41 protein-coding genes and 1 pseudogene (2 of these 42 running past the window's edge) are annotated in these 57671 nt (G+C 59.7%); 20 read left to right on the top strand and 22 right to left on the bottom strand.

Features of this window, described 5'->3' with window-relative positions:
- Positions 1-1301, bottom strand: partial view of an OmpA family protein gene (locus tag HER32_RS01765; protein ID WP_168680056.1) — the 5' portion only. The gene continues 763 nt to the left of window position 1, outside the view; 1301 of the gene's 2064 nt are visible here — the first part of the coding sequence; the start codon lies at positions 1299-1301; its stop codon lies beyond the left edge, outside the window.
- 192 nt (positions 1302-1493) lie between these two features.
- Between HER32_RS01765 and HER32_RS01770 the strand changes: the two genes are divergently transcribed.
- Entirely contained in the window at positions 1494-3434 is a 1941-nt protein-coding gene (locus HER32_RS01770) for a glycoside hydrolase family 97 protein (protein WP_168680058.1), read from the top strand.
- A 212-nt stretch (positions 3435-3646) separates the two neighbouring features.
- Here the strand turns inward: HER32_RS01770 and HER32_RS01775 are convergent, their stop codons facing one another.
- The 4 genes from HER32_RS01775 to HER32_RS01790 form a co-directional block, all read right to left on the bottom strand.
- The gene (locus HER32_RS01775) at positions 3647-5098 is read right to left on the bottom strand and encodes a 3' terminal RNA ribose 2'-O-methyltransferase Hen1 (RefSeq protein ID WP_168680060.1); all 1452 of its coding nucleotides are present in this window, start codon (positions 5096-5098) and stop codon (positions 3647-3649) included.
- A gap of 103 nt (positions 5099-5201) precedes the next feature.
- A complete protein-coding gene (locus HER32_RS01780) occupies positions 5202-6599 on the bottom strand; it encodes a GH1 family beta-glucosidase (protein ID WP_168680062.1) in 1398 nt (465 codons plus the stop codon).
- 77 nt (positions 6600-6676) lie between these two features.
- On the bottom strand, positions 6677-7687 hold the full coding sequence (locus HER32_RS01785) for a glycosyltransferase family protein (protein ID WP_168680064.1): 1011 nt from the start codon (positions 7685-7687) through the stop codon (positions 6677-6679).
- Between the two features lie 93 nt (positions 7688-7780).
- On the bottom strand, positions 7781-8677 hold the full coding sequence (locus tag HER32_RS01790; RefSeq protein ID WP_197748857.1) for a UDP-2,3-diacylglucosamine diphosphatase: 897 nt from the start codon (positions 8675-8677) through the stop codon (positions 7781-7783).
- Between the two features lie 193 nt (positions 8678-8870).
- Here HER32_RS01790 and HER32_RS01795 point away from each other — a divergent pair, with 193 nt between their 5' ends.
- Positions 8871-9422 carry a hypothetical protein gene (locus tag HER32_RS01795; RefSeq protein ID WP_168680066.1) on the top strand — a complete coding sequence of 184 codons (552 nt, stop codon included), beginning with the start codon at positions 8871-8873 and terminating at the stop codon, positions 9420-9422.
- An 83-nt stretch (positions 9423-9505) separates the two neighbouring features.
- Here the strand turns inward: HER32_RS01795 and HER32_RS01800 are convergent, their stop codons facing one another.
- The gene (locus HER32_RS01800) at positions 9506-10021 is read right to left on the bottom strand and encodes an NUDIX hydrolase (protein ID WP_168680068.1); all 516 of its coding nucleotides are present in this window, start codon (positions 10019-10021) and stop codon (positions 9506-9508) included.
- A gap of 169 nt (positions 10022-10190) precedes the next feature.
- On the opposite strand from HER32_RS01800, the gene HER32_RS01805 reads away from it, so the two are divergent.
- Positions 10191-11603: a DEAD/DEAH box helicase gene (locus HER32_RS01805; protein ID WP_149072281.1), complete on the top strand. Its 1413-nt coding sequence runs from the start codon at positions 10191-10193 to the stop codon at positions 11601-11603.
- Positions 11604-11735: 132 nt separating this feature from the next.
- Positions 11736-12212, top strand: a complete 477-nt coding sequence (locus tag HER32_RS01810) for a hypothetical protein (RefSeq protein ID WP_168680070.1) — start codon at positions 11736-11738, stop codon at positions 12210-12212.
- 107 nt (positions 12213-12319) lie between these two features.
- Here HER32_RS01810 and HER32_RS01815 read toward each other — a convergent pair whose 3' ends face one another.
- The 3 genes from HER32_RS01815 to HER32_RS01825 form a co-directional block, all read right to left on the bottom strand.
- A complete protein-coding gene (locus tag HER32_RS01815) occupies positions 12320-12490 on the bottom strand; it encodes a hypothetical protein (RefSeq protein WP_168680072.1) in 171 nt (56 codons plus the stop codon).
- Positions 12491-13155: 665 nt separating this feature from the next.
- The gene (locus HER32_RS20380) at positions 13156-13755 is read right to left on the bottom strand and encodes a helix-turn-helix domain-containing protein (RefSeq protein WP_168680074.1); all 600 of its coding nucleotides are present in this window, start codon (positions 13753-13755) and stop codon (positions 13156-13158) included.
- Between the two features lie 266 nt (positions 13756-14021).
- Positions 14022-15761, bottom strand: a complete 1740-nt coding sequence (locus HER32_RS01825; protein ID WP_149072278.1) for a murein L,D-transpeptidase — start codon at positions 15759-15761, stop codon at positions 14022-14024.
- A gap of 294 nt (positions 15762-16055) precedes the next feature.
- On the opposite strand from HER32_RS01825, the gene HER32_RS01830 reads away from it, so the two are divergent.
- Entirely contained in the window at positions 16056-17858 is a 1803-nt protein-coding gene (locus HER32_RS01830; protein ID WP_168680076.1) for a M1 family metallopeptidase, read from the top strand.
- Between the two features lie 73 nt (positions 17859-17931).
- Positions 17932-18879: a cyanophycinase gene (locus HER32_RS01835; protein WP_149069351.1), complete on the top strand. Its 948-nt coding sequence runs from the start codon at positions 17932-17934 to the stop codon at positions 18877-18879.
- A gap of 77 nt (positions 18880-18956) precedes the next feature.
- On the opposite strand, the gene HER32_RS01840 is transcribed toward HER32_RS01835, so the two are convergent.
- Positions 18957-19964: an isoaspartyl peptidase/L-asparaginase family protein gene (locus HER32_RS01840; protein ID WP_149069350.1), complete on the bottom strand. Its 1008-nt coding sequence runs from the start codon at positions 19962-19964 to the stop codon at positions 18957-18959.
- A 149-nt stretch (positions 19965-20113) separates the two neighbouring features.
- Here HER32_RS01840 and HER32_RS01845 point away from each other — a divergent pair, with 149 nt between their 5' ends.
- From HER32_RS01845 to HER32_RS01855, 3 genes are all read left to right on the top strand, one after another.
- Complete coding sequence (locus HER32_RS01845; protein ID WP_149069349.1) at positions 20114-20530, top strand: DUF3127 domain-containing protein; 417 nt, start codon at positions 20114-20116, stop codon at positions 20528-20530.
- Between the two features lie 200 nt (positions 20531-20730).
- The gene (locus HER32_RS01850; protein ID WP_168680078.1) at positions 20731-21585 is read left to right on the top strand and encodes an SDR family oxidoreductase; all 855 of its coding nucleotides are present in this window, start codon (positions 20731-20733) and stop codon (positions 21583-21585) included.
- A gap of 49 nt (positions 21586-21634) precedes the next feature.
- Complete coding sequence (locus HER32_RS01855; RefSeq protein WP_168680080.1) at positions 21635-22264, top strand: RNA-binding domain-containing protein; 630 nt, start codon at positions 21635-21637, stop codon at positions 22262-22264.
- A gap of 446 nt (positions 22265-22710) precedes the next feature.
- On the opposite strand, the gene HER32_RS01860 is transcribed toward HER32_RS01855, so the two are convergent.
- Complete coding sequence (locus HER32_RS01860) at positions 22711-23238, bottom strand: DinB family protein (protein WP_149069346.1); 528 nt, start codon at positions 23236-23238, stop codon at positions 22711-22713.
- Positions 23239-23808: 570 nt separating this feature from the next.
- On the opposite strand from HER32_RS01860, the pseudogene HER32_RS20385 reads away from it, so the two are divergent.
- A pseudogene (locus HER32_RS20385) lies at positions 23809-23907 on the top strand (YkvA family protein); the annotation flags it as partial.
- Between the two features lie 384 nt (positions 23908-24291).
- A complete protein-coding gene (locus tag HER32_RS01870; RefSeq protein ID WP_168680081.1) occupies positions 24292-26562 on the top strand; it encodes a S46 family peptidase in 2271 nt (756 codons plus the stop codon).
- A gap of 119 nt (positions 26563-26681) precedes the next feature.
- Here the strand turns inward: HER32_RS01870 and HER32_RS01875 are convergent, their stop codons facing one another.
- The 7 genes from HER32_RS01875 to nagB all read right to left on the bottom strand — a co-directional run bounded on the left by HER32_RS01875 (position 26682) and on the right by nagB (position 43477).
- Entirely contained in the window at positions 26682-29213 is a 2532-nt protein-coding gene (locus HER32_RS01875) for an Ig-like domain-containing protein (protein WP_168680083.1), read from the bottom strand.
- Positions 29214-29280: 67 nt separating this feature from the next.
- On the bottom strand, positions 29281-32268 hold the full coding sequence (locus HER32_RS01880) for a glycosyl hydrolase family 18 protein (RefSeq protein WP_168680099.1): 2988 nt from the start codon (positions 32266-32268) through the stop codon (positions 29281-29283).
- A gap of 318 nt (positions 32269-32586) precedes the next feature.
- Positions 32587-34458 (bottom strand): beta-N-acetylhexosaminidase, encoded by a 1872-nt coding sequence (locus tag HER32_RS01885; protein WP_168680101.1) that lies wholly within the window; start codon positions 34456-34458, stop codon positions 32587-32589.
- A 285-nt stretch (positions 34459-34743) separates the two neighbouring features.
- Positions 34744-36333, bottom strand: coding sequence for a SusD/RagB family nutrient-binding outer membrane lipoprotein (locus HER32_RS01890; protein ID WP_149069341.1), 1590 nt, complete (start codon positions 36331-36333; stop codon positions 34744-34746).
- Between the two features lie 34 nt (positions 36334-36367).
- The gene (locus HER32_RS01895; RefSeq protein ID WP_168680109.1) at positions 36368-39409 is read right to left on the bottom strand and encodes a SusC/RagA family TonB-linked outer membrane protein; all 3042 of its coding nucleotides are present in this window, start codon (positions 39407-39409) and stop codon (positions 36368-36370) included.
- Between the two features lie 735 nt (positions 39410-40144).
- Complete coding sequence (locus tag HER32_RS01900) at positions 40145-41431, bottom strand: sugar MFS transporter (protein ID WP_149069339.1); 1287 nt, start codon at positions 41429-41431, stop codon at positions 40145-40147.
- Between the two features lie 129 nt (positions 41432-41560).
- Positions 41561-43477, bottom strand: coding sequence for a glucosamine-6-phosphate deaminase (gene nagB, locus HER32_RS01905; protein WP_149069338.1), 1917 nt, complete (start codon positions 43475-43477; stop codon positions 41561-41563).
- A 600-nt stretch (positions 43478-44077) separates the two neighbouring features.
- Here nagB and HER32_RS01910 point away from each other — a divergent pair.
- Both HER32_RS01910 and HER32_RS01915 read left to right on the top strand, forming a co-directional pair.
- Positions 44078-45166 carry a substrate-binding domain-containing protein gene (locus HER32_RS01910; protein ID WP_149069337.1) on the top strand — a complete coding sequence of 363 codons (1089 nt, stop codon included), beginning with the start codon at positions 44078-44080 and terminating at the stop codon, positions 45164-45166.
- A gap of 140 nt (positions 45167-45306) precedes the next feature.
- Entirely contained in the window at positions 45307-46602 is a 1296-nt protein-coding gene (locus tag HER32_RS01915) for a metal-dependent hydrolase family protein (RefSeq protein ID WP_197748858.1), read from the top strand.
- Between the two features lie 194 nt (positions 46603-46796).
- Here HER32_RS01915 and HER32_RS01920 read toward each other — a convergent pair whose 3' ends face one another.
- Positions 46797-47543, bottom strand: coding sequence for a glycosyltransferase family 2 protein (locus tag HER32_RS01920; protein WP_168680112.1), 747 nt, complete (start codon positions 47541-47543; stop codon positions 46797-46799).
- A 120-nt stretch (positions 47544-47663) separates the two neighbouring features.
- Here HER32_RS01920 and HER32_RS01925 point away from each other — a divergent pair, with 120 nt between their 5' ends.
- Complete coding sequence (locus HER32_RS01925; protein ID WP_149069335.1) at positions 47664-47948, top strand: hypothetical protein; 285 nt, start codon at positions 47664-47666, stop codon at positions 47946-47948.
- A 67-nt stretch (positions 47949-48015) separates the two neighbouring features.
- The gene (locus HER32_RS01930; RefSeq protein ID WP_168680113.1) at positions 48016-48876 is read left to right on the top strand and encodes a DUF1571 domain-containing protein; all 861 of its coding nucleotides are present in this window, start codon (positions 48016-48018) and stop codon (positions 48874-48876) included.
- Between the two features lie 167 nt (positions 48877-49043).
- Here HER32_RS01930 and HER32_RS01935 read toward each other — a convergent pair whose 3' ends face one another.
- Complete coding sequence (locus tag HER32_RS01935) at positions 49044-49925, bottom strand: SDR family oxidoreductase (protein WP_149069333.1); 882 nt, start codon at positions 49923-49925, stop codon at positions 49044-49046.
- 111 nt (positions 49926-50036) lie between these two features.
- Between HER32_RS01935 and HER32_RS01940 the strand changes: the two genes are divergently transcribed.
- From HER32_RS01940 to HER32_RS01950, 3 genes are all read left to right on the top strand, one after another.
- The gene (locus HER32_RS01940; protein ID WP_168680115.1) at positions 50037-50873 is read left to right on the top strand and encodes an NAD(P)H-binding protein; all 837 of its coding nucleotides are present in this window, start codon (positions 50037-50039) and stop codon (positions 50871-50873) included.
- A 110-nt stretch (positions 50874-50983) separates the two neighbouring features.
- Positions 50984-52231, top strand: coding sequence for an NAD(P)/FAD-dependent oxidoreductase (locus HER32_RS01945; protein WP_410503889.1), 1248 nt, complete (start codon positions 50984-50986; stop codon positions 52229-52231).
- Positions 52232-52529: 298 nt separating this feature from the next.
- Entirely contained in the window at positions 52530-52976 is a 447-nt protein-coding gene (locus HER32_RS01950) for a PA2169 family four-helix-bundle protein (protein WP_149069331.1), read from the top strand.
- 315 nt (positions 52977-53291) lie between these two features.
- Here HER32_RS01950 and HER32_RS01955 read toward each other — a convergent pair whose 3' ends face one another.
- The gene (locus tag HER32_RS01955; RefSeq protein ID WP_168680117.1) at positions 53292-55256 is read right to left on the bottom strand and encodes a DEAD/DEAH box helicase; all 1965 of its coding nucleotides are present in this window, start codon (positions 55254-55256) and stop codon (positions 53292-53294) included.
- 343 nt (positions 55257-55599) lie between these two features.
- On the opposite strand from HER32_RS01955, the gene HER32_RS01960 reads away from it, so the two are divergent.
- Positions 55600-56016, top strand: a complete 417-nt coding sequence (locus HER32_RS01960) for an acyl-CoA thioesterase (RefSeq protein WP_168680119.1) — start codon at positions 55600-55602, stop codon at positions 56014-56016.
- 232 nt (positions 56017-56248) lie between these two features.
- Here HER32_RS01960 and HER32_RS01965 read toward each other — a convergent pair whose 3' ends face one another.
- Positions 56249-56755, bottom strand: a complete 507-nt coding sequence (locus tag HER32_RS01965) for a hypothetical protein (protein ID WP_168680121.1) — start codon at positions 56753-56755, stop codon at positions 56249-56251.
- A 51-nt stretch (positions 56756-56806) separates the two neighbouring features.
- On the opposite strand from HER32_RS01965, the gene HER32_RS01970 reads away from it, so the two are divergent.
- Positions 56807-57671: the start of a UvrD-helicase domain-containing protein gene (locus tag HER32_RS01970; RefSeq protein ID WP_168680123.1), read on the top strand. Its footprint extends 3173 nt past the window's final position; only the first 865 of its 4038 coding nucleotides appear in the window; the start codon lies at positions 56807-56809; its stop codon lies beyond the right edge, outside the window.

A 57671-nucleotide genomic window follows, 5' to 3' on the forward strand; every position in this document is an offset into this window, starting at 1 on the left:
ACGTACAAGGCAGAAGGTCCGGCCAGGTAAAACACCCGGTTTCCTTCCGCGTCGTACTGCAGCAGCACGTCGCTGTAGCCGCCGCGCTCGGGCAGGCCGGTCAGCGGCAGCCGCTCCGGGGCGGCCTTCCGGGTTTTCAGATCCACCCGAATCAGCGAGCCGTCGGTGCTATAGACCTGGTAAAGCGTGTGGTCTTCATCCAGGCAGAAATTGGCGTGCGTGCCGGCCCCGGAAAACCCGATTTCATGGTAGTAGCGCACCTGCCGGAGCGGGTCGGTATCCCACACCACCGATACCGCCCCATCGGCCGGGTTTACCTTCACCAGCAGGTTGGCGTCGGAGGTGATAAAGTACAGCTCGCCGTTCTTGCCGGTGGAGGCCGAAATCCAGATGTTCTCGGGGCCCTGGGCGGGCAGCAGCCAAGGCGTGTACTGCCCCTGCCGGGTGGCTGGGTTGTAGCGGTAAATATATTCGGGGGTGTCGGAGGAAGCTTTCGTAACGGAGTACAGGCAGTTATCGAAGCCCTTGGCCAGGGCGTAGGACTGAAACGGCAGGACCCGCCGATGAATGATGGGCGGCTCTGAGGGGTCTTCCACCGAAAACTCGTGAATGGTCCGGCAGTCGTCTTCCCATAGTCCGTCGTGCACGCGCAGGGCCGCAATGCCGTACATCTTATCGTTGCACGGCGACACCGGCTCCGCCGGCTTGGGCACGTCCGGCGCCACGGTTGCGGGCAAGGCCGCTACCGATTTCCTGGCCGGCTTCAGCTTCAGGGAAGCTACCAGCTGCCGCCCCGCTCCCAGATGCACCTGGTCTTCGGCCGCCAGCGCCCGGTATTCAATCTGAAACCAGTCGTCGCCCCGGCTTAGCTGCCGCCCGACCACGTGGCGGCGGCCCTGGGGGGAGGCAAAGGTATAATCGTAGCGCACCTCCTGGGCGTTGGGCGCGGCCGCTTCCAGGCGCAGCACCCGGGCCTGGGGCAGGCGCCGGATGACTTTCCAGACAGAATCCAGGGGGCTGATGGCAGCCGACAGGCCAGCCGCGCCCGACGGCCGCTGAATAATAAGCGCCACAACGGCGGGAGCGGCCCGCGGGGCATTGCCGACGTAGAACGTAACCGGCGACTGGGATTCGCTCTGGAATACGCTCCAGCCTTCGGGGTACGTGAGCTGGTAGCCGGCGCGCTCATCGGTATACGTTTGCCCTGCCACCTGCGCGGACAGCTGCAACCAGCCCAGAGCCAGCACCAACGTCAGTAAAACCTGCTTGTACACGAAAAGTGAGCGTAAGTAATCCTTCAAAATTAGCGAAGGTTAGCAGTATTTCGCCACCATCCTCAAGGTCGCTCCCATCAACTAAATCAGGCCGTACAACACAATCGATTGACTAAAGTCAGGATCCGGCGACTTTGTTCGGTATGTTTGCTTCCGCAGCTCCTGCAAACAGCCGCAATTGGTGCTCTTAACCCTAGGTCTATTCTTTGTTTTTCCTGCATGAAATCAACGATTTTGATGGCATTCGGCTTGTTTTCGGCAGTACTAGCTTGGGCGCGCCCAACGCCCCCCATCCTTACCAGCAGCCCCGATGGCGCCGTGCGCGTCAGCGTCACGCTCGATGCGGCAGGCGTGCCCCGTTACACGGTTCACTACCGCGACGCGGAGGTGCTACGCCATTCCCGACTGGGCTTGCAGCTCGCAGAAGCCGATTTCAGCCGAGACCTGCGGCTGGCTGGCGCCGGGAAAGTGGAAATCGTAACGGATAACTACACCCTGCTGAACGACAAGCGCGCAGCTTGCCGCTACCAGGCCAACCGCCGCCGCCTCCGCTTCCGTGGCCCCAAAGGCTGGCTGCTCAGTGTTATTTTTCAGGTATCGAACGACGGGGTAGCGTTCCGCTACGAGGTGGAAGGCCAGTCGAAAGCTGTGCAGCGAGTGGTGGCCGAGCACACCACGTTCCGCCTGCCTACGGTCGCCAAGGGCTGGCTGCACCCGCACGCCGTGGCCCAAACCGGCTGGGCCAACACCCAGCCCTCCTACGAGGAGTATTACCAAATGGGCATTGCGGCCGGCACACCTTCTCCGCTGGGCCAGGGCTGGTCGTTTCCGGCCTTGCTTCAGGTGGCAGGCCACTGGGTACTGCTCACCGAAACTGACCTGGACCGGCACTACGCCGGCGCACACCTCAGCCACCTGGCCCCCGACGGGGAATACGGTATAGCCTTTCCGCAGGCTCCCGAGCGTACCACGCCCACCGCTCCCCTGCTGCCCGAAAGCGGCCTGCCCTGGCGTACCCCCTGGCGCGTAGTCATCGTTGGGCCCTCCTTGGGCACCATTGTGGAGTCAACGCTGACCACGGACGTAGCTACGCCGGCCAAGACTAAGGATACTGCTTTCGTGCAACCTGGCAAAGCGGCCTGGAGCTGGGCATTGCTCAAGGATGAGTCGGCGGTGTACGAGGTGCAAAAGCGCTTTATCGACTACGCCGCCGACATGAAATGGCGTTACTGCCTGATTGACGCGCTGTGGGACACGCAGATCGGCTACGAGAAAACCGCCGAGCTGGCCCGCTACGCCCACAGCAAAAACGTCGATCTGCTGCTCTGGTACAACTCCAACGGCAGCTGGAACCAAGCTCCGCAAACGCCCCTGCGGCGGTTGTTCGAGCCTGACACGCGCCGCCAGGAGTTTGCACGCCTGCAACAAATGGGCATCAAAGGCGTGAAAATCGACTTTTTTGGAGGTGATGGGCAATCCTTTATGGCGTACTACCAGGATCTGCTGGAGGATGCCGCCGCCGCCGGACTGGTCGTGAACTTCCACGGTACCACTATCCCAAGGGGCTGGACGCGCACCTACCCTAACCTGGTCACGATGGAAGCCGTGCGTGGCTACGAGTTTATCACCTTCGAGCAGGCCAACGCCGACCAGCAGCCCTCCCACTGCGCCATGCTGCCCTTCGCCCGCAACGCCATCGGCCCCATGGATTTCACGCCCCTGTGCTTTTCGGAGCTGCCCGGCGGCATTCGGCGCGCCACCACCAACGGCTTCGAGCTAGCTTTATCGGTGCTGTTTCAGTCGGGTATTCAGCACTACGTGGAAATACCGGAGGGTATGGCCCGGCAGCCCGCCTACGTGGTGGACTTCCTGCGCAACCTGCCCCCGCGCTGGGACGACGTGCGGCTCCTTGACGGCTTTCCCGGCCAATACGCGGTGCTGGCCCGCCAGGCCCAGGGCAAGTGGTACGTGGCCGGCATCAACGGCACCGAGAAAGAGAGAACCGTCACGCTTGATCTGAGCAAGCTGGGACCTGTGCAAGGCGGCACGCTCATCACCGAGGGCAGCACCTCCCGCGACTTCAGCACCCGGCACGTCACCGGTTCTTCGCTCACCCTGCCCATCAAACCCCACGGCGGCTTCGTGCTGATGCTGGAGTAACGCTTGACTTGAACAATTGAAAAAGCAGCGCCGGGTATAAAGTCCAGGGCTGCTTTTTCAATTGTTCATAATTTATTAGCCTGTCATGCTGAGCGGAGTCGAAGCATCTCTACTGCTTCGTTGCAGTGCTAATTAGTTAGCCAGAGGTAGAGATGCTTCGACAAGCTCAGCATGACGTTCTTAATTCATTTTCACCAATCTTTTGAAAGGTCTTACTGCTCAAACACGGCCAACTGTGAGGGGGCACCCACTTCGGGGGCTTCGGGGCCCAGGGGCTCGATGCGTACCCGGTAGCCGTGGTGCTCGGCCACGCCCTCGGCCCAGGCCGTGAACTGCGCCCTGGTCCACTCGAAACGGTGGTCGTGGTGACGAAAGTCGCCGGCGGCCAGGGCTTCGTAGCGCTGGTTGTAGTCGGCGTTGGGGGTGGTGACGAGCACGGCACAGGGACGGGCGCGGGCAAACACCACCTGCTCAAACGCCGCCAGCCGGCTTTCGTCCAGATGCTCGATAACCTCCACCACGGCCGCCGCGTCGTAGCCGGCCAGGCGGGCATCGTGGTAAAGCAAAGAGCCCTGCGTGAGCGTGAGCCGCTCGCGCTGGCGCGGAGGCATTTCCGAAACGTGCAGCCGCTGCTGGGCCCGCTCCAGCTCCCGCCACGATACATCCAGGGCCAAAATATGCTCAATAGCACCATTTTTCAGCAGGCGGCGTACCAGCTTGCCTTCCCCACACCCCAGGTCCAGCACCTGCTTGGCTCCCAGTCGCCGGATTTCCTCGGCCACGCGGTCCAGGCGCAAGTCGTGGAGGTTTTGCTTGGTCGCCGCATTGGCGTCCGCAGGCGCTACCGCCTCAGCTGCGCTTTCGGAGTACTCAGGAGTACCAGCCGAGAAGCTGGCAATGGTTTCAGGCGTTTCCTCGTCCAGCGCCTCATCCCCCAGCAGGCGCTCCAGCGTGGGGTTCACGAACTCGGCGAAACGCAGGTAGCGGCGCGTGATAAACTCCCGCTCGGGGTGGCGCGGCAGCCACTCGCCCCCGCGCCGCAGCAGCTTTCCGGCTTCCTCCTGGCTGATCCAGTAGTGCTTGTCGCCCCGGTCCAGCACCGGAATAAGCACGTAGAGGTGGCTCAGCAGATCCTGCAGGCGCAAGGCCGGGTGACGCAGGCGCAACGTGAAGTAGCGGCTGTTGCCCCACTCTTGCTGCGTGGGGTCGAGCAGGTGCGTCTCCGTTTCCACTTCGTAGCCCAGCGGGCCGAACAGGCGGCGCAGCTGCTCGGCGCTGGCGGCGGGCATCACGGCCACGGTGGCTTCGAGGGGCAGCAGCACCTCAGGCAGCGCGGGGCGGTCCTTGCAGGTGCCGTTCATGGCCGTATTGAAGGCCTTGACCAGGGCCGCGCTCAGAAACGAGGAGGCCACGTAGGGACGGTCGTTTACGTACTGCTCCAGGGCAAAACCTTCCCCGGCCGGCCCCCGGTGGCTGCGCACCAGCGCCACGGGGTCGATGTCGAGCAGCAGGGCGGCGGTACAGCGCTCTGGGGTGGCTTCGGGATAAAAGATGTGCGCCTGCCCGCCGGTAATTTCCAGGCTCTGGAGGCGCGCCGGGTTCTTGTGCAGGAGGTAGCCCAGGTCGGTAGCGGGCTGGTGCGTGGTGGTAATGGTAAGTAGCATGAGGGATAAGGCGGCGGATAGAACACGGCACCGCCCTACTCGGGCAGGCCGGGGCAAGTTACCCATTTCCGCCGGGGTCAAAGCCCCGGCTTACGTCCTCTGCCTACACCTCCTCCCCCGCCAGCAGCCGCCCGTACCAGTGGCCGGAGTCCTTGATGATGCGCTGTTGGGTGGCATAATCGACGTGGACCAGCCCGAAGCGTGGGTGGTAGCCCTCGGCCCACTCAAAGTTGTCGGTAAACGACCACACGAAGTAGCCATCCACCGGCACACCTTCCTGCCTGGCGCGCAGTACCTGCCCGATGCAGGCCCGCAGAAACGCCTGCCGGGCAGGGTCGGGCACGCGGCCATCGGCGGTGAGGGTGTCGGGGAAAGCAGCGCCGTTTTCGGTGACTATCAGGCGCGGGGCGTTGGAGTAAGCGGCCACTTTCTTGAGCAGGTGGTAGATGCTTTCGGGGTACACCTCCCAGCCCATGCTGGTGATGGGCACACCCCGGCGGCGGGCACTCACCAGCCGGGCCCACACCAGCGGCACGTAGGGCGCAAACCCAATTACCTCGCGGGTGTAGTTCTGCACGCCCAGGAAGTCGAAGTTGAAGGGCAAGAGCTTGTCGTCGCTGGGGCGGTGGTAGCGCTCCAGGCGGCGCAGCACGGGCAAATCAGCCACGGGGTAGCCCAGGCCCAGGGCCGGCTCGATGAACATCCGGTTGAAGGCCGCATCGGCGCGGCGGGCGGCGGCTTCGTCGCGGGGCAGGCCGGGGCGCCAGGGCTGCACGTGGGAGCCCGAGAAGCTGGTTCCGATCTGCGCCCCCGCGGGCAGCGTGGCCCGCAAAGCCCGGCCGCCTTCGGCCTGGGCCAGGGCGGCGTGGTGGGTGGCAGCCAGAAATGCGGCCAGACTGCGGCGCCCCGGCGCGTGAATACCCAGCAGATGCCCCACCCCCACAAAGGCCAGCGGCTCGTTCAGCACTATCCAGTGCCGCACCCGGTCGCCGAGGCGGCGGGCCATCAGCTGGGCGTAGTCCGTGAACCAGCCCACCACGTCGCGGTGCGCCCAGCCGCCCTGGCGCTGCAGGGCCGCCGGCAAATCCCAGTGGTAGAGCGTCACCCAGGGCTCGACACCCCGTTCCAAGCAGCCATCTACCAGCCGATCGTAGAAGTCGAGGCCCGCGGGGTTGGCGGTACCATGCCCCTGCGGCAATACCCGCGACCAGGCCACCGAAAACCGGAAGTCGGGAATTTGCAGCCCACGCATTAAGTCCAGGTCCTCGGGCCAGCGGTGGTAGAAGTCGGTGGCTACGTCGGCAGTAGCCCCACCCTTGATGCGCCCGCGGCGGCGTACAAACTCGTCCCAGATGCTGGGTCCTTTGCCCTCCGCCTGCCAGGCTCCCTCCGTTTGGTAAGCCGCCGCCGAGGTCCCCCAGTGAAAGTCGGCCCCAAAGTCGGCGCGGGAAAAGGCAGCGGGCGTAGTCGGCGGGAAAAACGCCGCGGGCAGATCGGACATAGACAAGAGCCGTTAGCTGATGGTAAATAGTGCCAGCTTCGCTCATACGGCAATACTCAACGAATAGCTATGCGCTGTTAATGGCGCTTGCGGCCCAGCTGCTCCATCAGCAGCCGGTCGATGATGCGGCCGGTTTCATCGGGGTAGTCGACCGGAATGGGCCGGCCGAAGCGCAGCCACTCTTCTACCCCGGTTAGGTGCTTGTCCTTGAGGCTTTTCACTACGGGCACGCCCAGGTGCGCCAAAGAAGCGGCGTTGCAGGCCTGCTCGTACTGGTTTTTCATGGGCACCACCAGCAGCTTCTTGCCCAGGTACAGGGCCTCGGCGGGCGTCTCGAAACCGGCTCCGCAAAACACGCCGGCGCTACGGGACAGGCTGTCGGTGAAGGCGGCTCCGCTCACCGGGCGCACCCGCACGTTGCCGTGCCGGGACTCCTGCTGGCTGTGCTTGCTGAACACTTCCCAGGCCACGTCGCGGCTGATGTAGCGCAGGCGGTTTACCAGGGTTTCCTCATCGTAGGCGGGCAGGTACACTGTGTAGTGGCCGTCGTTTTGCGGGGTCAGCTCGCGCACTTGGCGGCGGATAACGGGGGTGAAGGTGTGCTCATCGTAACGCTCGAAGTGAAACCCGTAGTGGGCTGTAGAGGGTGCGTAGTGACGGAGCACGGCGTGGCCTACCGGGTCGGGCCGCCGGGGGCGTGGAGCTTCGGGGCCCAGCACGGCGCTCTGATGGCTGAGGGCCACGCAGGGCACCTGCCGCAGTCGGCACGCCCACGCCGATACCGGCTCAAAGTCATTTATCACCAAGTCATAGTCCTTCACTGGCAGCTCCCGGGTTTCGCGCAACAGGGCCGGCGCATTCAGCTGGGCAAAGGTTTTGCTGAAGCTGATGCCCCCGCTTTTGCCGAAGATAAAGCCCATGCCGTGGCAACGGTAGCGCACCGGGTAGGGCAGCTGAATATCGGACGGCGGGCCGCTGATGAGCACGTCGAGGTGGCTGGCGCGCTCCTGCAGCAGGGGCACAATATCGAGGGAACGAGCCAGGTGGCCGTTGCCGGTGCCCTGGATAGCATATAGAATACGTAGCATCAGAAAACGAAACGGTGGGCCGAAAGCAGGCCGACACGCAGCCCCGGGCTTTTCGGCGGTAGCCAGCCCGACCGGCAAGATGCGGCAAATTTTCTATTCCTGCGCAGGCGCCGGGCGCAGGCTGAGCTCGGCCAGCAAGCCCTGCAGCAGAGCGGCCGGGGCGGCATCGGCAGCCCGGTCGGTATCGTCTGCCTCGTCAGCACTGGGGTCGGGGGCCGAGAGCTGCATACGCGGGTCGTCGGCGTAGCGGTACAGGTGCCAGCCTTCGGCCGCGGTGTACTCCAGAGCGGTGAGGTTTTCTATCCAGTCGCCGGAGTTCAGGTACTGGACCGGGCCATGGGCCGTAGTCAGCGTTTTGATGTCGGGGCAGTGAATGTGGCCGCAGGCCACGAACTGGTAGCCCCGCTCCCCGGCAATGTCGGCGGCAGTCTGCTCGAAGTCTCCCACCAGGCGCACCGCGCTTTTCACCCGGTCTTTCACCGCCTTCGACAACGCCACGCGGGGCCGGCCCAGCTTCTGCAGCCCAAAGTTGACGAGGCGGTTGAGCAGAATCAGCAAGTCGTAGCCGTGGCCGCCCAGACGGGCCAGCCAGCGGGCGTGGCGCATGGTCACGTCGAATACGTCGCCGTGGAAAAACCAGGCCCGGCCATGGGGCAGCTCCAGCACCAGCTTGTTGTCGATGGTGAGGGCCCCGAGGCGGGTGCCGGCAAATTTGCGCAGCAGCTCGTCGTGGTTGCCGGTGAGGTAGTAGATGCGGGTACCCTTGGCGGCCAGCCCGGCCAGGTGGCGCACGACGCGCATGTGCGCGGCCGGCCAGTAGCTTTTGCTGAACTGCCAGATATCCACAATGTCGCCGTTGAGCACCACGGTTTGGGGTCGGATGCTTTTCAGGTACCGCAGCAGCTCCGCGGCGTGGCAGCCGTAGGTGCCCAGATGCACATCCGACACCACCACTACCTCCACGCGACGACGACGCAATTTCCCTTTCATAGGCAGACTGTTACAGCGGGCACAACCTGCCCGCAAAGCAACAGCACGCACAGCCAGAAGAAGTTATGCGGGCATTATGTGTGCTTTATGCTTGCGTGAACCGGCACGCCGATAGTGCGGGTGTGCAGGCACTTTCTTACCTTTGTCCAGTAAATACGGCTCTTCAACTTCGTTTTGTCTAATTATTTCTTGCATGAAACAGTTTTTCCTCCTGCTGGCTCTGTTCTCCACGCTGGCTGCCTCGGCCCAGGTGAAAACGGAGCGTAAAAAGTACCTGCGCCCGAAAAAAGACGAGGAGTGCCAGTACGTGCAGAACGTAACCAAGAACACCGATGAGGACGCCGAAGTATCGGCCAGCGTGACGCGCCTGGCGTACCGGCCCTACACGGAGTTGCTGCTGGAACTGAACGAGCAGCGCAAGTACAGCACCTGGGCCGACTCTGCCTACCAGCGCCGCCTCAATAACCTGCCGGCCGGCGGGGTGCTGATTGTGACAATGCTGCGCCGGGGCTCCACTAATGCCAACCCCTCTTACCTGAGTTTGGTGGTAAAGGATAAGGACGAAAAAGAGCTGCTCAACATTCCCTCCCTACCCGATGGGGACGGCCGCTTCTGGAACCGGGACCTGTATAAGAGCCAGCGCACTATCCCATTTGTTAAAACTCCCGAACCCCAGGCTTTGCGCGTTATTATCAATGACGCCAAGCTGAAAGAAGACTTCGAGTACATCGTAAACACGCAGTAAGCATACAGATATACCCAAATGAAAAGCCCCGTTTTCACCTGAAAACGGGGCTTTTCATTATATACACAAATGAGCAACATGGTTTATTCTCGGCGTAGCTGCGCCCATTGCACGGCAGCATAGGTCTTGGCATCCAGGAAGCGCTGCGCCAGCATTTCCTCCCAGGTCAGGGCCACGACATCCAGCTTTTCGCCCTCACTGGCCAGCCCTCCACCGGCTCCCGTTTGCTGGCTGACCTCGGCGTAGAATACGCTCATCAGCTCGGCGCTGGTGCCGGGCGAGGCGTAGAACTCGGCCAGGGGCTCCAGGTGGTCCACGTCGTAGCCCAACTCTTCCTGCAGCTCCCGCCGGATGGCTATTTCGGGACTTTCACCGGGGTCGAGCATGCCGGCCGGAATTTCCAGCACCTGGTCTTCGGGACCAATACGGTACTGACGCACGAACAGGTAGCGCTGTTGCGTGGTATCCAATACCAGGGCTGCCACGGATTTGCCCGGCTCGAACCGTTCCCGCTTGTGCTGCTCGTCGCCGTCTTGCAGGGTGAGCAGGCGTAGCTTGAAATGGCCGTCGTAGACGAGTTTCTGATCGGTGATTTGCATAAGAACAAAGGGCTACTGGCCAGCGCCAGGAAGTGAATAGCTACCGAAGTATACTGCCCGCGGCCGAGCACTGGTTGCCTGCCGGGAGCATTTGCCACAAATATGCGACCTTTGCCCACTCATTGCGGCCGGCGTTCCTCTTCGGAGCCAGGCCATTTTTTTCTGTTTGATGTCTTTCGACGACCTGAATTTAATTGAGCCCATCCTGCAGGCCTTGCAGGAAGAAGGCTACTCCACTCCCACCCCCATCCAGCAGCAGGCCATTCCGCACGTGCTCGAGGGGAAAGATCTGCTGGGAGTGGCCCAGACGGGAACCGGCAAAACGGCCGCTTTCACCGTGCCCATTCTGCAGGTGCTGCACCAGACCGCGCTGGTTGAGCGTCATTCGCAGTCCCGCATTCGCTGCCTGGTGCTGACGCCCACCCGCGAGCTGGCCATTCAGATTGGGGAAAGCTTCGCGGCCTACGGCCGCCACCTGAAGCTGCGCCACACCGTCATCTTCGGAGGCGTGGGCCAGATGCCGCAGACTTCGGCCCTCAAACGCGGCGTGGAGGTGGTCATTGCCACGCCCGGCCGCCTGCTCGACCTCATGAACCAGGGTTTCGTGGACCTGCGCCATCTGGAAGTCTTTGTACTGGACGAAGCCGACCGGATGCTGGACATGGGCTTCATCCACGATATCCGGCGCATCCTGCCCAAGCTGCCGGCCCGGCGCCAGACGCTGTTTTTCTCGGCTACCATGCCTCCGCAAATTCAGGAGCTGGCCAATACCATTCTGCGCCCCAACCCGGTGAAGGTGGCCGTAACGCCCGTGTCGAGCACGGCGGATACGGTAACCCAGGCCGTATACTTAGTCGAGAAGAACGACAAGCCGGCCCTGCTGGAACACGTACTTGGCGACCAGCAGATTCGGCGGGTGCTGGTGTTTACGCGCACCAAGCACGGCGCCGACCGCGTGGTGAAAACCCTGGCCAAGGCTAATATCCCGGCCGAAGCCATTCACGGCAACAAGTCGCAGAACCACCGGCAGCGCGCCCTCAGCAACTTCAAAGCCGGCGCCACCCGCGTGCTGGTGGCCACGGATATTGCCGCCCGGGGCATTGACGTGGATGAGCTGACTCACGTAATCAACTACGAAGTCCCCAACGAGCCCGAAACCTACGTGCACCGCATCGGGCGCACAGGCCGGGCCGGGGCGCTGGGTACCGCTCTCACCTTCGTGGAAGACGAGGAGCGCGCCTACCTGCAGGATATTCAGAAGCTCATTCGGCGTCAGCTGGACGTAGTGGCCGATCATCCTTACCAGACTAAGGATGTGGCGCCCGTGCTGCTGCACGGCGGCGCCCCCATCAAGCGGCCCAAAGGCCCCGCTGGCCGGGCCCCACGCCCCGACCGCGGCCGGCCGGAAGGAACCAGCCGTCCGGCGCGGGACAGCAGCCGCGCCCCGCGTGAGCGGGAGCAAAGCAGTGCCCGCCGCCCGGTAGCGGGAGCAGCCGGTAGCAAGCCGGCCGGCTCGGGCGCCAGCGGCGGGGCCCGGCGCCGTTTCCGCGGCGGTAGCGGCGGCAGTACCTCGGGCCGCTAAGGCTTGATATGCCCTTTGAAAGCCTCCCGCTGCGAAGTCAGTGGGAGGCTTTTTTGTGGCCGGCTGAAACAAAATGCTTCCACCAAGTATTTAAAGGAAACAGACTTGTCCATTTTTTTCCTTCTTCTGACCATGGCGAAGAGCAACTTGGCCGTACTTGAGGCCCTGCGCACTACCGCGCATCGTTTACAGACGCAGGCACCCTATCAGTGGGGCCATATGGGCAGTTGCAACTGCGGCCACCTGGCCCAGACGATTACCCGGTTAAGCAAAGCGGAAATTCACGCCCGGGCGCTACAGCGCTACGGCGACTGGGATCAGCAACTGCAGGATTACTGCCCCACCAGCGGTCTGCCTTTCGATGAAACCATTGACGAAATGCTGGCTTTGGGCTTCACCCGGTTCGATCTGGCTCACCTGGAACGCCTCTCCGACCCCAAAATTCGCGCGGCGATACCGTTTGAGCGGCGCAATGCGCTGCGGCACAATAATCGCGAAGATGTGGTGCTCTACTTAAACACCTGGGCAGCCCTGCTCGAGGACGAGTGGGCCGCTCAGCAGCCGCTGCCCTCCCTGGCGCTTGAGCCCGTGCTGGCAGGCGTATTGTAGCCCACAACCCTAAACACAGGAAAGCCCCCCGAAATGCATCGGGGGGCTTTTTTGTAGCCAGTACCGCAAACGGCTTAAGCCAGCCGTAGGAGCGGCGTATACGCTGCTTAGTAGTTGGTATTGCTGCGCTGCGCCTCGCGGTACATTTCGGTGCGGTGGCTGCGCTTATAGGCGGCATCCGCATTAGGGTCTTTCTCCGCGTCGGGAGCCTGCTCACAGGACGTTAGAAACAAAGAAGCGCCGACGGCGGACAGCAGAAGCAGACGGAATTTTTTCATGCCCCAAAGGTAAGCACCATCATGCGTTCTGCCAAGCCTTTCCCGGTGTAGCGCAGCTGGCGGTAGCCTCTGGCTACGCGCTGTCGGAGAAAAGCCCTTCTTATCATTTGTAAATCATCCACCCCGCTTCTACTCATCGCGTCCAAGAGCAGGGGCTGCTAACAAACGTAATTTACTTTTGAAAACCACAAGAGGCATTGCATAAGGCGGCAGGCAAGTTGTTTAGGCAAGGCCAATTCCATTAGCGTGGCATAATTGCAGTTTTCACACCCGGTCTTACTGTTAATGTTGTTAGCACAACTCCTTCGAATAGCTAGTATGACAGAAGGCCTGATCTATTGTTGTTTTATTGACCTTACATCACAGGTCTTTTTGCTACTTTTACGTAAATCATTACACAAGATTCTATTATATAATTAACTGAAAAACAACTACAAACAACACATATAAGCAACTCTTAGCTAAATTTAATAACAGGTATATTTAGTAGAACTATTCCCGTTATTTACCTATCACACATCCTAAGGAAGATGAGTCACTTAGCTCTGAAATAATGAGAGCAGCTAGGTAGATTTTTCAACACTGACAAATTGCATTCTACGCCTGTACCCTGGCATAAGCCCATAAGGTATTGCGTTACCCTGCCCCTCAAAAGCCTAACTCTTTCACTCAGGCTGAAAAGAGGAGAAGGTGCCGTCCTGGTAGAAGATAACAATACGCCGGATGGCTTTGTCTGGTTCGGCCAGGTCCTGAAGCGGTATAGATTGCCTGGGGCTGCTGGGGCTGGCCGGTGGTGCCACTGATCCGGCAGCCAGCGGTGGCGCTGGAGCCTCTTGAGGCAAAGCAGCTACAGGGCGCGGTAGGGCTGGCTCTGGTGGTAGCGGGCTTTGCGGGGCGTAGGCCTCTGCAGCAGCTGCCGCAAGCTCTGCTGAGGCGGGCCTACCGGCTAGTACCGCCACCACTTCCGCGGTAGTCGTGGTAGGCGAAACCGACTGCGGCCGGTTTAGCGCTTTTTTGATTGGTTTTTGGCTTTGTACTGGCTTTACTGCTTCCAAACCAGTCCACATAGCCCCGGCGCCCGTTAGAAGCCAAGGCAGGGCTAGATCGGGAAATGCGTTTATCACCTTTTGAATCACTTCCAGACTTGGCTTATTGCGCCCGCTCAGGATGTGACTCACGATTGGGCGGCCTACGCCGATAAAGTCAGCAAACTGCGTGGGGGTGAGCTGCCGCTCTGCTAACAATGCCCGGATTCGCTCTACCATGTTGCCCGTGTTTGAAGGATTACAAATGTACGAAGCTCGGAGGCTTTGTAGTGCGTACACCCCTCGACTTGCAATGGTTTACATATGTATTACAAATGAAAACCCTGATTACAATTGTAATACATATGTAAACTGGTGTTCTTTCTCCTTGCTCCTGCCTGCTTTGTTGGTAAAGAAGCGTATCCTACCAAGTCCAACAAAAAGCCCGACCTCTATGAAAGAGGTCGGGCTTTTTGTTGGACTTGGTAGCTCCCGTTTCAAATAAGCTAGTCGAAATATTCGCGCGCCAGGGATTTATCGTGGCCGTAGATGTCTTCCCGGAAATGCACCTTGCCGGCTTCATCTACCCAGGAGGTAAAGTAAACCAGGTACACGGGCAGCTTCTCGGGCAAGGCTACGTACTGCTCCTTGCGCTGGGAAATTACGTCCAGGATTTTGGCTTCATCGTAGCCGCTCTTGTTGCGCAGCAGGTATTCGGCCAGCTTGATGGGTTCCTCTACCCGTACGCAGCCGTGGGAGAAGCCCCGCTTTGTTTGGTTGAACAGCTCGTCGTGGGGCGTGTCGTGCAGGTACACGTCGTTCGAGTTGGGGAAGATAAACTTCACATCCCCCAGGTCGTTCTTGGGTCCGGGCCGACGGCGGAGGGTATACTTCCACGTTTTCTCGGTCAGGTTTGCCCAGTCCACGGAGGTAGGATCTATGGGCGTTGCCTTGGCTCCCGAGCCCTTCACCACTTCCATATCCAGACGGTCGAGGGTACCCACCGGGTTATTGGTCAGGTTAGCACGCATCTCTTTATCGATGATGCTGTAGGGAACATTCCAGTACGGAGCCAGCACGACATACTCCATTTTGTCGCTGAAGACGGGCGTTGCGTTGAGGGCCTTGCCAACAATAACGCGCATGTCGAAAACCTCTTTGTTATCCTCGATAACGTGCAGTTTGTAGTCGGGAATATTCACCAGCAGGTAGTCCGCCTCGAAGCGTTTGGGTATCCAGCGCCACCGCTCCATGTTGAGGGTAATCTGCTCGATCCGGCTTTGGATAGGCACGTTCAGTTGCTTGAGGGTTTCGCCCCCTACTACCCCGTCCGGCTTCAGGCCATTCAATTCCTGGAACTCTTTTACCGCGGCTACCAACTCACCGTCGTACTTAGGCGCAGGCGCGGCGCTGGCTCCACCGTTCGACACGGGTACGGCTTGCGCCGTAGCGGGTGCCGGCTTATTGAGCAGGCGCTGCTGCAGCAGTTCGACGGTGGGCGAAGAGTCGCCAGGCTTGAGCTTGGTGGTAGCCGGAAGCTGCGCCCAGCCACCCTGGCGCTGCAACTCGCGGTAGTCGGCCAGGGCTTTTTTCAGCCGGTCGTACTCCGGGTGCAGGGGTTCAAACTCGTAATAAGGATAGGTACTTTCGCGCTCCTTGAGAATGGTCATGAGCGCCTTGTGCAACTTTATTTTGTTGCGCTTCACCTGCCAATCGATGCTTTTTACCTCGCGCGGGTTTACTGTACCGCGGTAAAAGTCAGACGCCCAATTAAAATACGTACCCGATAGCGCGACGTCAATCTGCTTTTCCAGCGCATTACGCTTGGTGGTATCCATCTGAGCCGCTTCGAGCTCGGCAAACAGCTTATCGAAGTCCTTGACTTTGTAGTCTTTAGGATCAAGGCCTTCTTCGCCGGCCTTATTAATGACGCTCAGCATCGTTTTGGCCTGCGGCACCAATTCATGTCCCCGGAACCAGCCCAGGCGGAAGTCACGCTCCCGGTAGAATTTCTTGCCCCACTCCAGCTGGTCTTTGAACGCGGGCTCCGCCAGCATCTGGCGCACTACATATACACTGTCGAGCTTAGGCTGCGGCCCACCGGGTTTACCGAGGGTGCCGGGCAGGGCGGCCTTCATCTTGTTCTGCTGGTCCTGGCTGCACGAGGCAGCCGTGGCCAGCAGCGTCAGGCAAAGAAGCCAGCTGAGCAGGGTAGAAAAAAAGACAGAAACAACAGGTACTTTCATGAAGTCGAACGGTGTAAAGCCCAAAGGCCAGTAACGGAAAACATCCGGCGGCAGTCGTGCAGGCAGTCTGGCCCGAACGGCTGAGCCGGCTGCGCGTTCTACTCGAAACGCCTTCCGAGGGTTACCAGCCTGCTTGCGCGGGCCTTTAGCACCAGCCGGCAAGATAGCCGTTTTCATTCGCCTTACCTATACCCTGGCCGGTGCTTGTCGGCCGGCGGCGGGAAGCCCTTTTACTATATTTGCCCGGTCTCCCCAACCTCTTGGCTTCTCACCTCTCCAGCCTTTGTTTTCCTGATGTCTGCTCCTTTCTCTAGTCCGCAAGATCCGCACAGCTATGCCCGTCCCGCCGACGTACGTGTGCACCACCTGACGCTGGACCTTGCCGTGGACTTCAGCACGCGCACACTTGCGGGTCAAGCCACCTGGTTGCTGGAGCACTTGGCGGGTTCCAGCCAGGAGCTTTGGCTCGACACCCGCGACTTGCACATCGACGCCATCAGCCTGAACGACCCAGCCGGCCCGGCGCTTGCCTGGGCGCTGGGCGCTGCCGATACCATCCTCGGGCAGGCCTTGCGCATCGAGCTGCCGGCCGGGGCCGGGGCCGTCTGTGTGCGGTACCGTACTACCCCGGGCGCGGCGGCGCTGCAATGGCTGAGCGCCGAACAAACGGCCGGCAACCAGCCCTTCCTCTTCACCCAGTCGCAGGCCATCCTGGCCCGCACCTGGCTGCCCTGCCAAGACTCGCCGGGGGTGCGCTTCACCTACGACGCCACCGTGCGAGTCCCCACCGACTTGCTCGCCCTGATGAGTGCGACCAACCCGCAGACGCGCAACCCGGGGGGCGAATATACTTTCCGGATGACGCAGCCCATCCCGGCTTACCTCATGGCCCTGGCGGTGGGCGACGTAGCCTTTGCCCCGCTGAGCAGCCGCACCGGGGTATATGCCGAGCCGGCCACCTTGCCCACCGCCGCCAGCGAATTCCGGGATCTGGAACAAATGGTAGCGGCGGCCGAAGAGTTGTATGGTCCCTACCGCTGGGAGCGGTATGATTTACTGGTCTTACCCCCTTCTTTTCCTTTTGGGGGCATGGAAAACCCTCGATTAACATTTGTAACACCTACCATTCTGGCCGGGGACCGAAGCCTGACCAGTCTGGTAGCCCACGAGCTGGCCCACTCCTGGAGCGGCAACCTGGTGACGAATGCTACCTGGAATGACTTCTGGCTAAACGAAGGCTTCACGGTATACTTCGAGCGGCGGATTATGGAGAAGCTCTACGGCCGCCCCTACGCCGACATGCTGCAGGTGCTGGGCAACACGGCCCTGCACCACACCCTGGCCGAACTGGGCGAAACCTCCCCCGACACCCACTTGCAGCTGAACCTGGCCGGCCGCGACCCAGACGAGGGCCTTAACGAAATAGCCTACGAAAAGGGCAATTACCTGCTGCTTACCCTGGAGCAGCTAGTAGGCCGCTCCCGCCTCGACACCTTTATTAAGGAGTACTTCACGCGCCACAGCTTTCAAGCCATGGATACGGAGTCGTTTGTGGCTTACCTGCGACATGAGCTGTTGGACGCGGAGCCGGGGCTGGAAGAGAAACTAAACCTGCAGGCTTGGTTAAACAAGCCGGGTATTCCGGCGGGCGCACCCCCGGTACACTCCACCCGCTTTGAAGCCGTGGAGGCCGCGCGCCAGGCGTGGCTGGCCGGCACCCCGGCCGCCGACCTCAGCACAGCCGCTTGGAGCAGTCATGAGTGGGTGCATTTTCTGCAGGGCCTGCCAGCTCTCCTTTCCTCGGTGCAACTAGCCGAGCTGGATGCGGCCTTCGGCTTTACGCACTCCGGCAACAACGAAATACTGGCTGCCTGGTTTCCGCACGCACTAGCCGGCAACTCCCCCAGCGTGACCGAAGCCCTGGAAAAATTTCTGACCCACGTTGGGCGACGTAAGTTTCTGGTGCCACTTTACAAGGCGTTACTTGCAGCACCCAATGGCCGCCACCGTGCCCAGGCCGTATACGCGCAAGCTCGGCCTAACTACCATTCCGTAGCGCGGGGTACGCTGGATGAGTTGGTGGGGCCGCCCCGGTAACCTCCTCTGAGATGGCGCGAACCTTGCTTGAGCGCCGGTTCTTTTCTCGATTCTGAAAATTATAGTACGACAGTTGAAAACAGTAAAACCCCTCGGTAAGCTGATTGCCATCGGCGGCAACGAAGATAAAGGCACCTACTCCAGCGCCCGGGTGCGCAAGAAATACTACCTCAACTTTTTTGAGTTGGGAATTCTGAAGCGGGTCGTCACGGAATCGGGCAAGGTCGACCCGCGCATAGAGGTAGTGACCACGGCCTCCATGATTCCAGAGGAAGTGGGCGAAATCTACCGGTCGTCCTTTACCATGCTCAATTGCCACAACGTGGGCGTGATGGACATTCGTACCCCCGAGGACGCCCGGCAGCCGGAATACCTGGAACGCCTGCGGTCCTGTGACCTGATTATGTTCAGCGGCGGCAACCAGTCCCGGCTCAAGGAAATGTTCGGGGAAAGTGAATTCCTCGACCTGCTCACCACCCGCTACCAGACGGAGCCCAGCTTCGTAATGGCCGGCACCAGCGCGGGCGCCATGGCCATGTCGCACATGATGATCCGGGGCGGCAGCGTGCCCGATGCACTATTGAAAGGCGCCGTGAAAATGGGCCACGGTCTGGGACTGCTCAACAATGTGGTTATCGATACGCACTTCGTGAAACGCGGCCGTTTCGGGCGCCTGATCGAAGCCGTCAGCCTGTACCCCAAGCTGATTGGCATTGGCCTGGGCGAGGACACCGGCATCCTCATCACCGATGGCAACGTCATCGAAACCATCGGCTCGAACCTGGTTATCATTATGGATGGCAAAAGCATCCAGCACAACAACGCCCCGGCCGCGAAGAAAGGCACGGCCCTTTCAGTAGAGCACATGACCATGCACGTGCTGGCCAAAGGCAATGTATACAACATGCAGCAGCGGCAGTTTTACGTAGACCGCGCCACCCACGACGCCGCCTTGGCGGCGCCCACCGAAGCCAGCCCTTCTCCGGCCCCGGGCTCACCTCCCAGCCCGGCCACAACTTAAGCCAAGCAAGCGGGCTTCCCAATGGGAAGCCCGCTTGCTTTTGGTCGTTTTCGTGTGCCTATATATATAAGGAGTAGCTAGTCGCGGTAAATACCCACGTACAGAGGAGAGGTAGCTGTCTGGCTGGCGCGGTACATGCCTTCAGAATTGAAGGGCAAAGCCACATTGCCGGCGGCATCCACGGCTACCAGTCCCCCTTCCCCGCCCATGGGAGCCAGCTTGTCGTGCACCACCACGCGGCAGGCCTCGGCCAAACTCAGGCCCCGGTACTCCATCAGGCAGCTGATGTCGTGGGCCACAACGGCGCGCAGGAAAAATTCCCCGTGCCCGGTGCAGCTGATGGCGCAGGTCCGGTCGTCGGCAAAGGTGCCCGAGCCGATGATGGGCGAGTCGCCGATGCGGGAGTAGCGCTTGTTGGTCATGCCCCCGGTGCTGGTGGCGGCGGCCAGGTGGCCGTGCGCGTCGCGGGCTACGGCTCCTACCGTCCCCATTTTCTTTTTGGGGTCTTCGCCCACAAAGGCCGCGGGCTCGGCCAGAGGTGCATCTACGGCGGGCAATACGGTTTCGGGCTTTTTGGCTGCGCTGTGGTCGAGGCGCATGCGCCCTTCCTGCAGAGCTTCCTGAAGCTGGTCGTAGCGGTGCTGGGTGAAAAAGTACGCAGCCGGCTGCGTAGGCAGGCCATGTTCCCGGGCCAGCTCATCGGCCCCGGGATAAGCCAGCAGCACGTGGTCGGTTTTTTCCATCACCAGCCGGGCCGCCCGGATGGGGTTCTGCACGGTGCGCACCCCGGCCACGGCCCCGGCCGCCCGGGTCCGGCCATCCATCAGGGCGGCATCCATCTCGTGGTGCCCTTCGTGGGTAAACACCGCGCCCCGGCCGGCATTGAAAAGTGGGCAATCCTCCAGGCTGCGCACGGCCAGCTCTACGGCATCGAGGGCAGAGCCGCCCCTCGCCAGCACGGCGTAGCCGATTTCCGTGGCCTCACGCAGGGCGAGTTGGTAAGCTTGCTCTTTTTCCGGCGTCATGAGGGCGGGGGAAATGGTACCGGCTCCTCCGTGCAGGGCCAGGGCAATGGGTGGGTTCATCAGCAAGGAAAAAACTTGGGGAAAGAAGAAAACGCAAAGCTAAGAAAGGCAGCCGACTGGCTGTTGGGCTCCCCTACGCAGCTAGCCTAAGCGCGTTTTTTTTCGTAGGTTTGATTGACTGTTTTCACTTCCCCAAACTATTCTTTCTTATGGCTTACGATGCTACCGGCCGCCTGCACGAAATCTTCGACGAACAGCAGGTGAGCGAGAAATTCCGCAAGCGCGAATTCGTGCTGGAGGTTGTAGATGGCCAGTACCCTGAGCATATCAAATTCCAACTGGTACAGGATAAAACGGCCCTCATCGACCAGTACCGCGTGGGCGACGAGGTTAAAGTAACCTTTAACCTGCGTGGCCGCGGCTTCAACAAGAATGGCCAGATGCTGTACTTCACGAACCTGGAAGCCTGGAAAATTGATGCCGCCGCTGGTGGAGCCGCTGCTCCTCAGGGTGGAGGCAACTACCAGCAAGCTGCTCCCCGGCCAGCCGCCAATCAGAATCCGAACCTGCGGGCCCAGCCGGCAGCCCCCATTGCCTCGGACGACGACAACGACCTGCCTTTCTAAGCACCGCACCTTGCTGCGTGCTACCCAAAGTGCCGCCCATCCCGGGCGGCACTTTTGTTTTCTCGGGTTTGACGTAGAAACTACAACGGCCGGGCCTGGTTTTATCGTTTAAACCTGGGCGCCCTGCCCCTGGCCTGCCTTGGCCAGGCTTTTTTCACGAGCAAGTACCTAGTATGGCAGTTCCTGCGTCAGAAGTTTCAATGCGTGGCAAGACCGTGCTCCTAACCGGCGCCACGGGCGGCCTTGGCACGGCTACGGCCCTGGCACTGGCCCGCCGCGGCGCCCACCTGCTTTTGGTAGGCCGCAACCAGCTGAAGCTGGAAGCACTGCTCGCGCAAGTGCAACAGGCCGGAGCCACAATGGGCGGCAGCGCCGAAATCTTGGTGGCTGATTTGTCGTTGCTGGCGCAGGTACAGGAGCTAGCCGAGGAAGTAACGCGCCGCCACTCGCAGCTGGACGTGTTAATTAACAATGCCGGCATTATGGGCGGGCCGCACACCATCACCAGCGAAGGCCACGAGCTGAGCTGGGTGACCAATCATTTGGCGCCCTTTGTGCTTACCAACCTCCTGCTCCCGCTGCTGCTGGCAGCGCCCCAAGGCCGCATCATCAACGTAGCGTCGGAGGCGCACTGGCTGGGGCAGATTGAAGCCTCCCGGGAAGTGCGCAACGCCCGCGGCCGCTACAGCGGCATTACGGCGTACTGCGACTCCAAGCTGGCCAATATTCTTTTTACAAATGAGTTGGCTCACCGCCTCGACCTGACGGCCATTACGGCCAACAGCCTGCACCCGGGCGTGGTGAATACCGACTTGGTAAACGGAGAAAAGCCCCCACTGATGCGGGCGCTCTGGTGGCTGGCGAAGCCCATCATGGTAACGCCGGAGCGGGGTGCCCGCACTACGGTATACCTGGCCAGCTCACCGGAAGTGGCCCGCGTAAGTGGCCGTTACTTTAAAAACAGCCGGCCGGGCCGCTGCGCCGAGCGGGCCAGCAACCGGGCTGAGGCCAACCGACTGTGGCGCATTTCGGCCGAGGAGACGGGAATCGAGTAAGGGTCAGCTTCAAGTACCATTCTTCATACTTAATGTGTAGCTGCAAGCCATGACAGAGTTGCAGGAACTGATTCGGCAGGGCGAAGGCGAACGGCTGGAATTTAAGAAGCGGACCACGCACCCCACGCGCATTGCCCGTACCCTGGCGTCGCTGGCCAACACGCACGGCGGACGGGTGTTGGTTGGGGTTGATGATGATGGCCGCATTGTGGGTGTGCGCGATGCGGAAGAGGAAATGTATCAGCTACGCGAAGCCGCAGCGCACTACATCGATCCGCCTTTGCACCTGCGGTTTCGGGAAGTTGAGGAAGATGCGCGGGTGGTGGTGGTGGTAACGGTTCCCGAAAGCTCCCACAAGCCGCACCGTGCCCAGGTGGCGGAGGGCGACTGGCGGGCCTACGTGCGCGTGCGCGACGAAAGCGTGCAAACTAGCCAGCTCACCGAAAAAGCCTTGGAACGCCAGGAGCCCGAAGCTCCCCGCCTGGAAAGGCTACCACTGAACAAAGAGGAACTAGCCGTGCTAGAATACTTGCGGCAGCACCCGCGCATCACGCTCTCCCAGTACATGAAGCTGCTCAACATCGGGAAGCGCCGGGCCTTCCGCACCCTCATCAAGCTTACCCTGCACGGCTACATTAAGCACCACGACAAGGAGAAAGAAGTGTATTATACGCTGTGAGTGGAACGGCGAAGAAGAAAACCGACTAGTGATATACGGGCATGTAGTGCACCAAGCCAGCGTTGAAGCAATCAAGCCGGTACAACTTTACTCTGCACATAAAACGTGAAAGCCCCTGACGCTAGCATAGAAATCAGGGGCTTTCACGTTTTATGTGCAGGGCGGCCCCCGATGATGAGCATTGGTTTGCTCAGAACAGCTTATAAAAAAGCAGCCCGAGTATCTTTCGATACCCAGGCTTCTTGGGGCTATTCCTGCTTGCGGGCGCGGGCGGCTTTTTTCTCGTCTTTTGCGGCTTTTTTCTCTTTTTCCGTCTTCGTCGACTCTTTCTTTTTCTCTTTGCGGGCGTCTTGCGCTTTGGCCATAGTGGTAGGAATGAAAAGGAAGGTGTATGCTGTTTTAACGTGGGGGAATACGCCCGTGTTGTGTGGCGCTAGTTGCTTCTCTTAAGCCAATAGGGGCAGATACCGCTCCCGCAATATTTGCAGGTGATGCGCTTCGTGGCCGGCTAGCATGTATGCCAGGGCCCGCACGCTCACTGGATTGTTGCTGGCAGTACCGAGACGATCAAAGTCTTCCGGGCGCAACGACTCCAGCAAGCACAGCGTAGCGGCCCGCACCGTATCGTATTCATGCAGGATACTTTCCAGGGTACGGGCATCGGCCGCGGAAGCCGGCACGTAGTCGTTCTGCTCAAAACCAGGCAAAGCTGTGGTGTCTCCCCGGGCGATGCGCAGGGCGCGGTAGGCAAAAATACGCTCCGTATCCATAATATGGACCAAACTTTCCTTAATGCTCCACTTGCCGGGGGCGTAGCGCAAGCGGGCTTGTTCGTCGGAAAGGGTTTGTACTAGCTGGCGCAACTGACCGAGCTGATCCCGCAACTGTTGCAGCGGATCGGTGACAAGTCGAACGTAGGTTTCGTAGTACGGCGCGTACTCGTTGCTGGCCGGACGGGAAAGTGGAGTGCTCATGGAGCGAAAGTACAGGAAAGCCGTAATTTTCAATGCTCGCGCCGAAAAACCCTGGCTTTGCCGAGGCAGGGAAGCTACTCCCGCTCTCCGGGAAGGGCTGGCCAATCAAGGCCCCAACGAAGGCACCGCCGGGTAGCGGAAGTTGCCAGTGTAGTCAGGGCTGTTGCTCGTCCGGCTCGAATGAGGGCCGGGCGCAGGTACGGAGGCACGGTTTCTTTTGCGCTTACGACACTTTCCGGCTAAGATGAATGCTTAGCCCCACAACACCAGCCGAGCTTAAAACGTACACCGGGCTCATCCCTAACTTCCTTACGCATGGCTTCCCTGGTTGAAAAAGGCCTTTCTATTTCCAAAAACGCACTGTTCAGCGTATTTCTTAATCGCGCCGGCAAACTACTGGGGCGTCCCTTCAAGGCCGTGCTGGTACTGAATGAAGTTGCCAACAAGCTGGCCAGCAAAGACAGCGGCAACAACAAATTCAGGCAGCTATTCGACGTAGCCCGCACCGTGGTGCGCCTTGTGCGCAACTACATCAGCGGCGACTACCGGCAGATTGAGACAGGCACGATTGTCTCGGCGCTGGGCGTGCTGCTCTACACCCTCTCCCCCGTGGACTTGGTGCCGGACTTTATCCCGGTGGTAGGCTTTCTGGACGACCTGGCCTTGCTGAGCTGGTTTGTGGAGAAATTCCAGGGCGAAATCACCCGCTTCCGGGAGTGGGAACAAACCCACGCCGCCGAGGAAGCAGACGATATTCCGGCCGCTTCCCGCATCCCCAAAGCCTCGAATACCAACGCCCAGAACGGCCCCGCCGTGGCCGAGCTAGGCCATTCGTAAACTAATCTTTCGTTTTCAAGGACATTCGTCCAAATCACAAAAACGAAAAACAGACAACGCAAAGCGCCCGGCCAATAGTGGTCGGGCGCTTTGCGTTGAATCACCCGGCGAGACACTGCCCCTTTCCGCGAAACACTGCGGGAAAGTCCATTACCCAGCTGCTCTCTGCGTATTTTTACCGCCTGCTTTCCACCCATTCCCCTTTTCACGTCCCCAATGCCCATTCGCACCCGGCTGGCTCTGCTGGCCCTTACGCTCTTCACTGCCTTTTCCGACGCCCGCGCCGACGAGGGCATGTGGCTGCCGCTGCTGCTCAAGCAGCTCAACGAGGCCGACATGCAGAAAAAAGGCCTCAAGCTCACCGCCGAGCAGATTTACTCCGTCAACCAGGGCAGCCTGAAAGACGCCGTGGTGCAGTTTGGCGGCGGCTGCACCGGCGAAATCATCAGCGCCGAAGGGCTGCTGCTCACCAACCACCACTGCGGCTACGGCCAGATTCAGAGCCATTCGTCGGTGGAAAAAGACTACCTCACCAACGGCTACTGGGCCATGTCGCGGGAGCAGGAACTGCCCAACCCCGGCCTCACGGCCACTTTCATTGTGCGCATGGAAGACGTGACGGCGCAGGTGCTTACCGGCGTGCCTAGCACCGGCATTCTGGAAGCCCAGCGCGAACTGCTGGTGCAGCAGAACATGCAGCGCGTGGGCCAGGCGGCAGTGCAGGGCACGCACTATCAGAGCTTTGTGCGGCCCATGTTTAACGGTAACGAGTACTACCTGTTCATTACGGAAGTATTTCAGGACGTGCGGCTGGTGGGCGCGCCGCCGAGCAGCATCGGCAAGTTCGGTGGCGACACCGACAACTGGGCCTGGCCCCGCCACACCGGCGACTTCAGCTTGTTCCGCATCTACGCCGGCCCCGACAACCGGCCGGCCCCCTACTCCCCGGCAAATAAGCCCTTCAAGCCCCGCCACCACCTGCCCATTTCCCTGGCCGGCGTGCAGCCTGGCGACTTCACCCTGGTATTTGGCTTCCCGGGCCGCACCAACGAGTACCTCACCAGCTGGGGCGTAAATGAAACCTATTCGGTGTCGAATCCGGCTAAAATAAAAGTGCGCGACGCCAAGCTGAAGGTGCTGGCCGCCGATATGCAGGCCTCCGATAAAATACGCATTCAATACGCGGCCAAGTACGCCAGCTTGGCCAACTACTGGAAGAAATGGATAGGTGAAAACCGGGGTCTGCGCAAGCTGGATGCCGTGCGCGTGAAGCAACAGCAGGAACAGCAGTTTCAGCAGTGGGCCGAAGGGGGCGACGCCGCGCGTAAAGCCGCCTTTGCGGGTCTGCTGCCCGAGCTGCAACAGCACTACGCCACCGGCCGCGACTACACCCTGGCCCGCGACTACGTAACCGAGGCCGCCTTGGGCATGGAGTTGCTCAGCTACGCCAACTCCCTGCTGCCGCTGCTAGACCTCATCGACAAGAAAGTCCCCCCCACCGAGCTGACGGCAGCTGTGGAGAAAGCCCAGAAGGGCTCTACCGGCTTCTTCCGCAACTACAGCGCCCCCACCGACCAGAAAGTAGCCGCGGCCCTGCTCCCGCTCTACGCCGAGGGCACGCCTTCTGCCCTGCTGCCGCCCACCGTGCAGACTTTGCGCCAGCAGCATACCACCCCAGCCAGCTGGGCCGGGTACGTGGCCCAACTCTACGGAAAGTCGCGTCTGACTTCGGAGGCCGGGGCCCAGGCCGTGCTGGCCGAGGTAGCCCAGGGCAAAGCCGACGCCCTGCGCCAGGACCCAGCCGTGCAGTTGGCCTCGGCCATCATCACCACTTACCGCCAGCAGGTGCTGCCTACGTATAATAAGGCCGCCGAAAATATTGCGCTGCTCCAGCGCACCTACGTGGCGGGCTTGCGCCTGCAGCAGCCCCAGCGCAAGTTCTACCCCGATGCCAACTCCACCCTGCGCGTGGCCTACGGACAAGTAGCTGGCTACCAGCCTGCCGACGGCACCCGCTACGAGTTCTACACCACCCTCGACGGCATCATGGAAAAAGCCGACCCCACCAACCCCGAGTTTGAGGTGCCAGCCCGCCTGGCGGAGCTCTACCGCAACAAGGATTTCGGCCCCTACGCCTACAAGGGCACCGTGCCTGTGGCCTTTATTGCCACCAACCACACCACGGGCGGCAACAGCGGCTCCCCCGTCATCAATGGCCGCGGGGAGCTGATTGGCACCAACTTCGACCGCAACTGGGAGGGCACGATGTCCGACATCATGTACGACCCCGACCGGGTGCGCAACATCACCCTCGACGTGCGCTACATGCTGTTCGTGGTGGACAAGTTCGCCGGCGCCGGCCACTTGGTCAAGGAAATGACGCTGGTCGGCAGCACCGCCGAATCCTCCTCCCCGGCCTCTGAAGGCAAAGTGAAGAAGATGAAAGTAAAGCAGAAACGCACCAAGGCTGAGAAAATAGAGGCATAGATGCTCTTAACATATTAATCGAGTACTAAGCCTGAGTTACAGCAATGGACCAGGATTTTCTCTACTTGAACAAAAAAGGGAGCCCCAAAAGGACTCCCTTTTTTTGCATGTACAGTTGGTTAGTTATTCACGATTTTCTGGGTGAAGGTGCTGCCACCAGCTTTTACTTTCAGCAGCAGCAACCCTTTCGGCAGATTGGGCAGCACCAGTTGCAGGCGCTTATCCCCTTTATAGGAATACGTTGATGTCTGCCCGCTGGTGTTTACTACCTCCACCGTTACCTCGGGGTAATAGCCATCCAGCTCAAGCGTCAGGCGGCCACCCTGGGTGGGATTGGGGTAGATGGAAACGCCCAGAGCGGGTTTGGTGGTAGCAGTTATGGTACGGGCGCCGGTGCAGGGGCCCACCAGCTGCCAGGCGCAGTACTGACAGCTCTGCGTGAGCGGGTCTTCGTTCTGGGTCCACCACTTGGCCTGGTACACATTGCCCCCCCGGCTGGCCTGCATGCCCACCGTATACACCCCCGTGGCCGTCCACGCTGCCACACTGCACGTGCCCGTGCCGCTGGTGACCGTTACACTCACAGCCGAAGAAGTCGTCACAGCGCCGGCATTATCAGTGGCCCGAGCGGTAATAGAATAGGTGCCCGCAGCCACGCCACTCCAGCTGTAGCTGTAGGGGCTGGTCAGGTCCTCGCCCAGCTTCGTGGCGCCCTGGAAGAACTCCACCTTGCTCACCGTGCCATTGGCATCCGCCGCGTTGGCATTAATCGCAATGGAAGCCGGTGCCGTGAAGCTAGCGCCGCTCGTGGGCGAGGTCACGCTCACTGTGGGCGGGGTGTTGGTGCTCGTCGTTACCGTCGAGAAGGTGAGCCAGTTCACGTTCGTGCCCGTCGAGGCCGCGGCATACAGGCGCAGGGTCTGCGTACCGGCCGGCAAGCTCACGTTCGCGCTCAGCGTCTGCCAGTTCTGCCAGCCGCCCGTGTTGCCCACGTTCACGGAGCCCAAGACCGTGCCGGCACTGGTGCGCAGCTGCAGCGTGGCTCCGCCGTTGGCTGAGGCTACCCGCAGCTCCAGCTTGTAGGTGCCGGCCGTAGCCACATTCACGTAATAGTCGAGCCAGTCGCCGGTCTCGTACCAGTCTACGTTCTGGCCCCCGCCCGTGTCGGTGGTCGTTTCCTTGTCCGTGCCCTGCTGCGCGGTGTAAGCTTCGGCTTCAATCTTGCCCGGTATGGCTTGGGCCACGGGCGTCGTGCCCGTTACCGTCACGCTCACGGCCCCGGAAGTTGTTACCGCTCCTTGGTTGTCCGTGGCTTTAGCGGTGAGCGAATACGTGCCCGCGGCCACGCCCGTCCAGGTGTAGGAGTAAGGCGAAGACGTATCCGTACCGAGCAGGGTCGTGCCATTATAGAACGCTACGGAGCTCACGGTGCCATTGGCATCTGCTGCATTCGCATTAATCGTGATGCTGGCCGGCGCCGTAAAGCTCGCCCCAGCAGCCGGCGAGGTCACACTTACCGTCGGTGGTGTATTCGTAGTATTGCCCAGGGTGCTGAAGAAGTTGTAAGCGTTGGTGGCAAATGGGTTACCCTGGGTATTGTCCCAGTTGACGGACCACGTCATAATGCCCCGCAGATTGGGGTAGGTAGAATTGAGCACGTACTGTCCGCCGTAGCTGATGCCCTTCACCAGGTAGTTCAAGGCTTTGGTGACATCGGCCGGCGTTACGTAGCCCCCGGCAGGGGCAGCTCCGTTGCCGGTTGCTGGCAGCCCGAAAGCCACCTGATCCTGCCGTAGGGCGGGGAAAAAGTTATCGGAGTTGCGGGCCACCGGGAAGCCCTTGAGCAGCATATCCGTCATGGACACGATGAAATCGGCCGTGCCCTGGGAGTAGATTTTATCATCCAGCGCGTTCTGGGAGCCGGTGTTGTAGTACTGCACGTGCACGAACGTGAGCAGGTCGCGCAGCCCGTACAGGATGGGTAAGTAGCCTCCAAAAGCTGTACCGTAGTTGCCGTAGCCGCCCTGCACGTACTGCACTTCTGGGGCCGAGGTCAGCCAGAAGTCCTTGCCCTGTCCGCGAAAAAACGTAGTCAGTTCCCGGGCCGCCGTAACCAGGTTGTTGATCTTGGGCGTGGTGGAGCTTTTAAAGTTTGTGTCGCCGGAGTTGAGAATCACTGAGGTGCCTTCCAGGTCAATGTCAAACCCATCGAAGCCGTACTCGGTGATGATGGCTTTCATGGACGTCACAAACTTGTCCTTGTCGGCGGTGGTGTTCAGTTCCACGGGCGCATCGGCCCCGCCTATGGAAATCTGCACCCGGCGGCCCTGGCTTTGCAGGGTGCGCATGTCGGCAATGAACTCGGCTTTGGATTGCATGACCGGCGCAAAAGTCATGGTCATGTCCCCGTAGGCCACGGGCACGGCAAACGAAATGTTGATGACGTTGTAGCGCGAATCCACATCGCGCAGGCGGATGTAGGGGGCCATGGCGTTGTTCCAGTTGTGGAAATAACCCACAATTACGCGGCTCTGGGCCAGTGACACGAAGCTAAGACACATCAGGGCGCATAGGGAAGCCAGGAAAAAGCTCCAGGCACGGGCACGCGGGGGCATCAGCCGCCGAAGCGGCAGGCGTTTGGTTGTGTTCATAACGGTAGAAGGAAGTGGTGGAAGAAAAAAATAAGGGGAGCCCCATCCGGAACTCCCCCATGCGTGATTATTGCTTGCTGAGCCGCTTCGTGAACGTCCGGCCATCGGCCTGCACCTGCAGCAGGAACACCCCGTTGGGCAGGCTGGGCAGGCGGAGCGTGATAGCGCGGACGTGCTCGTAAGAAGCGCGGTGACTGCGGCGGCCCATCAGGTCCAGCAGCACCAGCTCCACGTGTTCGTAAGTGGCGCCCAACTCCACTGTCAGCTGTTCGCCGTTTACCAACGGGTTCGGATATACTTTCAATGCCTCGTCCGACTTAGCGGTGGTAGCGGTGATGGTGCGGGCGCCGGCGCAGGGGCCGACGAGCTGCCAGGCGCAGTACTGGCAGCTCTGCGTGAGCGGGTCTTCGTTCTGGGTCCACCACTTGGCCTGGTACACATTGCCCCCCCGGCTGGCCTGCATGCCCACCGTATACACCCCCGTGGCCGTCCACGCTGCCACACTGCACGTGCCCGTGCCGCTGGTGACCGTTACACTCACAGCCGAAGAAGTCGTCACAGCGCCGGCATTATCAGTGGCCCGAGCGGTAATAGAATAGGTGCCCGCAGCCACGCCACTCCAGCTGTAGCTGTAGGGGCTGGTCAGGTCCTCGCCCAGCTTCGTGGCGCCCTGGAAGAACTCCACCTTGCTCACCGTGCCATTGGCATCCGCCGCGTTGGCATTAATCGCAATGGAAGCCGGTGCCGTGAAGCTAGCGCCGCTCGTGGGCGAGGTCACGCTCACTGTGGGCGGGGTGTTGGTGCTCGTCGTTACCGTCGAGAAGGTGAGCCAGTTCACGTTCGTGCCCGTCGAGGCCGCGGCATACAGGCGCAGGGTCTGCGTACCGGCCGGCAAGCTCACGTTCGCGCTCAGCGTCTGCCAGTTCTGCCAGCCGCCCGTGTTGCCCACGTTCACGGAGCCCAAGACCGTGCCGGCACTGGTGCGCAGCTGCAGCGTGGCTCCGCCGTTGGCTGAGGCTACCCGCAGCTCCAGCTTGTAGGTGCCGGCCGTAGCCACATTCACGTAATAGTCGAGCCAGTCGCCGGTCTCGTACCAGTCTACGTTCTGGCCCCCGCCCGTGTCGGTGGTCGTTTCCTTGTCCGTGCCCTGCTGCGCGGTGTAAGCTTCGGCTTCAATCTTGCCCGGTATGGCTTGGGCCCCGGGCGTCGTGCCCGTTACCGTCACGCTCACGGCCCCGGAAGTTGTTACCGCTCCTTGGTTGTCCGTGGCTTTAGCGGTGAGCGAATACGTGCCCGCGGCCACGCCCGTCCAGCTGTAAGAATAAGGCGAAGACGTGTCGGTGCCCAGCAGCGCGGTGCCATTGTAGAACGCTACGGAGTTGACCGTGCCGTTGGCGTCAGCGGCCGTAGCATTGAGGGTGATACTGGCCGGTGCCGTAAACGTAGCCCCACTCGCCGGCGAAGTCAAACTCACCGTCGGTGGTGTGTTTGTTGTTGTACCGGAGGCAAATACTTCGTTTAGCTTGTTTACCAGCGGGGCTTTGGTGCTGGCGCTGTACACGAGCTTGCCGCCGTAGGTCACCGGGTTTACGGCCAAGTCCAGCCAGTCGCCGCTGGCTGTCCAGACGATGACGCCGGCCAGCTGCTGGTCCTTCACATACTGGGCCTTCAACCCTACTGACCGCTCGTTGTCGTAGCTCAGAAAGTAAGTACCATTGGTTTTGTAGGGCACTTTCGCGTTATCGTCCCAGTACTCCGTCCAGCTAGCCGTTTGAGCCACAATGGCTTGGTAGTTGGGCGTGCCGTCCCACACATCTTTAGGCCAGTTGGCGAAGTCGGCGCTGGTCATCACCGGGCCGTCGGGGCTCACGGTTTCGGCGCGCTTTACGGTGGGCGCGTTCAGGGCGGCCGGGCCGTTGGTTACTACGCCGCGGCCGTAAAAGGCCACGCCCAGGTTCACCTTATTCAGTGGAATACCGGCGGCTTTGATGCCCTGGGTGGTAGCAGCCAGGGAGAAGCTGGCGTACTCGGCATTGGGATAATCATACAGCGGCGAGTTGTGCCCGGCCTTGTTCGACCAGCCGCCATTGTAGTCGTAGGTCATGAAGTTGAAGTAGTCCATCGAGCGGCTCAGGCGCGCCCAGTCGAACTGCACAAACTTGGAAGGCACCGCCGAAAAAGCCGCCGTGATGAGCTTACCGGGGCCAATAGCGGCCCGAATATCCTCCACCAGCACAGCGAAGTTGGGGTAGTCCTGGGGCTGACCCGTGAAGTTCATGCCGGCCTGCCCGGGGTATTCCCAGTCCAGGTCGATGCCATCGAAACCCAGGGCAATCAGCTTCTGGCAGTCGCTCACGAAGCGGGCCCGCTTGGCCGGATCGGCGGCCATTTCACCAAAGTGCTTGCTCATGCTCCAGCCCCCAATGGAGGCCATCACCTTCACGCCTTGCTGGTGGGCCAGATCAATCAGCCCCAGCTTGCCGTTTTGCTTGTGGATGGCCAGCGGAAACGTGCCCGTAGCGCCGGTGTTTACGTTCGACCAGCCCCCGGCGGCGTTGCGGTAGCCCAGGGAGTAGGCGTAGCTGCCATCGGAAATGTACTGGATGAGGTCCAGCTCGCCCTGCAGCAGGTACAGGTCCCAGCTGCTGTAGGTATCGGTGTTTACCAGCGGGGCGGGCTGCTGCACGGCCCCGGGCTGGGCAATATTGGCGTTGCGGTAGTCGCCGCTGTGAATGGAGCCATCCACTGCTACCCCAAAAAAGGAGAAGTTCAGCATCGTGTACTGGGAGTAGTCCACGTTCAGCTGGTTGAGGCTGCCTTTGGGAATCAGGCCCGGAATATCCTTCCACGGTCCCCACTGCGTGAGGTAGCCAATAATCTGCTTGTTGTGGTCGGTGCGCTTCTTGAGCACCGGGGGACTCACCTGGGCCGGACTAGGGCCGGGCAGCAGCACGAGTAGCAGGGCCAGCAACGAGAGCAGGCGCTTTTTTTTGACGCGGGCAGCTAAAAGGCGGCGCCGGGCTTCTGCGTGCAGAAGCAAGGAAAGGTGTTTCATAGCTGTGAATTGGTTAATGGTGAAACCAAAAAGTTCAGCAGCAGTGAAGGCAGGCGGCGGGAGTTTCCCCTTTGCTGTCACACTGAGCAATTACGCGTGAGTGGGCCGGTTGCGGAAGGGCAACAGAATGCCGGGATACCGCATGGAAGCGGTATCGGGGAGGCAACCGGGAAAGATGCAAAGGGGGTGCGGGGCGACTATGGGAGCCGCGGGCTAACAACGTTGGGCGTTAGCGCTGAGGTAAAGCGGTTGTGGAAAAGGCGGACGGTGAACGAAAGAATTGTAAGTGCACGGCAGCTAGCGGTTATGAGCCACTAGCTACTTGATTAGCAACTCGGCGGGTGGGCTTTTGCGCCCGTTGGGCGTGACGGTAACCGCCCGCACCAGCAGGCGCTTATTGAGCGGCACGGCCAGGGGCTTGGTGTAGAGCTTGGTGGTTTCGTCGGGCAGGTGGCCGTCGAGGGTGTAGCGGATCTGGGCGCCGGGCACCAGCGTGCGGAGCGTGAGCAGGGCTTTGTCGCCCTGCTTCACCACGCTGGCGCTGTCGAGACCCAGGGGCTCGGGCACGCGGTAGTTGACTTTCTTGGCGTCGAGGCGGGCAAACTGCTGGCCCATGCGCGGGAGGAAATCGGCGTAGCTTTTGCGGGCCGCGGGCCGCCACGCTACCTCCGAAACGGCCAGCAGGCGCGGAAACAGCATGTACTCGGCGGCGGCCGGCGTGGTAATGTACTCGGTCCACATGTTGGCCTGGGGCCCCAGCACGTGCTTCTGCTGCTCGGGCGTGAGTTCCTTGGGCAGCGGGTTGTAGTTGTAGATGACGTCCAGCGGGATGTAGCCCCCAATCATCAGCGGCTCGTAGGGGCTGTGGGGCTGCGGGCTATGCCCGTAGTTGATGTACAAATGGGTGGTGGGTGACATGACCACGTCGTGGCCCATTTTGGCGGCTTCAATCCCGCCTTTTTCGCCTCGCCAGCTCATCACGGTGGCGCTGGGCGCAATGCCGCCTTCCAGGATTTCGTCCCAGCCGATGAGCTTTTTGCCCTTGCTGGCCAGGAACTTCTCGATGCGGCGGTTAAACCAGCCCTGCACCTTTTCTACATCCGTAAAGCCCTCCTTCTTCATGATTTCCTGCACAGCCGGGCTTTCCTTCCAACGGGTTTTGGGCGCTTCGTCGCCGCCGATATGCACGTAGGGACCGGGAAACAGTGTTACCACTTCCGCCAGCACGTCCTCAAAAAAGCGAAACGTAGGCTCGGTGGGGCATACAATGTCTTCGTTCACGCCCCACATCGTCCAGGTTTCGTAGGGTCCGGGCTTGCAGGCCAGCTCGGGATATGCCGCCAGGATGGCTACCGAGTGGCCTGGCATCTCAATTTCCGGCACAATGGTTACGTAGCGTTTCTGGGCGTAGGCCACCACGTCGCGGATCTGCTCCTGGGTGTAGAAGCCGCCGTAGGGCGTGGCGTCGTACTTGAACTCGGCGGGAGTCTTAAACAGCTGCTGAGCACCGATAAGCGTTTCCTTGCGGAAGGCGCTTACCTGCGTGAGCTTGGGGTATTTCTTGATTTCGATGCGCCAGCCTTGGTCGTCGGTCAGGTGCCAGTGAAAGGTATTAAGCTTATAAGTAGCCAGAAAGTCGATGTATTTCTTCACAAATGATACCGGGAAGAAGTGCCGGCTTACGTCGAGCATGGCTCCACGCCAGCGGAAGGCCGGCTCATCGGTGATGCGCACGTAGGGCACATTGGCAGTGGCTGCGGGCCGCGCCGGTAGCAGCTGCAGAAAAGTTTGGGCGCCGTAGAACAGCCCCGGCCCACCGGCGGCCGCAATGCGCACTCCGGCTTTATCTACGTTCAGCTGGTAGCCCTCGGGTACTAATCCGGGCGTCGTTGTTAGGGCAATGTGGGCTCCTGCCTTATTGGTAGTAAGGGTTACCGTTTTGCCTGCACTCGTGAGCATGTCCTTCAGCAACCCAGCCACGTTCAGCGCTTCCTTGCCCGTCGCGTAGATGCTTACTTTCTGGGGTAGGCTGTAGGTAGCAGCGTAGGCCTTCACCTCACGGGGCATCGGCACCAGGCCCAAACTTTGGACCGGAACTTCCGCCAGCTGAGCCTGAACCGGGGCACCCAGGAAAATCTGAAGGGCGAGGATGCCGCTGAGCCAGCTGGTACAGGAAATGTTGAAGCGCATAAAGGGTGGGTTGGGGTAAAAGGAAACAAGTAAGGAAAAAGTAGGGGCGGTAACGCATCATGCCAAGCACAGCCGGGTAGTGTCTCCGAGGCCGGCCTCCGCGAAATCCCCATTTCGCGGAACGTACCCCTTACCTTACCGCCGGCCAGGAAACCCCGGCTGCGCCCAGCATGATATTCTTTTGGTGTAAAGCAGGAGGGCTACGGTCACTCAGCCGCCGCCTCAAGCGGCGCTGCTGTTGCAGCAGCAGCGCCGCTTGCCTGCATAGCTCAGAAGGCAGAACGGTTACTTATCCCACCACACCCGGCCAATCAGGTTGTCGCCACCTGGCACGGCAGTGCTGGCCGCCTTATAGTTGGCGGGGTTGCTGGTGATTTCCGAAGTGGGGTACGGGAAGCGACGTGGAATCTGGCCGTTGGTGGCGTTGTTGGGGTACACCACCGGCGTCAACTCGGGGTAGCCGCTGCGGCGCCAGTTGGCCCACGACTCGTAGAAGTCAAACATGGTGTTGGTGTGCAGCCAGTACTGGGTGTTTATCATCTCCAGCCCGTTGCCAGCCTCATAGGGGTGAGCCGTGAGGTAGTTTGCTGCCTCAGTAGGGTCTACGGCCAGCTTCGCGTCGTACTGCGTGAGGTAGGTCATGGCAGCCGTTACGCCGGCGTTGTAGTGCTCCTGGGCACTGCCCAGGCCCCAGCGCTGGGCCGCTTCGGCCAGTAGCAGCTCCGATTCCGCGTACGTTAGCACGAACGTTGGGCCGTCGCGCTTGATCATGCCGGGGTTAGGCGAAGAGTAGTCCGTAAACTTAGTGAAGGTGGGGTCGGCCGAAATGTCATAGGTTGCGCGCCCGCTCAGGTCCTTGCCATTGGGCATGCCCTTCTGCTCCGAGGCCGTGGAAACAGCAGCAGCATTCTGCTCCTTGGTTACGTCGGTGAGGTAGAGCTGGGTAACGGCTACTTTGGACAGGCGCGGGTCGTTGGTGCTCTTCAACTCGTCAATGAAGGTTTTCGACCACTTCACGTAGTAGTTTTCCTGCCCCCCGTCGCCGAGAAGCACCTGGCTGTTGCGGTTCTGCGTTACGCGGGCCCCTCCTATGTCGTGCACCACGTAGGCATTGTCGGCGTTACTTTGCAGGGTTTTGCCCTGCACTTTGGTGGCGTAGGCTTTGGCTTTCTCGGGGTCTACTTTCGTCAGGCGCATGGCCATGCGCAGTAGCAAGGTATTGCCCAGGCGCTGCCACTGCGCGATGTTGCCTTTGTAGAACACGTCGCCCGAGGGAATGTCGGCGCCGGGGTCGAGGGCGGCCGTAGCCTCCTCTACTTCCTTCAGCAGGTCGTTATAAATATCCTGCTGCTTGTCGTATTTGGGCGTGATAATGCCTTTGTAGTAGCCCATGCCCGCCTCGCTGTAGGGTACGTCGCCGTAGAGGTCGGTGATGCGCTCCATAATGAGGGCGCGCATGATCCGGCCTACTTGGTGCAGGTTTTTATACTTGTCCTTGCCGCGGGTCGACTCTACCAGGTCAGTTATGGGCTTCACCTGCTCCACGTAGGCGCCCACGGTAGTGCCGCCCCAGTAAGCCGCGGTGTAGCCTTCGTTGAGCAGGTATTTATCCCCGGCCCAATAGCTTACTACCGTAGAGAGGCCCTGCACCAGCGTGGAGGAGTAAATCAGGTTGGCCCGCCAGGTGTCGTAGGCAAAGTCGGTGCTGCCGGTATAGCCCAGCTGGGAGGTCGTGAGCAGGTAGTTGGGGTTGAAGTTGGCCTGGCTGTAGGTGGAGGGGTTGGTGTTGATGTCTTCGAAGTCATCGGTACAGCTGGTAGCCAGCAGCAGGCCGAGGAAGCTTAAGGCAGTGTATTTAGCGAGGGTGCTTTTCATGACGGACAGGTTGAAATAAACCAGGGGGAAATCCTTAGAATTTGGCGTTCAGGTTCAGGCCGAACGTGCGGACCGGCGGAATGCCGCCCAGCTCCAGGCCCTGCGTGAAGGCGTTGTAGCTGCTTTCGGGGTCGATGTTGTCGGTTTTGCGCATCAGGATGGCCAGGTTGCGGGCCACCAAACTCAGGGTGAGGCGCTGTACTTTGCTGCCCAGCAGCTTGGTGGGGAACGAGTAGCCCAGCGTCACCTGGCGGAGCTTGATAAAGCTGGCGTTCTGCACAAACTCCTTGGACACGTTGTCGGCTAGGGTGCTGTAGTAGGTAGCCGCGTCGAGGTTATCGGAGCCGAAGGTGCCTTCGCGGTTCACCAGCGTTTGCTTACGCAGCCCGAAAACGGTGCCGTAGTAGTCGGTGGCCGAGAATATCTTACCGCCAAACTTGCCATCAACTAATACCCCGAAGTTGAAGCCCGCAAAGGTGAAGTCATTGCTCCAGCCGCCGGTCCAGGGATGGAAGGCCGAGCCAAAGGCTCTCAGGTCGCCGCGGGCGGGCACGCCATTAGGCGTCAGGGCAATGGTGCCGTCGGCGTTGTACTTGTTGTCGTAGGCCATTACCTGGCCGAAGGGCTTGTCGACAATCTGCCCCAGGAAACCGGCATTGGAGCGGGAAGTGGCATACACCGACTGCTCCTGGCCGGCAGCCAGGGAAAGCACCGTGTTTTTGTTGTAGGCCGCATTGAAGGAGGACGTCCAGGAGAAGGCGGCCGTTTTCACCGGCTGCACCGTTAGCAGCATTTCCACGCCCTTGTTCTCCATTTTACCGGCATTCAGCACGGCCCCCTGGTAGCCCGAAGTAATAGAAGCCGGCGTGAATACAATTTCCTTATCAGAGTTCTTCTTGTAGAACGTCAGATCTAACCGTACGCGGTTCTGGGCAACAGCCAGTTCGGTTCCGATTTCAAATTCTGTCGCACTAGAAGCTTTTAAGTTGCTGTTTGGAATATTGACGTTTTCAATTGTACCTAATGGATTGCCATTAAGCCCTACAGGCAAGAAAGCGTAGTTCAACTGCGTCTGGTAAGGTAAAGTAGCTTGACCCACACGCGAGTAGCCTGCCCGTAGTTTACCAAAGGCTAAGAATTCAGGCCGCCACAACTCGGAGAAGACAAATGACCCACTTACGCCCGGATAGGTAATACCCAACTCCTGATTGGCTGTAGAACTAGGGCCGGCCAGCGTTGAGAACCAGTCACGGCGCAACGTACCGGTCAAAAACAGATATTCCTTATAGGAGAGGTCCAACGAACCATACACGGATTGGATTTCCTGGTCGGTTGGGAACATTTGGCTGGACTTATTTTTGGCATTGTTAATATTGTTAAGCCCAAATACAGCTAAGTCGTTACCAATATTCTGGAATGCTTCCGTCTTAATGCGGCGGTAGCTGGCACCCAGATTAGGAGCAAATGTGAAGTTAGACCCAAACTCAAAGCTCTTTCCCACCAGACCATCGGTGTTCAGATCCGAAAACCGCGTTGTTACTTCCGTAATGCGGCCGGTAGGCAGGTAAGCCGTGCCCGAGGGCGTTACACTAGTGAAGCGGTTTGTATACCCATCTCGCCCAACACGACCTTGCAGAAAGAGGCCATTATCGAACGTATAACGTGCATTTACTGATGAGAGCAGCCGGTCACGCTCCGTATCGTTCACAAACTTGTTGGCGGCGAAGTAAGGGTTCGTGTTGTAAGGGTTGCCCGTGTTGTACATCAGCTCCGAGCCATCGGGGTTGGTGCCCGCCGACAGGCTGCGCACGTCCAGGCTGGTGGGCAGAAACAGCACGTTGAAGTTGGCGTTGCCGGCCCCGTCGGCCAGGATGGCGCGGTTTTTTGCCTGCTCCAGGATATAGTTGGCGCGGGCGTCAATCGTCAGCCGCTTGAAGGGCTCAAACGTGCCAGCCAGGTTGAAGGTCTGCCGGTCGAGGCCGGAGTTGGGCACTACGCCTTTATTGGTCAGGTTGCTGGCCGAAAGGCGGACCGAACCACCTGTGAAGCTTTTATTGAAGGCCAGGGTGTTGGTCCAGCTGCTACCCGTGCGGTAGAAATTCTTCACGTTGTCTTTCTGGGCCACGTAGGGTCGTGAGGTACCATCGAACTGCACCACACTGGAGCCATCGAGCTTGCCGCCCCAGCTGGAGTTGCCCACCTGCGCGGCGCCAGTAGCCGTAGTAGGCTTTTGGTTGTTGGCGCCTTGGCCGTACACGTACTGCCAGTCGGTGAGGGTGTAGACTTTCTCGGCTACGTAGTTGCTGTTGAACTCCACCCCATCGTTGCCTTTGGCGCTTTTGGTGGTGATGAGAATAACCCCGGCCTTGGCGCGGTAGCCGTACAGAGCCGAAGCTGCAGCCCCCTTCAAGACCGAAATAGACTCGATATCGTCGGGGTTGATGTTGGAAATGGCGTCACCCAGGTCAGGCGAGTTGTCCCAGCGGCTGCCGGTGTTGGCCGAGCTAGGCTGGCTTTCCACGGGTATACCATTGATGACGTAGAGCGGCTGATTGGTCTGGCTTAGGCTGGATACGCCCCGAATGATAACGTTGCTCGACGAGCCCGCCCCGCCGGAGGTGGAGTTGACGTTCAAACCAGCCACTTTCCCCACCAGGGAGTTGGTTACGTTGATTTCCCGGGCCTGGGTGAGCGAAGTACCCTGGATTTCCGTAACGGAGTAACCCAGTGTTTTCCGCTCCCGGGCCACGTTCAACGCTGTTACTACAACCTCACCCAAGGCCTGCACATTTTCACTGAGGGTGATGTTAATGGTTGTTCGGCCGCGAACTGCAACCGTTTGCGGGTTGTATCCAATAGAGGAAAAGACCAAGGACGCTGTGTCGGCTACGGCCAGCGTATAGCCTCCATCGGAGTTAGTGCTGGTTCCTTGGTTTGTACCGCGGGCGAGTACCGTTACTCCGGGCAGCGCACTGCCTTGGGAGTCGGTTACCTTACCGGATATGGTTACTTGCGCGTATCCCAAGCCATGCAGGCTTAGTAGCAGCAAAAATGTAAGCCAGGTAAATCTTTTCATAGCCTTGAAGGGGTTTGGTAGGAGAAAAGGTGAGAGAACAATGACAAAGCAGCATTTCAAACACACGCGCAACCAGCCGTAACCGGCAACCAAAGCCTTTTCTCGGGGAGTGAGCCTACTCGTGCTCAGCTGCTGCCATACGCCTACTACACACTGGTTAAGCACGCAATAGCAGGTATGCAACCAGCCTTCTCAGCTGGGAAATATCCCAACGAAAGCCACGATTATACCAGGCCGTAGCCTGCCAAAAGCAGAGCCGAAACCCAAGCGAAAAAAGGAAACAGGGAAGATCTATAGAGCAGATTCTGGGTGCTCAGAATTTGCTGAAGTGCGGTGTGGCGAGGGAAGATTCGCTATTCAAGAGCCAGAAAGTGGCTTCTTCGTACACAAGCATTTTTTAGGATATGCCTAAGGCTGCTACTCTCAGCGCCTACTTATTTCGGAAGCCGAAACAGGCATTTCCAACATTCGGAGCTTCTATTAATCCAAACTTAACGCTCTATATTTCACAAAGCAAGCGTCTGACAAAAAAAAATGTGTGCGCACACGCGTTTTTTTTGGACACCGTGTCCGCACACACAAATATTTATTTCCTAAATAGTACAATAATACTATTTTCCGGTCCTTTGTCTCCCCGGATAAGTAGCCAGTAGCTTCCGCAAACTACCCAAATGGTAATTTACCATGATTCATTGCCAGACCCTATGTAAGGGCCTTCTTGGTGCCCGGGCTTGGTTAGCTTACAGCGTATGTCACCCGTTTTATTGCTTTGGGCTGGTAGGCGTGGCCTTTCAATCCAAAGAACAGTATGTAGCCGTAGCAGGGAATCAGCATTAGGTAAGCGTGCTGCAGGCCCAGCAGTTCGCTGAGCTTGCCGTAGCCATAGGGCAGCACCGCTCCGCCCCCAATGCCCATGATAAGCAGGGCCGAGCCTCGCTCAGTTAGCGCCCCCAGCCCTTTAATACCCAGCGGAAAAATTGCGGGCCACATCAGCGAGTTAGCCAACCCCAGCAGCGCCACCAGCAGCACCGACGTATAGCCCGCAGTAAACACGATGCCCAGCGTGAACACCATCCCCAGCAGGGCGCAGAGGCTAAGCGCGGTCTGCTGATTCAGCCGGCGGGGAATCAGCCAGACGCCGACGAAGTAACCTACCAGCATGGCTATCAGCGTCATAGACGTGAAGTTGCGCGCTACATCCAGGCTGATGCCCTGGGCCCGGCCATACTGCGTGATGGTGTCGCCGGCAATAACTTCCACCCCTACGCAGCAGAAAATGGCTAAAACGCCCAGCAGCAAATGCGGGAACTGCCAGATGCGCTGCGCTGGTTCCCCAGGGCCGGCCGACGCTTCTTCCGGTTGCAAATTGATTTCGGGTAAGCGCGAAAGGCGAATTAGCCCGGCGAGTACCACCAGCACGGCCGCCATAATCAGGTAGGGCCCCACCACGCGGCTAGCCAGTTGCTGGAGCAGTTCGGCTTTGGCTGCTGGCGAAGTTGTCGCCGCTAGCTGGTTTTCCAGCGCCGTAGCGCCTTTCAGCACTACGGCCCCAATAATCACCGGGCTCAGGGCGCCGGCTACCTTGCTGCAAATTCCCATAATGCTAATGCGCCGGGCCGCGCTTTCCAGCGGCCCCAGAATGCTGGCATACGGGTTGGAAGCGGTTTGCAGCAGAGCCAAACCGGCACCCTGCACGAAAAGCCCGAGCAGAAAAAGGCTGAATGAGCGCGCCCCGGCCGCTGGCACAAACACCAGTGCTCCGGCTGCCATGACCACCAACCCAAGGGCCATTCCGTTTCGCAAACCGGTTTTCTGCAGAATCAGCGCCGAGGGAAAAGCCAGAAAGACGTAGGCAATGTAGAAGGCAAACGTTACGAGCAGGGCCTGTGCGTAGGTTAGCTCACAGGCCAGTTTCAGAAACGGAATGAGCGTGCCATTGAGCCAGGTGATGAAACCGAAAATAAAGAACAGCGCCCCGATAATAGCCAGTGGCGGCACGACGCTTCGTTGGGGGTGTTGCATGGGAGTCAGGAACTGAAGGGTGCGGCTGGGCAATACAAGTGAGCGGCCGCTCCCAGTGCAGCGACCTATCTTCCTTACAAACGCTGTTGTTGGCTGATTTTCAGCCCTCGGCCATGCCGGGATAATTATCTAGAATCGATACCGCACGAAGGCTTCCATGGCCTCGTACTCGGCCAGGCCTAGCTGATCGTAGAGTTGGGCGGTGGTATGGTTGCGGTCTTCGGAACGCTGCCAGAACTCGCGCTTGTCGTTGCCGGGGAACACGGCGCTATCTTTCTGCGACTGGTGCTTGAAGATGGCCTTGCGCTTGCGCATCAGCTCTTCCGGGCTGATGGGCACCGCCATTTCGATTTCTTCAACATCCCACTCCTGCCAGGCACCGCGGTATAGCCAGAGGTGGCAGTCGGCTACCCAGGCCTCCTGCCCTTTCAGGCGGGCCAGGGCTTCGAAAATGGCATCCAGGCACACGCGGTGCGTCCCGTGCGGGTCACGCAGGTCGCCGGCCGCAAAAATCTGGTGGGGCTGAATTTCCTGCAGAATGGCTATGACTGCCTGGATATCAGCCTCGCCCAAGGGCTTTTTCTTTACCTGGCCGGTTTCGTAAAAGGGCATGTTCATGAAGTGCACGTTCGGCTCTTTCACGCCGCAAAACCGGCAGGCCGCGGCCGCTTCGCCTTTGCGGATCAGGGCTTTGATATCCTGCACCAGTGCACTGTCTTCCTCCCCCAGCTTTTTATGTTTGAGAAACTCCACAACCTCCGCGTGCTTCTGCCGCGTGTCGTCCACGCCCACGTTCATTTTCTCGGCAAAGTCCAGGGCGAAATCAGCAAAGCGGCGGGCATCGTCGTCGAAGACGGCAATGTTGCCCGACGTCTGGTAGGCCACGTGCACATCGTGCCCCTGGTCTACCAGCCGCAGCAGGGTCCCTCCCATGGAAATAACGTCGTCGTCGGGGTGCGGGCTGAAAATCAGGGCGCGTTTGATGGCGGGCAGGGCCCGCTCGGGCCGCTGGGCGTCGTTGGAATTGGGCTTACCACCCGGCCAACCCGTAATGGTGCGCTGGATGGTATTGAACACGCGCAGGTTCAGGTTGTAAGCACTGCCGGCTTCCACCAGCAGGTCGCTCAGGCTCCCGTCTTTGTAGTCTTCGTCGGTCAGCTTCAGGATGGGTTTGCGCGTGCGCAGGCTCAACCAGATAACGGCCCGCCGAATCAGGCTGTCGTCCCAGGCGCACATACCCACCAGCCAGGGCGTTTTCACGCGCGTCAGCTCCAGAGCGGCCCAGCGGTCTACAACCACTGCTACTTGTGGGTGCAGTTGCAGGAAGGAAGCAGGCACTTCGTCCGAAACCCGGCCTTCCACCATCTCCTTCAGGATTTTAGCCTTGCCCTCGCCCCAGGCCAGCAAGATTATCTTGCGGGCTTTCATGATGGTGCCTACTCCCATGGTCAGGGCCCGCAATGGCACAAACTCTTCCTTGATAAAGTCCTTGGCCGCATCGGTAATCGTAAGGGGGTCGAGCTTGACCAGCCGGGTAGTGGAGTTGATGGACGAGCCGGGCTCATTAAAGCCAATGTGCCCGGTGCGGCCAATTCCCAGCAGCTGCATGTCCAGCCCGCCGCACTCGTCAATCTGCTTTTCGTAGTGCTGGCAATACTCCTTCACTCTATCGATGGGCAATGTGCCATCCGGAATGTGGATGTTTTCGGGCAGAATGTCGATATGGTTGAAGAGTTGCTCGTGCATGAAGTACACGTAGCTCTGGAGCTCGTCGGGCTCCATCGGGTAGTACTCGTCCAGATTAAACGTAACCACGTTGCGGAAGCTCAGGCTCTCCTGCCGGTGCAGGCGGATTAGCTCCTGGTACACGCCAATAGGCGAAGAGCCCGTGGCCAGCCCAAGCACAGCCTGCTCGCCCAGTCGCTGCTTGCGGCGGATCAGCTCGGCAATTTCGTGGGCTACGCGCACTGCTCCTTCCGCTGCTTCTTCGAAGATGGTTACGGGCAGTTTTTCAAAGGTGGTTTCGGGGTAATTCAGGACTTCCATAGCTGGCTTTTCTAGGTTGTTGGTTGATGGGCCTCAGGAACGCAATGAGCAGAAACACGTAATCGTGAACAGAATCTTTCGAGCATATACTTGCACTAAAGCCATAAGGAGTGCCATTTAATGGCCACGACGCTCCCCCATCCACTTTGGGCCAGCGGAGCCGGCTCAACTCGGATTCAATATGATTTTATCCGCTATAAATTACTTGGGATGGTTCAAACGTAAACAAGTTGAAGCGCCAATGCAAACGTTTTCGAAAAAAATGTGTGCGCACACGCAAACTTTTTCTTGCAATGTGCACGCACACGCATTGGAAATACGCTAGCTTTACTACCTGACAACAACACCGCTCATTATATAACGAAAATAATATTTATTTTTACCTATATTTAGCAGCCCGCCCAAGTGCTTCCCTGGCCTTATTGCCTAATAGTTAGGTGCCCGCCGGCTTTTTGCGTATCAGGCTGCATTCCCCCGGTTTTGTCGGCAGCCAGTAAGCCGAAAAGAGCCATCAGACAATTTGCAATTCCTCCCCGCATGCCTACCGGGTGCGGCAGGCATGGTATCTTTGAAAAGTTTAAGAAAGAGTAACGTCTGATTATGAAGAAAAATGCGGTGCGCATCAAGGACATAGCGGCCAAAGCCAACGTTTCGGTGGGAACGGTGGACCGGGTCTTGCACAATCGGGGGCGGGTTGCGGAAGAGGTGCGCCAGAAAGTTCTGCAGATGATGCAGGAACTGGAGTATGAGCCCAACATGATTGCGCGTACCCTCGGCTCCAACAATACCTATCAGCTAGCCGTGCTGCAGCCCGACCATACCCTGGACCCCTACTGGGATGCGCCCTGGAATGGCATTCGCAAAGCCGGTAAGGAACTCAAGCAGTATGGCCTGGACATCACCGTGTATTCCTACAGCCTCACCGAAGTTGATTCCTTTCGCGAACAGGCCGAGGCAGCCACCCAAGCCAAGCCCGACGGTATCCTGATTGCCCCGCTGTTTTACCGCGAGTCGCTGGCCTTTTTTGCGCAGTGGCACGAGCAGGGCATTCCCTACGTGCTTTTCAACACCTACATTGCCGAGCTGCAGTCGCTGAGCTACATTGGGCAGGATTCCTACCAGAGTGGTTTCCTGGCCGGCAAGCTGGCCCAGTTTGGCCAAAGCCAGCCGGGCACGTTTCTTATCGCGCACATTGCCGAAGATATAGCCAACTCGGTACACATCACGCAAAAGGAGCGAGGATTTCGGGACTACTTCGCCCAGCTAGCCCCCGAGCCGGACAGCGCCAGCCCGGACCGGCCGAAAAACACCTTTAAGGTTATTAGCGTCGACCTCCCTCAGCCGGCTGATCCGTCGTTTGCCCGGCAGCTGAACCGTTTGCTGGATGAGGAGCAAAGCCAGCTCAAAGGCATTTTCGTGAGTACGTCGAAAGCGTTTGAAATTGCGCCCTACCTGCAGGCCAACCAGCGCGAAGATGTGCGCCTGATTGGCTACGACCTGCTGGAAAGAAATATTCACTTCCTGAACGAGGGTATCATCGATTTTCTCATCAACCAGAACCCCAAGGAACAAGGCTACCGGGGCGTGTACGCGCTGGCCGACCTGCTCATCTTTAAGAAAGACGTGAAGCCAGTGAAATACCTGCCCCTCGATATTATCACCAAGGAAAACCTGCAGTACTATCTGTAGGATTGCCCGTGTACTAGTAAAGCCTGCCCTCGCATGCCCCCCTTCAGCGCCAGCTGCTTGTGCTAATCGAGACGCTCTGTAAGATAAAAGTGCCGCTTCCCGGCGTGGGAAGCGGCACTTTTCGTTTTCTTCGTGGCTATATGCTTCTTCTGCTTTCTTACCGTCTCCGGCTGCGGATCCTACTGTTGGTGCTGGCTGCGCTGACGGGCACCAGCTTCGCCCAGGCCCAACCGCCGCCCTCCCTCCTGCTGCTTCGCCCGGCCGCCGTGTTCGACGGCGAGACCCTGCACCCCGGCTGGGTGGTACTAGTGGACCAGAACCGCATCAAGGCTGTGGGGCCAGCGGCCCAATTGCCGGCCCCGGCGGGAGCCCGCACCCTGGAGCTACCGGGGCTTACGCTGCTGCCCGGCCTCATCGAGGGCCACGCCCACCTGCTGCTACACCCCTACAACGAAACCACCTGGAACGACCAGGTGCTGACGGAATCAGTGGCATTGCGGGTAGCCCGGGCTACTACCCACGCGCGCCGCACGCTGGCAGCTGGTTTTACCACAGTGCGCGACCTAGGCTCGGAGGGGGCCGGCTACGCCGATGTAGGCCTTAAGCAGGCCATCGACCAAGGCATCATCCCCGGCCCGCGCCTGCTCATTGCCACTCGGGCGCTGGTAGCCAGCGGCTCCTACGGCCCCAAGCTCAACTCCGACCTCGATTTGCCCCAGGGTGCCCAGGAGGCCGATGGGCCCGAGGGCCTGATGCGAGCCGTCCGTGAGCAGATCGGGAAAGGGGCCGACATCATCAAGGTGTACGCCGACTACCGCTGGGGCCCGGATGAGCCCGCGCGGCCCACCTTCTCGCAGGAAGAGCTAACCCTGGCCGTGCAAACAGCTCGGGCCGCCGGCCGGCCGGTAGTAGCCCACGCCAGCACGCCTGAAGGCATGCGCCGCGCCACGCTGGCCGGGGTACAAACCATTGAGCACGGCGACGGCGGCACCCTAGAAATCTTTAAGCTGATGCAGCAGCGTGGCGTGGCCCTCTGTCCGACCGTGGCCGCTGGTGATGCCGTTTCTCAGTACCGGGGCTGGCAAAAGGGTCAGCAGCCCGAGCCGGAACGCCTGCTGCAGAAGCGCCAGAGTATGAAAGCGGCCCTGCAAAGCGGCGTACCGCTGGCTTTTGGCGGCGACGTGGGCGTATTCGCGCACGGCGACAACGTGCGCGAGGCTGAGCTGCTGGTGCAGGAATACGGTCTCTCGCCCCTGGCTGTCGTACGGGGTTTCACCAGCCAAAATGCCCGGATTTTCCAGCTCCCCGACCGGGGCCGTATTCAGGCCGGCTTGCTGGCCGACCTCATTGCCGTATCCGGTGACCCTACCCAGGACATTGCAGCCTTACGCCGGGTGCAGTGGGTGATGAAAGACGGAAAAATAGTGAAAGAGTAAACCACCGATTTCGGGCGGATTTTGCGGATTACCGGGATTTTGGGGACGTTACCCTTACCTAGTTTATCAGCCGGCGCAAGCGCCGGCTGACCACAAAAAAGAAGGCTTCCCACTGTACGAAGCCTTCTTTTTTTGGTAGATCAGTCGACTCCACAATCCGTGGAATCCGGAAAATTCGCCCGAATCCGTGGTTTCTACGGGCGCTCAATACCCAGCTTTTGAAGCTGGTCGGCATATTTATCGTAAATCACCTGCAAGTCGGCGCCGTGCTTGGCGGCATCCACGCCAATGCTCACGTTGGCCCGGTGAAAGCGGTGCAGGTGGCTGATGTGGGGGCAAATGACGGGCAGGTGCCCAGCCAGCAGGAAGCGCACGTACAAGTCCAGGTCCTCGGCCATGCGCAATTCCTCGTCGTAGCCGCCCACCTCATCAAACAGCTGGCGTGAGTAGCACACGTTGCCCTGAATGAAGTGCTCGGCCCGGAAAATAGCGCGTAGCATATCCGTGGGCGTTTCAAACTGCCAGGCATAGTAATCTTCGGAGGGCAGGTAGCGCCGTTCCTCATCTACACGCAGGAAATCGGCTACCAGCCAGGGGCGGCCGGGGTTGGCTTGCACTTGGGCCGCGTAGTGGTAGATGGCGCGTTGCAGCAGCAGGTCGTCATCGTCGAGGGGCACCAGCCAGGCGTCGGGCGCGGTAGTGCGCACCAGCAGGTTGCGGGCCGGGCCCGGTAGCAGCTTAGTGGCGCTGCTTTCGTAACGGAGGCGCTCCTGGGGGTGAGCCGTCAGCCAGGCCGGGGTGCCATCGGTGCAGGCATTCTCGCAAATGAGGTGGTCGAAGGTAATATCGAGCGGAGCTGTAACGCTGGCTTGTACGCTGGCAATGGCCTCCGGCAGGAACTGCTCGCGGTTGTGCGTGGGAGTGATAACGGTAAAGTGCATGGCCTCTCTTTCGCAAAAAGGGCAAAAAAGTTGCTTGGTGTGCAGTCCCCGCGTAAACATTCCCTCCTTTTCTGGCGTTACCGCCACAGGCAGTTCGCTTGTTTTATGGCCAGATTTGTCGTGACCTTACGCCTTCCCGAGTATTTCGACGAAGGATTTATGGCGCTTATTCCCGCGCACCGCACCTTCGTCAACCAGCTTATGGAGGAAGGCGCGGTGGAAGTGTACGCCATCAGCGCCGACCGTTCCCGGGGCTGGATTACCATGAATGGCGCCTCGAGCGAGGAAGTGCGGGCCGTGGTAGAGCTGCTGCCGCTATACCGCTACTTCCGCCAGGTTGAGATTGATGAGCTGTTTTTGTTTGACAGTACAGCGTCGCGGTTTCCCCGCATCAGCCTCAATTAGTTTTACGCGCTACTTGGTGTCCGTATCCGGCCCGATTTATGCAGGCTGCGCCTCTACCTATTGCTCTATGCTACTTCCGCTGATGAACCGCTTGCTTTGCTTTGTTACCGGTGCCGCCTTCGTGGGCATTGCGTTGGGCGCCGCCCCGCCGGAGAAAATGACCACCGCCGTACTGGTTTCGCGCCTCAGCAGCGCCATCGACCACCTCAAAACGCTGCGTTGTACCGTGCGGGCGCAGGAGCGTATGGAAGGCGGCTACCAGCAGGCCCGCACCCAGATGAAAATAGCCTACAACCCGCTGCGGCTGTATTTACGCAACCAGAAGGGCGTGGAGGTACTCTATACGGCGGGCCAGAACGACAACGAAGCTTTTGTCTACCCCAACAGCTTCCCCTACGTCACCGTCAGCCTCGACCCCAATGGCACGCTGATGCGCCGTAATCAGCACCACAGCATCTTTCAGGCGGGCTTCGGCACTATTGCGGGTTTGCTTCACGGCTCCCCCCAGCGCACCGACCACAGCTACGAACGTTCCTTCCGCTACGCCGGCGACACCACGGTAGCGGGCCGCCCCAGCTACATTCTGCGCTCCGATTTCCCGCAGTTCCGCTACGTCACTTACAAGCCCGCCAAGGCCGAAACCATAGCCCAGATTGCTGATAAGTTTGGCTGCGGCGAGTACCGCATTCTGGAGCGCAACAACCTCTCCTACGGCGCCACGGTGCCGGCCGGCAAAGCCGTGCAGGTACCCAACGCCTACGGCCGCCGCACCATAGTGTGTGTGGACCAGACCACTTTTTTGCCCCTGGTGGTACAGGTCCACGACGACAAAGGGTTGTTTGAGAAGTTCGAGTTCTCGGAGGTTGTTCCCAATCAGCCCATTGCCCCCGCCGAGTTCCAGAAAGGCTACAAAGGGTACAAGATCTGAACCACGGATTCGCGCGGATTTTTCGGATTTCGCGGATTTTGCTTGCAAAACAAAAGGGCTTGCCTTTCGGCAAGCCCTTTTGTTTTGCAAGCAAAGATTACTGGCGCCAACTACAAAATCCGCGAAATCCGAAAAATCCGCGCGAATCCGTGGTTCAGAACTCGTAGTTAGCGGCGCATGGTTTTTTCGATGTGGTCCCACATGTCGGAGGTGAGGAGTTCGAGCTTGTTGAACTCGCCGGCGCCGTTCAGCCACTCGCCCCCGTCCAAGGTTACCACTTCACCGTTCATGTAGGCCGCGAAGTCCGACACCATGTAGGCGGCCAGGTTGGCCAGCTCCTGGTGGTTGCCCACGCGCTTGAGGGGTACGTTGGCGGCGGGGTCGAGTTTGGAGGCCAGCGGCTCAGGGAACAGGCGGCTCCAGGCGCCTTCCGTCGGGAACGGGCCGGGGGCAATGGCGTTGGAGCGGATGCCGTATTTGGCCCACTCCACGGCCAAGGACCGCGTCATGGCCAACACACCGGCTTTGGCGGCCGCCGAGGGCACCACGAAAGCCGAGCCCACGGAGGCGTACGTAGTAACGATGTTGAGAATGGTGCCGGGCTTTTTCTCCGCAATCCAGTGCTTGCCAAAGGCCAGGGTGCAGTTGTAGGAGCCTTTCAGGACGATGTCCACAATCACGTCAAACGCTTTGTGGCTGAGGCGTTCCGTGGGGCTGATGAAGTTGCCGGCCGCGTTGTTGAGCAGCACGTCTACGCCCCCAAACTCCGCAATGGTGCGCTGGAGCATGGCCTCCACTTCGTCGTACTTGCGCACGTCGCACTGCACGGCCAGCACATTGGCGTTGCCGGTTAGCTCCCGAAGCTCGGCGGCCGTTTTTTCCAGCACGTCCAGCTTGCGCGAGCTAATGGTGACGTTGGCGCCAAGCTGCAGGAAGTAGGTAGTCATGGCGCGGCCGAGGCCGGTACCGCCACCGGTTACCACAATGGTTTTGCCCTGCAGGGCGTTGTCGCGGAGCATGGGCTGGGCGTAGGGATGGGAAGAGGACATCGGAAAAACAGGTTTAGAAGAACAGAATGGATGGGGTAGCCGCAAGAACGGCAATTGTTTCTAGTTAGTCGGCATACATACCATCTGAGTTTTTCGGACTTTCGCCCCATCATGACGTCATCCTCTTCCTCACCTACCCTTGCCGTACTGGGCTGCGGCTGGCTGGGCTTACCCCTTGCGCAGGCCCTGGTGGCCGCTGGCTACGCAGTGCGTGGCTCAACTACTTCCCCCGATAAGCTTCCTACGCTGGCAGCGGCTGGCATTCAGCCTACGCTTCTGCAACTCACGCCAGAACTGTCCGACGATGATCCAGCGCTGGCGGCATTGCTAAGTGGCACCGAAACGCTGGTGCTGAACGTACCCCCGCGCGCCAGCTCCGGTATACCTTACTTAGCCGTGTTGCGGCCCGTAGCAGCCGCCGTGCAGCGGCACGGGGTGCGCCAGGTGCTGTTTGTGAGTTCTACCGGCGTATATCCGGATGTAAACCAGCCCTTGACGGAAGCCGATGCCCTGGCCAGCGCTGAGGCAACTTCTCCCCTGCTGCAGGCAGAATACCTCTTTGCCACGTTGCCAGGTGTGCGCGCTACGGTAGTCCGAATGGCCGGCCTGATCGGCCCGGGGCGCCCGCCCGGCCGTTTTTTGGCGGGCCGCCAAGCGGTGGCCCAGGGCAGCGCGCCCGTTAACCTTATTCATCTTACCGACTGCGTGAGCATTTTGCTGTCTATCCTGAAGCACCAGCTTTGGGCGGTTACGCTGAACGCTAGCGCTGCCCAGCACCCACTACGGCGCGAGTTTTACCCTGTTGCGGCTCGTTTCCTGGGTTTAGAGCCCCCTACTTTTCTGCCCGAAGAAGCCGGCGGCAAAACCATCGACAGCACTCAACTGCGGCAGCTCACGGGCTACTCCTTTCAGCACGATGACTTGCTGGCCGCCCTGGCGTATTGTTGAATTGCTTGTTACTAGCGGTGTCAGCTGCTGGGCGAGCTGCTTTATCAGCTTGATAACCGACAACTAATACCGAACAACCAGCAACAGAAAGCACGGCGTATCTTTGCATTGTGAATGATATTTCTTCGACGGTGGCGGTGCTGGGTGGGGGCGCGGCAGGTTTTTTTGGGGCCATTGCCTGCGCCGAGGCCAATCCGCACCTGACTGTTTACCTGCTCGAGAAAACCGGCAAAGTGCTGAGCAAAGTGCGCATTTCGGGTGGGGGCCGCTGCAACGTGACGCACGCCGCCGACACCCCCGCCCAGCTCGTGCAGCACTACCCGCGCGGCGCCCGGCAGCTGAAGGAGCCGTTCAAGCAATTCGGAGCCGTAGACACCGTGCGCTGGTTTGAGCGCCGGGGCGTCCGCCTCAAGACGGAAGCCGACGGCCGCATGTTCCCGACTACCGATTCGTCGGAAACTATTGCGCAATGTTTGCTGGAGGCCGCCCGCAAAGCCGGCGTGCAGGTTCTCACGCACACGGCGGCCGAGCAAATTGCGCCGCTGCCCGAAGTTGGTTTCCGACTCATGCTTTCCAACCCGCAGCTGCCTACGCTGAACGTAGCGCGGCTACTCATTGCCACCGGCGGCGCCCCCAAGAGCGCGCAGTACGACTGGCTCCGGCAACTGGGCCACTCCATTCAGGAGCCCGTGCCCAGTCTGTTCACCTTCAACGTGCCCGACTCGCCGCTGCAGGAGCTGCCAGGCGTAAGCGTGCCCCGCGCCCGGGTGCGCATTGCGGGGGAAAAGCTGGAATACGAGGGCCCAGTGCTCGTTACGCACTGGGGTGTGAGCGGCCCGGCCGTACTCAAGCTCTCGGCCTGGGGAGCCCGCCGACTGCACGACCTCGATTACCAAAGCACGGCCCTCGTCAGCTGGCTGCCGGATTTTACGGAAGACACCCTGCGCCAGCACCTGCAGGACTACCGGGCCCAGCACGGCAAAAAGACCGTACTCACGAACCCACTGTTCGGACTGCCCCAACGCCTGTGGCGGACGCTGGCGGAGCAGGCCGGCGTAGGCACCGAGACCCGTTGGAACGAGCTACCCGCCAAGCTGCAAAACCGGCTGATTGAAAACCTGCTGCGCACCTCGCTACCCATGCACGGCAAAACCACTTACAAGGAAGAGTTTGTGACGTGCGGGGGCATCACGCTGGGCGAGGTAAACATGCAAACCATGGAAAGCCGCGTGGTGCCAGGCCTGCACTTCGCCGGTGAGGTCCTGGACATCGACGGCATCACTGGGGGCTTCAACTTCCAGGCAGCCTGGACGACCGGCTACCTCGCTGGCCGGGCTATGGGTGAGCTGGTGAAATAGAGAGATGCTGCGTTGGCATTGCGAGGCGGAACCGCAACAAGTCCCCGAACAATGCATAAAGCTCCGCCATGTAACAAACCTGTGACTCGCGCGCTACCATTAAGCGTAGCAAGCAGAAAACGGGGCTGATGTTGCTCCGGACAGATGGCTACGCTTCGCTCGGCCTGACTGCGTTGTCCCACCTCGCAAAAGCACCAGCTTCCAATTCTACCCGTTCATTGCTCGCAACCCTGCGCAAGTTTTGGGAGTAAAGAAACCTGTAGTTTCTCTTTCCCACACCCAAAACTATTCTCAGATAATGGAAGCTAAAGTCACCCAAGCCCTCGTAAACGAACTCCTTGAAACCCTGAAAGATGGGCAAAAAGGCTACGCCGAAGCAATGACCGACGTAGAAGACCCCCAGTTGAAGGAAACCTTCAAAAAGTACGCCGCTCAGCGCTCCGAGTTCATTACCGAGCTGGAAGACCAGATGTTCAAGCTGAACCTGAAGCCCGAAGAAGAATCTTCGGTAACCGGAACGGTACACCGCGCCTGGATTAACCTGAAAGGCGCCCTCACCAGCAAGGACAACAAAAGCATTCTGAACGAGTGCGAGCGGGGCGAAGACTACGCCAAAGCCGCCTACAACAAAGCCGCCGAAGCCCAGGACCTGCCCGCCGACCTGAAATCGGTTATCCAGAAGCAGGCCAGCGGCATCCGCGAAGCCCACGACACCATTCGTGCCCTGCGCGACTCGGCTAAGTAAGAACCACGGATTCGCGCGGATTTTTCGGATTGCGCGAATTTCGGGGACGATTTGATAAGTAACAGAAAAGCCTCTATGAATGGAGGCTTTTCTGTTTCTGCTAATTCCGGGCGCTGGCTGGTTTCCTTTCATGTGTCATCCTGAGCAGAGCGAAGGACCTTGCCACGCCCAAATGAGTTGTTGCAACGTGCTATGGTCCTTCGCTCTGCTCAGGATGACACATGAAACAAGAAAAAGGCTTCGCGCAATGCGAAGCCTTTTTCTTGAACAGTAGAATCGTCCCCGAAATCCGGGCAATCCGAAAAATCCGTGGTTCTACTCGTCGAAGTTGTTGTCTTCGCGCTTGCCTTTGTAGCCACCACCGTAGGAGCCGCCACCACGGTTGCCACCGTAGGAGCTACCACCTTCACGACGGTCGCCGCCATAGGAGTTGCCACCACGGTTGCCGCCGTAGGAGCCACCACCGCGGTTGCCGCCGTAGGAACTGCCGCCTTCGCGACGCTCACCGTAGGAGCCACCGCCGCGGTTGCCGCCGTAGGAGCCGCCACCGCGGTTGCCACCGAAGCCGCCCTCACGACGCTCGCCACCGCCGAACCCACCCGGGCCCCGACGAGGACGCTCACCGCCACCGAAGCCGCCGCGGTTACCGCCTTCCTGCTGCGCATCACCTTCCTGGCGGGGCGTAGCAATGTTGAAGGCTACGGGCCGACCCTGAATGGTGCTACGGCCCAGCTGGCTGATAACTTCTTCTACAAACTCATTCGGCACTTCCACGAAGCTGAACTTGTCGTAGAGGGCAATGTCCCCAACTTTACCGGCCGTGAGGCTGGTATTTTCGGCAATCAGGTCCACGATGTCGCGGGGGTGCAGACGGTCTTTCTTACCCATCGTGACGAAGAGGCGCGTGAAGCCGGGGCGGGCAGCACCTTGGGTGCGGCTGGCGTCGAGGCTTTCCTGGGCACGCTTGTCTTCCTTCATCGTCATTTTTAGCAAGGCAGCGGCTACGTCCAAGGACGTAACGCCGTCTTCCTGATCCTGATCGATGAGGCGCTGCACGCGGGCAATGTATTTGTCCAGGTTACCCTTTTCAATTACCTCCTTGATGGAGTTCAGCATCAGCGTGGTTTTCACCTCCGACACATCTTCGAAGCTGGGCACGCGCTCCTGCTTGATGGTGGCTTTGGTGAAGCGCATGATGTCGCGCAGCTTATAGATGTCGCGGCCGCTCACGAAGGTGAAGGCTTTACCGGTTTTGCCGGCGCGGCCGGTGCGGCCAATGCGGTGCACGTAGTACTCCTCGTCGGCGGGCAGGTCGTAGTTCACGACCACCTCCACGTTCTCCACGTCGATGCCGCGGGCGGCTACGTCAGTGGCTACGAGGATTTCCAGCGTGCCTTTACGGAATTTGTCGAGGGTATTCTGGCGCTGCTGCTGGCCCATGTCGCCGTGCAGGCCTTCGGCGAAGTAGCCTTTGGCTTGCAGGTCGCCCACAATCTCATCCACCATGCGCTTGGTGTTGGCGAAGACGATGCCCGACTTGATGTTGTACATGTCGATCAGACGCGTCAGCACGTCCTTCTTCTGAGGGCCACGCACCTCGAAGTAGCTCTGCTCGATGTTAGTCACCGTCATTTCCTGATGGTTGACCTTCACGATCTGCGGATCCTTCTGGTAGCGCTTGGTCATCTCCATGATCGGCTTGCTCATGGTAGCCGAGAAGAACACCGTCTGGCGCTGCTCGGGCATTTTCTTGAGCACCGTCTCGATGTCGTCGCGGAAACCCATGTCGAGCATTTCGTCAGCTTCGTCGAGGATGATCATCTTACAGGCATCCAGCTTGAGGGTGCCCCGCTCGATGTGGTCCATCACGCGGCCGGGCGTGCCAATTACGATCTGCACGCCGCGCTCCAGGGCGCGGAACTGCCGGTCGTAGGAGCTACCGCCGTAAATCGGCACCACGGCCAGACCACGCTTGTACTTGCCCAGCTTCTGGATTTCGCCGGAAACCTGCACAGCCAGCTCGCGGGTGGGGCAAAGCACAATGGCCTGCACCTCGCGGGAGTCGGTGTCGATAAGTTCGATGGCGGGGATGGAGAAGGCGGCGGTTTTGCCGGTGCCCGTCTGGGCCTGCCCGATTACGTCGCGGCCCTGCAGCATCACGGGAATAGCGGCCTCCTGAATGGGGGAAGCTTCTTCGTACCCAACTTCGGCAATGGCACGCTGCATTTCTTCAGAGAGGGTCAGCTCGCTGAATTTCATTTTTACCTTTTCTTGTTCCATGTCTGTGATAATGGAGTGGAGACTATAGCTCTGAAAACAGCGGATTCAGCGACGCTCTTCTCCCACTCTACACAACGACAAGTGACGGAAGCAACGGACGGAAGACAAAGCCGGCCCAACAGGTTTTTTTACGAGGCAGCTCACAAGCTGCGCAGAACGTGGCCGTTCTCAAATGCGGCTGCAAAGGTACGGATAATTTACGGCAATGGCTATCTAAGCGCTTATTTAATCTAGTTATATGTTGATTTTCTGACGATTGCACTATTGGACGCAAGCCACTCTAAGGCTGTTTAACCAAAGGCCCGGCCGAAACCTGTTAGCTTTGACTCTCACTCCGCTGCCAATGGACACCTCTCCCGAGCCGTTTCGCTTTACCCACTTTATCACGGTACAGCCCGAGGATATCGACGCGCTAAACCATGCCAACAACGTGCGCTACGTGCAGTGGGTGCAGGACACGGCCGGGGCGCACTGGCTGGCAGCCACGCCCGCTGAGGAGCAGCCGAACTACGTGTGGGTGGTGCGGGAACATCATATCCGTTACCTCGCTTCTGCCCTGCTCGGCGACGAGCTGCGCTGCACCACCTGGGTCTCAAAAATGGAAGGCGTGACCTCGCAACGGCACGTACGCATTGAGCGGGCCGCGGATAGCAAGCTGCTCTGCGAGGCCGAAACCCAGTGGGTATTACTCGACCCGAAGACCATGCGGCCGATGCGCATCACCCCGGAGGTGGCTGCGCGGGTGTGGGAGGCTGTATAGGGCAGTGAACCAACTTTGCTACTTACAGCAGCTCGGTATCAGGCAGCAACGGCAGATATTCTAGGGAAATTTGCCGCTCCAAAATGCGCGCTGAAACATCACTAACTACTAGAATCGGGCAAGGCCCGTCCTCTACGGTTAGCAGGCACCAACTATAGTCAGCAGGAAACAGGTAAGCCGTAGCATCGCTTGCCTTCTGGTAGAATCGGATGTATTCTTCCACGGTGACTTGCTACACAACTTCCTCTCCTGTGGGCAACACCTCATGCACCTGCGGCCCCCACCGAACGGCGTCCTCAACGTACAGATTGAGCTTGACGGCTGGAGCAAGTTCATCAAGCAAAGAGGCCAGTTGTCCCTGCGTCTGCTCCGACAGCGTATTGAAGCCTGCTTTCCGCCACGGCAAATCATGGAAAAGCCGATACGTATAGGGCAGGCGAAACCGGGCCGCTAACGCCTGAAAAGTAGTAGGCTGATACACGGGCTTACGGCCGGGCGTATGGACGCCGTACTGCGTCCAGATAGTGGCATTCTGGTTGAGTTGCTGAATGGAAGTTTTTTCCGGCTTGACCAGGTCAAAGGGAAAATCCGGAATAATACCCACTACTGGCAGCAGCGAATAATAGCCAGAAAAGCCATCTGGCAGCAGGTGGCGCAACAACAGCGGACTGGGCCGCGGCTTGTCAATCAAGACACCAGGCAACCAGTCGAGGGCGGATAAATCGGTGGTGAATTCCATTCGCCAAATCAACGCAATCCTGCGACCTTTACCATAGATTATTCCCACCCAATGCCCGCTACCTTCCGCATTTATTCCGCTTCTGCCGGCTCCGGCAAAACCTACCAGCTTACCAAGGAATACCTGCGGCTGGCCCTGGGCGCCAACGAAGCGGGCTACTACAAAAGCATTCTGGCCATAACCTTCACCAACGCCGCCGCGGCCGAAATGAAGGAGCGCATTATTGGGGCCCTGCGCGGGTTTTCCAATCCCGGCGTTGACGCCAAAGCAGATGCCCTACTGGCCGAGCTGGCCGAGGAGCTGTACGCCGACGGCCTGCTGCCCCGCACGCTGGACACGCCCGAGCAGCGCCAGCAGCAGCTGCGCCGCCGGGCCCAGCAAACCTTCAAGCTGGTGCTCTACCACTACGCCGACTTTGCCGTGAGCACCATCGACTCGTTTGTGCAGCGGGTGGTGCAGGCTTTCACGCGGGAGCTGGGCTTGCCGGCCGCCTTCGAGGTGGAACTGGACGACGAATCGGTGCTGCACGCGGCGGTGGCCTTGCTGCTGGACAAGGTAAACCGCGGCGAGGAGCACGCCCTGCTCACGCGCACCCTGCAGGACTACGCCCTGAGTAAGGCCGAGGAAGGCCGCAGCTGGAACCAGCTGCCCGACGAGATGATGCGCTTCGGCAAGTTTCTGCTGAATGAGTCGGTGCACGAGGCCGTGGCCCAGCTGCAGCAGATGGAGCTCAAGGAGTTTCGCACCCTGCACAAAACCCTCAAGCAACGCCGGGAGCAGATGCAGGCCGACATGCAGGCCCTGGGCGACCGGGCGGTGGAAGCCCTGGCGCAGCACGGCTTGGTGCCGGACCAGCTGGCGGGCGGCAGTCGGGGCGTACACGCCCACTTCACTAAGCCCCTGCGCTGGCTCGAAG

This window comes from Hymenobacter sp. BT18 (assembly GCF_012273015.1).
GTDB lineage: Bacteria > Bacteroidota > Bacteroidia > Cytophagales > Hymenobacteraceae > Hymenobacter > Hymenobacter lutimineralis.

Excerpts from the sequence above, each read along its gene's own strand:
- HER32_RS01770 (WP_168680058.1), top strand. The coding sequence starts at position 1,494 with ATGAAATCAACGATTTTGATGGCATTCGGCTTGTTTTCGGCAGTACTA.
- HER32_RS01775 (WP_168680060.1), bottom strand. The coding sequence starts at position 5,098 with ATGCTACTTACCATTACCACCACGCACCAGCCCGCTACCGACCTGGGC.
- HER32_RS01780 (WP_168680062.1), bottom strand. The coding sequence starts at position 6,599 with ATGTCCGATCTGCCCGCGGCGTTTTTCCCGCCGACTACGCCCGCTGCC.
- HER32_RS01785 (WP_168680064.1), bottom strand. The coding sequence starts at position 7,687 with ATGCTACGTATTCTATATGCTATCCAGGGCACCGGCAACGGCCACCTG.
- HER32_RS01790 (WP_197748857.1), bottom strand. The coding sequence starts at position 8,677 with ATGAAAGGGAAATTGCGTCGTCGTCGCGTGGAGGTAGTGGTGGTGTCG.
- HER32_RS01795 (WP_168680066.1), top strand. The coding sequence starts at position 8,871 with ATGAAACAGTTTTTCCTCCTGCTGGCTCTGTTCTCCACGCTGGCTGCC.
- HER32_RS01800 (WP_168680068.1), bottom strand. The coding sequence starts at position 10,021 with ATGCAAATCACCGATCAGAAACTCGTCTACGACGGCCATTTCAAGCTA.
- HER32_RS01805 (WP_149072281.1), top strand. The coding sequence starts at position 10,191 with ATGTCTTTCGACGACCTGAATTTAATTGAGCCCATCCTGCAGGCCTTG.
- HER32_RS01810 (WP_168680070.1), top strand. The coding sequence starts at position 11,736 with ATGGCGAAGAGCAACTTGGCCGTACTTGAGGCCCTGCGCACTACCGCG.
- HER32_RS01815 (WP_168680072.1), bottom strand. The coding sequence starts at position 12,490 with ATGAAAAAATTCCGTCTGCTTCTGCTGTCCGCCGTCGGCGCTTCTTTG.
- HER32_RS20380 (WP_168680074.1), bottom strand. The coding sequence starts at position 13,755 with ATGGTAGAGCGAATCCGGGCATTGTTAGCAGAGCGGCAGCTCACCCCC.
- HER32_RS01825 (WP_149072278.1), bottom strand. The coding sequence starts at position 15,761 with ATGAAAGTACCTGTTGTTTCTGTCTTTTTTTCTACCCTGCTCAGCTGG.
- HER32_RS01830 (WP_168680076.1), top strand. The coding sequence starts at position 16,056 with ATGTCTGCTCCTTTCTCTAGTCCGCAAGATCCGCACAGCTATGCCCGT.
- HER32_RS01840 (WP_149069350.1), bottom strand. The coding sequence starts at position 19,964 with ATGAACCCACCCATTGCCCTGGCCCTGCACGGAGGAGCCGGTACCATT.
- HER32_RS01845 (WP_149069349.1), top strand. The coding sequence starts at position 20,114 with ATGGCTTACGATGCTACCGGCCGCCTGCACGAAATCTTCGACGAACAG.
- HER32_RS01850 (WP_168680078.1), top strand. The coding sequence starts at position 20,731 with ATGCGTGGCAAGACCGTGCTCCTAACCGGCGCCACGGGCGGCCTTGGC.
- HER32_RS01855 (WP_168680080.1), top strand. The coding sequence starts at position 21,635 with ATGACAGAGTTGCAGGAACTGATTCGGCAGGGCGAAGGCGAACGGCTG.
- HER32_RS01860 (WP_149069346.1), bottom strand. The coding sequence starts at position 23,238 with ATGAGCACTCCACTTTCCCGTCCGGCCAGCAACGAGTACGCGCCGTAC.
- HER32_RS01870 (WP_168680081.1), top strand. The coding sequence starts at position 24,292 with ATGCCCATTCGCACCCGGCTGGCTCTGCTGGCCCTTACGCTCTTCACT.
- HER32_RS01875 (WP_168680083.1), bottom strand. The coding sequence starts at position 29,213 with ATGAACACAACCAAACGCCTGCCGCTTCGGCGGCTGATGCCCCCGCGT.
- HER32_RS01880 (WP_168680099.1), bottom strand. The coding sequence starts at position 32,268 with ATGAAACACCTTTCCTTGCTTCTGCACGCAGAAGCCCGGCGCCGCCTT.
- HER32_RS01885 (WP_168680101.1), bottom strand. The coding sequence starts at position 34,458 with ATGCGCTTCAACATTTCCTGTACCAGCTGGCTCAGCGGCATCCTCGCC.
- HER32_RS01890 (WP_149069341.1), bottom strand. The coding sequence starts at position 36,333 with ATGAAAAGCACCCTCGCTAAATACACTGCCTTAAGCTTCCTCGGCCTG.
- HER32_RS01895 (WP_168680109.1), bottom strand. The coding sequence starts at position 39,409 with ATGAAAAGATTTACCTGGCTTACATTTTTGCTGCTACTAAGCCTGCAT.
- HER32_RS01900 (WP_149069339.1), bottom strand. The coding sequence starts at position 41,431 with ATGCAACACCCCCAACGAAGCGTCGTGCCGCCACTGGCTATTATCGGG.
- nagB (WP_149069338.1), bottom strand. The coding sequence starts at position 43,477 with ATGGAAGTCCTGAATTACCCCGAAACCACCTTTGAAAAACTGCCCGTA.
- HER32_RS01910 (WP_149069337.1), top strand. The coding sequence starts at position 44,078 with ATGAAGAAAAATGCGGTGCGCATCAAGGACATAGCGGCCAAAGCCAAC.
- HER32_RS01915 (WP_197748858.1), top strand. The coding sequence starts at position 45,307 with ATGCTTCTTCTGCTTTCTTACCGTCTCCGGCTGCGGATCCTACTGTTG.
- HER32_RS01920 (WP_168680112.1), bottom strand. The coding sequence starts at position 47,543 with ATGCACTTTACCGTTATCACTCCCACGCACAACCGCGAGCAGTTCCTG.
- HER32_RS01930 (WP_168680113.1), top strand. The coding sequence starts at position 48,016 with ATGCTACTTCCGCTGATGAACCGCTTGCTTTGCTTTGTTACCGGTGCC.
- HER32_RS01935 (WP_149069333.1), bottom strand. The coding sequence starts at position 49,925 with ATGTCCTCTTCCCATCCCTACGCCCAGCCCATGCTCCGCGACAACGCC.
- HER32_RS01940 (WP_168680115.1), top strand. The coding sequence starts at position 50,037 with ATGACGTCATCCTCTTCCTCACCTACCCTTGCCGTACTGGGCTGCGGC.
- HER32_RS01950 (WP_149069331.1), top strand. The coding sequence starts at position 52,530 with ATGGAAGCTAAAGTCACCCAAGCCCTCGTAAACGAACTCCTTGAAACC.
- HER32_RS01955 (WP_168680117.1), bottom strand. The coding sequence starts at position 55,256 with ATGGAACAAGAAAAGGTAAAAATGAAATTCAGCGAGCTGACCCTCTCT.
- HER32_RS01960 (WP_168680119.1), top strand. The coding sequence starts at position 55,600 with ATGGACACCTCTCCCGAGCCGTTTCGCTTTACCCACTTTATCACGGTA.
- HER32_RS01965 (WP_168680121.1), bottom strand. The coding sequence starts at position 56,755 with ATGGAATTCACCACCGATTTATCCGCCCTCGACTGGTTGCCTGGTGTC.